The organism is Streptomyces sp. NPDC001922 (genome assembly GCF_042891165.1).
In the GTDB taxonomy this organism is placed as follows: Bacteria; Actinomycetota; Actinomycetes; order Streptomycetales; family Streptomycetaceae; genus Streptomyces.
In genome coordinates this window covers 349,435-406,646 of sequence record NZ_JBIASV010000009.1, presented here as the reverse complement: position 1 = coordinate 406,646, position 57,212 = coordinate 349,435, and the positions used below count along the sequence as shown (strand labels likewise).

The window sequence follows — 57,212 nt, the reverse complement described above, 5'->3', positions numbered from 1 at the left end:
ATCACGAGAGCGGAACCAGGAGGAGGAATAGTCCCCCCGGTTCACAGCGTCCTCGCTGTGTTTTTTCAAAGGAACCTCGCCTCGGACCGTGATGGCCCGGAGACGGGGTTATCAACATATCTGGCGTTGACTTTTGGCACGCTGTTGAGTTCTCAAGGAACGGACGCTTCCTTTGTTCCCTTTCGGGCCCTCCGGGCGCTTCCCTTCGTTGTTTCCAACCTTACCAGACTCTTTTTCGTTCCGTTTCCGGTCCGAATTCGATTCCGGCCCCCTGTTGGAGCGGGGTTTTTCGCGCCTTCCGGCGTGTCCACTACTTTAGCGGATTTCCCTGGCGGCTCATAATCGAGCCATTCGGATCTGATTCCGGCATGCCGAAATCGTCCCCGCTGGGAGATCGTGCTGAGTGGTTTGCCGCCGGTGCGGCTCGAGTGGCTGCTCCGGAACCGTATCGGCTCCGTGGCAACCCGAAGGACTATACGGACCGCGCCGGTGCGCGTCAACCTGCCTCGTCGAGGTCGGCCAGGCGGCCGTCGGCGTCGGGCTGGGCGTCCTCCACGCGCCGCAGGAGGCGGGTCAGCACATCCCCCAACTGCACCCGTTCCTCCGGTGAGAGGTCCTGGAGCAGGTCCTCCTCGAAGACCGACGCCAGCCGCATCGCCTCGAGCCACTTCTCCCGGCCCTCGTCGGTGAGCTCCACGATCACCCGGACGCGGTTGTTCTCGTCGCGTTCGCGGGTGACGAGACCTTCGCTCGCCATCCGGTCGACCCGGTGGGTCATCGCGGCGGGGGTGAGCCCCAGCCGTTTGGCCAGGTCCCCCGGCCCCATGCGGTACGGAACGCCGGCCAGGACGAGGGCCTTGAGGACCTCCCACTCGGCGTTGCTGATCCCGAGCGTGGCGGTCTGGCGTCCGTACGCGACGTTCATACGCCGGTTGAGCCGCTGGAGCGCCGAGACGACCTGCTCGACCTGGGGGTCGAGGTCGCGGAACTCGCGCTGGTAGGCCGCGATCTGCTCATCGAGGCTCGGCTCCCGGTGCGACGCGGGCGGGGCGGGGGTGTCAGCCATGCCCGGGAGTATGGCACGCAACTCATTGGCCTTGAAGTCCTTCTCTGTGTACTCTTTAGCTTCGAACTTTACAGTTGAAGTCTTCAGACCTCGACTGTCCACCCTCTCTCGACCTAGGTAGGTGAGTGTGACCACCGCGATGGGCGCAGCTCTGCGCCGGATCCAGCTGGGCAACGCGCTGAGCGCGTTCGGCAACGGCTTCACTGTTCCGTTCCTCTTCGTCTATGTGGCGCAGGTCCGGAATCTCGGCGCGAGCACTGCCGGTGTGGTGCTCGCGGCGTTCGCCGTCGCCGCACTGGTCGTGCTGCCGTTCACCGGTCGGGTCATCGACCGGCGGGGTCCGTTGCCGGTTGCCATCGCGGGGTCGGTCGCCGCGGCCGTCGGGTCACTGGCGCTCGGGCTGGCGGAGCGCGAGCCGCTCGTCATCGGTGCTGCGGGGCTGCTGGGCGCCGGCATCGCTGTGATCCAGCCGGCGCTGGCCACCATGATCGTTTGGTGCTCCACTCCGGTCACCCGGTCCCGCGCGTTCGCGGGGCAGTTCTTCCTCAGCAACCTGGGCCTCGGCGTCGGCGGCCTGCTGGGCGGGCTCATCGTCGACACCTCGCGGCCGTCGAGCTTCGTGACGCTGTTCTCGATCGAGGCCGTGATGTTCCTGGTGCTGGCGGTGACGGCGGCGACCGTTCGGCTGCCGCAGGTGCCCCGGGTCGACGACGCGGTGCCGACGGACGACCGGGCGAACGGCGGCTGGCGGGCCCTGCTCGGCGACCGGGCCATGGTCCAGCTGTGCGTGCTGGGCTTCGTGATGTTCTTCGCCTGCTACGGGCAGTTCGAGTCGGGGCTTGCGGCCTTCGCCGTGGAGGCCGCCCGGATCTCGCCCTCCACGCTGGGGATCGCGCTGGCCGCCAACACGGCCGTCATCGTGCTGGCCCAGTTCGGTGTGCTGAAGCTGGTGGAGCGGCACCGGCGGAGCCGGGTGGTCGCGCTGGTGGGGCTGATCTGGACGCTGGCGTGGGTGGCGGCCGGGGTGTCCGGTCTGGTGCACGGCAGCCAGGCGATCGCGACCGGCGCGCTGATCTCCACCTACGCGCTCTTCGGGCTGGGCGAGTCGATGCTCTCCCCGACCGTGGCGCCGCTGGTGGCCGACCTCGCGCCGAGTTCGCTGGTGGGGCAGTACAACTCGGCCTTCGCCCTGGTGAAGCAGCTTGCCCTGGCGGTCGGCCCCGCGGCGGGCGGGCTCATCGCCGGTGCGGGCATGTACACCGAGTACATCGTGCTGCTGCTGGGGTGCTCGCTGGGCATCACGGTGCTCGCCCTGCGGCTCGGGCGGCGGCTGACCCCGGCTCAGGACCGTCCGCACCGCACCGCGGCACCGGCCGAGGCCGCCGGCCCGGTGGTGATACCGGCGCAGCGGGCCGAGTCCGTACCGGCCGAGCCGGTGGCAGCCCAGGTGACGGCGGGCGTCTGACGGCAGGGGTCTGACGGCAGGGGCTCGGGCGGCCGGCTGCGGGAGTCCCTTCCGCAGGGCCGCCCTGATCCGCGCGCCTCAACCGCCCCCGGTGGGAGCAGCGATGTGCTGCTGCCGCCGGGGGCGGTTCCGTTGTTCCATGTTCTGCGGCCCGGTAGACCGGACGGCACCCCAGGAAGTTCGAGGAAGGGGCCACGGCCGGGGAGGGGCTCCCGGTCGGAATCCGTTCGGGGGCTCCGTTCCCTCCGGTTCCGTCCCCCGTTCCGTTCGGGAGGGGACGCGGTCCGTCACGTCAGGGGTGCGTGCCGGACCGGCCCGGAGAGGCGGCTGAACAGCCGGGCCGGGGCGCGGTCCGTTCCCCGCGGGGTTGCCGGTGGTGGGCCCCGGGTGTCATGCGGCGGGGAGGGCGAATTCGCACCAGACCGACTTGCCGCCGCCGGGAGTCCGGCGGCAGCCCCAGGAGGAGGCGATCGTCGCGATGATCGAGATGCCGCGGCCCGCCTCGTCCACCGGTTCCGCGGTGCGGCGCCGCGGCAGGTGGTCGTCGCCGTCGGTGACCTCGATGATCAGGCGCCGGTCCGTGCGCCGCAGGCGCAGCCGCATGGGCGGAATCCCGTGCTGGAGGGAGTTGGCGACCAGCTCGCTGGCGGCCAGTACGCCCAGGTCCCGCAGCTCCACCGGGAAGCGCCAGCTCGCCAGGACACCGGACGCGAAGGCGCGGGCTCGCGGCGCGGCCTCGACTCCGCCGAGGAGTTCGAGCGCGGCGTTGTGGAAGAGCTCCGCGTCGTGACCGCTGCGGGTGGGGTGCTGGAGGACGAGTACGGCGACGTCGTCGTCGTGGTCCGCGGTGACGCCCAGGGCACGGATGAGGCGGTCGCAGACGACCTGGGGTGAGCCCGTGGCGCCGGCGAGCGCCTGCTGGAGGGCGTCGACGCCTTCGTCGATGTCCTTGTCCCGGCGCTCCACCAGGCCGTCGGTGTAGAGGACGGCGGTGGCGCCCGGCCCGAGGGCCATGGATCCGGAGGCGTGCAGGTAGCCGCCGGTGCCCAGGGGCGGTCCGGTGGGTTCGGCGGCGCGGCGGACCGTGCCGTCCGCGTCGCGGACGATGATCGGCAGATGCCCCGCGGAGGCGTAGACGAGCCGCCCCTCGTTGGGGTCGTGGACGGCGTAGACGCAGGTGGCGATCTGCTGGGGGTCGATTTCGGCGGCCAGGCCGTCGAGGAGCTGGAGCACCTCGTGCGGAGGGAGGTCCAGCCGGGCGTAGGCGCGCACCGCGGTGCGGAGCTGGCCCATGACGGCGGCGGCGCGTACGCCCCGGCCCATCACGTCCCCGATGACCAGGGCGGTGCGGCCGCCGCCGAGGGTGATGACGTCGTACCAGTCGCCGCCGACCGCGGCATCCGTGCCGCCGGGCTGATAGGTGACGGCGACCCGCAGGTCGTCGGGCTGCTCCAGCTCCTGCGGGAGGAGGCTGCGCTGGAGGGTGACCGCGGCCTCGCGCTGGCGCCGTTCGCTGGCGCGCAGCCGCTCGGCCGCCTCCACCTGGTCGGTGACGTCGGCGGCGAAGACCAGGACGCCGCGGTGGGGCTCCGGGACGGCGGTGGGGTCGAGGACGGCTGCGTCGTCGGCGGAGGTCCGCGGGGACGCCGCCTCCGGGGGCTCGGTGGACGCGGGTACGCCGGACGCGGGTGCGGTTGAGGCGGGTGCGTCGTGCGGCGCTGCGGGCTCGGGGGCCGCGCCGTCCGGAGAGCCGGTGGCCGTCCCGCCCGGCGCCGGCTCGGCCGGCCCGTCGGCGAGGGGCGCGGCGGGGATGTCGATCGGGCTGCAGGTGAAGGTGAAGTAGCCGTCCCGGGCCGCGCCGCCGTCGGGTGCCACCCGGGCGCCCGGGACGCGGCGGGACTTGACGGTGCGGGGCTTGCCACTGCGCAGCACCTGGTCCATCAGGGCGAGCAGGCCGAGTTCGGCGAGCTCGGGCAGTTCCGTCCGGGCGGGCTCGCCGGCCGCGCGCGGGCCGAAGACCGCGGCGTAGGCGTCGTTGACGTATGCGATGCGGTGGTCGGGCCCGTACACCACGGCGACCAGGCCGGGGACCTGCCCGAGGACCTCGCGCACGGACAGCCCGTCCACCGTCGGACGTTCCGCCCCGGGCGCGGCGGCGGTCGGGAGGGGGCGCGCCACGTCCGACGCGAGCCCCTGGTGCTCACCGCGCGCCGCGGGAACGGCGCCGCCGGTACCCGCGGCCGTCGACGGCTGCGCGGGGCGCGCGCCGCGGTCGGTCCGCGAGGCGGCGCGTCGCTGTGTTCCGGGGAGCCGGGCGCTCCAGCGCGTGAAGTTCACTGAGCTTTGCCTCGTGATGTCGCTTCGGGTCAGCCGGGCCGGCCGGACGTACCACTGCACTCTTTGTAGATGTGAGCCCACCCATGGTCACACGTCCAGTGTGGCCGAGGGCACTGACATACCTCAGACGCGGCCCGCTCCCGAGGAGTTCCGTTCCGGGCTCAGCCGGTCATGTCGTCTCGTTGTGACGGCCGGTACCGGCAGCGAGTTCGAATTCGCCCCGGGGGTTCTCCAGCGAGCCCAGGGAAACGATTTCCCTCTTGAACAGCCCGGAGAGGGTCCATTCGGCGAGCACCCGGGCCTTGCGGTTGAACGTCGGGATGCGGCTGAGGTGATACACGCGGTGCATGAACCAGGCCGGGTAGCCCTTCAGCTTCCGGCCGTACACGTGGGCGACGCCCTTGTGGAGGCCGAGGGAGGCCACGGACCCGACGTACTTGTGCTCGTACTCCCGGACCGGCTCACCGCGCAAGGACGCAAGGAGGTTCTCGGCCAGAACCTTCGCCTGGCGGAGGGCGTGCTGGGCATTGGGCGCACAGAGCGCGCCGGACTCGTCGGACGTGACGTCCGGGACCGCCGCGGCGTCTCCCGCCGCCCAGACGTGCTCGACCCCGTCGACCCGCAGCGCGGCGGTGCACTTGAGGCGGCCGCGGCCGTTCAGCGGGAGGCCGGTGGTGGCGAGGACGGGGTGCGGCTTGACGCCGGCGGTCCAGACGAGGGTGCGGGTCGGGAAGCGGGAGCCGTCGCTCAGCACCGCCACCCGGTCCTCGCAGCTCTCGAGGCGGGTCTCCATCCGGACGTCGATACCCCGGCGGCGCAGCTCCCGGACGGTGTACCGGCCCATCTCCGCGCCGACTTCGGGAAGGATCCGGTCGGTCGCCTCGACGAGGATCCACTTCATGTCCTCGGGGGAGACGTTGTGGTAGTACCGCGCGGCGTAGCGGGCCATGTCCTCCAGCTCCGCCAGCGCCTCCACACCGGCGTAGCCACCGCCGACGCAGACGAAGGTCAGCGCCGCGTCGCGCACTTCGGGGTCGCGGGTGGAGGAGGCGATGTCGAGCTGTTCGAGGACGTGATTGCGCAGGCCGATGGCCTCTTCGACGGTTTTGAAGCCGATGCCGTACTCGGCGAGGCCGGGGATCGGGAGGGTGCGGGAGACCGACCCGGGCGCGAGGACGAGCTCGTCGTACTCGAGCTCGACGGCGCCGGTGCCCTCCTCGTCGGTGGCCAGGGTGGTGATGGTCGCGGTGCGCTTGGCGTGGTCGATGGACCGCGCCTCGCCGATCACGACCTGGCAGTCGCCGAGGACCCGGCGGAGGGGGACGACCACGTGGCGCGGGGAGATGGAACCGGCCGCGGCTTCCGGGAGGAAGGGCTGGTAGGTCATGTAGGGCTCGGGGTCGAGCACGACGATCCGGGCCTCGTCGCGTTTGAGCTTCCGCTGGAGGTGCAGCGCGGTGTACATCCCGACGTAGCCACCGCCGACAACGAGAATGCGCGCCGGTTCCTTCACAGAGGGTCTCCTCGCGACGTTGCTCAAGCCCCTGGTGCCCGCGCCAGGGCGCGGGGCCCCGCGGAGCGCTGACCCCTGCCGTGTACCCCGTGAAGACACAGCACTCTCCCATGAGGCACCTCCGGCCGGTGTTTGTCCACAGGCCCGTCGAAATGTGTGACCGGAGGAAGCGGTGGGACCGGAGCGGGAGATTCCGGCCGCGGCGGACCAGCGGTGCAGGTCAGATGGGGTGAGCGGGGTGGCACAGGCGTGGCGAATCAGGACGGATCGGGCCGGTGCGCCGAACGGGGTGAGGGCTGCCCGGAACTGCCCTCTTCATTCTTGACCTGGGCTCAACTATGTTCGTACTTCGTCGGGGTGCCAGACCGCCCCCGGCAGTCAGGGCGGGGAGTCTCCGGGGGGAGACATCATTACCGGGGGAACGGTTATGCACATTCAGGGCACTACTCATTGGCCGGCCGCTGTCGCTTCCGACGGCGGAGGACCTACGGCCACGACGGATGCCACCACCGCCACGGGCAGCGGCCCGGGCGCACGGTCCGCGCCACTGCGCGTGGACGCACAGCGCAACCTGGAGCACGTCCTGCGCGCCGCCCGCGAGGTCTTCGGCGAGCTGGGCTACGGGGCTCCGATGGAAGACGTGGCGCGCCGGGCGCGCGTCGGCGTGGGGACCGTGTACCGGCGGTTCCCGAGCAAGGACGTGCTGGTCCGGCGAATAGCCGAAGAGGAGACCGCCAGGCTGACCGAGCAGGCGCGGACCGCTCTGGGCCAGGAGGACGAGCCGTGGTCGGCGCTCTCCCGGTTCCTGCGGACCTCCGTGGCCTCGGGCGCGGGCCGGCTGCTGCCGCCGCAGGTGCTGCGGGTGCAGACGGACGAGGCGGAGCCGGCCGACGCGAAGAGCGCCGAGGTGCGGGCCGCCGAGGCGGCCGGTGCGCGCGTTCCGCAGCAGCGTCAGGCGGAGCAGGGGCTGCGCCTGGTGGAGCAGCCCGCCAGGGCGGCGGCCGGCGAGCCGGACAAGGACGCCGGGGCAGCGACACTGCTCGAGGTCGTGGGGCGGCTCGTGGAGCGGGCCCGCGCGGCGGGTGAGCTGCGCACGGACGTGACGGTCGCCGATGTCCTGCTGGTGATCGCCACCGCGGCCCCGTCCCTGCCGGACGCGGCCCAGCAGCAGGCGGCGTCGGCCCGGCTGCTGGACATCCTGCTGGAGGGCCTGCGGTCGCGCCCGACGGTGTGAGACGAGCGGTCGACGGCGTCAGGGGCAGGTCGGGTCCGCCCGCCGGCCCCTGACGGCCACCGGCCCGGAAGTGTCCGGGCCGGTGGTGCGCCGGGCCGGCCCATGCCCCTCGGCCCGCCTCAGTCGAGGAGTCCGCGAAGGGCCCCGACAACACCCGAACGGGTGACTGCCGCGTCATGCGCGTGAAGGCGCCCCGAACGGGTGGTTGGGGGCGCAAGCCCGGTGCAACGGGGCTCGGTTGTGGGACGCTGACGCGGAATATTGGGGCATGTCGGCGTGTACAGGGGCTTCCGGGATGGGTGCTGACGGGCGGGACGAAAAGCACGGTCACGGCGAGCCGGACACCGGGCAGGCCGCACGGCAGCCGGAGTTGTTGCGGGCCCCGCAGGTTCCGGAGCAGAACACTTGCCCGGACGCGCCCTCCGCCGATGTCCCGAGCCCCGGCACGCATCCGCATCCGCATCCGAGCGTCCCGCAGCAGCGCAGCGGCTTCTCCGAGCTGGACACCGACACCCCTGCCGGGCGGTCCGACGACGGTGCCGGGCCGGGTGACCACGGGCCCGCGGCGCGGGTGCGGGGCGCTGGTGCGGGGCCGCAGGGTGCTCAGGGTGACGAGCGTGGCCCTGGCGGTGCCCGTGGCGTCGGCGGTGCCCGTGGCCCTCGCGGTGCCCGTGGCGCCGATGGCGCTGGAAGCGCGGGTGGGGCTGGCGGTCCGGCGGACTCCGGTGACGGTGCCGGGACTGCGGCTCCGGTGAACGGCGCGCCCGGCGAGGTGTCACGAGGCGGCCGGACCGGGAGTGGCGCAAGTGTCGACGGCGAGAACAAGCCAATTCGCAGCGCCGGCGACAGCACCCCGAATCGACGTGAAGCGGGCTTTGGGGCAGGTACCGGAACAGGCCCCCGCACAGGCACCGCCACCGGCGCGGGCAGAGCAAGCGGTAGGCGCCCCAGGCCGAGCCGGGGCACCACGGTCGGCACGGGGCTCGGCGCGGGGACGGGATCGGGGTCGGCGTCGGGATCGGGGTCGGGGGCGGGGTCTCCGTCCGCGTCGGATTCGGGGCCGGATTCGGGGCCGGGTTCGGGTTCGGGGCCAGGTTCGAGGCCAGGTTCGGGGCCAGGTTCGGGGACGGGTTCGGGGACGGGTTCGGGATCTGCTGTCGGCGCAGCGGGAGGACCCGGGCCTGGCGAGCGCACGAAGGAAGTACCCGCGGCTGTCGGGGGCGTGGAGGAAGGGGCCGGGCCCTCCTGGGTCGTCAAGGCCGACGGCGTCGCGGGGACCGGTGAGGCCGGGGACGGCGATGGCGGCAGGTCCGGCGGCAGCGCGGGGAACGTCGGCAAGGCCGGGCTCGGTCAAGAGCCGAGGACCGGCGCCATGGCGGAAGGGCGCGGCGGGAGCCCGGCCGGTTCAGGTGAATCGGTGGCTTCCGACGCCGAGTTGATCACCCGGGTACGGGGCGGGGACACCGGAGCGTACGAAGAGCTGTACCGCCGGCATGCGGGAGCCGTGCGGCGCTACGCCGCGCACTGCTGCCGCGATCTGCACACGGCGGAGGATCTGACCGGCGAGGTGTTCACCCGCACGTTGCAGGCGGTGCGTCGCGGGTCGGGCCCGGACTCCGCAGTGCGTGCCTATCTGCTGACCACGGTCCGCCGGGTGGCTGCGGCATGGACGCGAACGGCGAAGAGGGAGCAACTCGTCGAGGACTTCGCGGTGTTCGCGGCATCGGCGGCACGTTCCCCGGCGTCCGAGGAGACCGCGCCCTACGGAGCGGGGCCGTTCTGGGCCGCGCCGTCCGGTACCGAGAACCCGGGCGCGGATGTGCAGGCCATGCACCAGGCCGAGCGGTCGCTCGCCGTCCAGGCGTTCCGCAGTCTGCCGGAGCGCTGGCAGACCGTGCTGTGGCACACGACCGTCGAAGACGAGTCCCCCAGGGATGTGGCACCGCTGCTGGGGCTGACCGCGAACGCCACCGCGGTGCTGGCGCACCGTGCTCGCGAAGGACTCAAGCAGGCGTATCTGCAAGCCCATGTGAACACTTCGCTGGCCTCGGGCGGCAGTTGTTCCCGGTATGCCGACCAGCTGGGTGCGTATGTCCGCGGGAGTCTGCGCTCCCGGGCCGAGCGGGGGCTGCGGAAGCATCTGGACACCTGCGCGAACTGCCGTATGGCCGCGCTGGAGGTCAACGACGTCAATGAGCGGCTGCGGGCAGTCCTGCCGGTGGCGGTCATCGGCTGGTTCGCGGCCGGCTACGCGCTCAAGGCAGCGGGGCTCACGGCCGGGGCGGGCGCCGCGGCCGGGGCCGCAGCAGGGGCAGGCGCTGCGGGTGCGGGTGCGGGTTCGGGTTCCGGGGCGGGGAGCGCGAGCGCAGGCGCGGGCGCCGGCTCCGGAGCAGGCACCGCGAGCGCAGGCGCGAGTACCGGTGCCGGAAACGCAGGCGCGAGTACTGGTGCCGGAGTGGCGTCGGCCGGAGCCGGCGCGGCCGCCTCGGGCACGGCCGCCTCGGCCACGACGGTTGGGACAACGCCCGGGGCCGGAAGCGCCGTCGGGGCCGGCGGAGCACTCGAGGCCGGCGGAGCGGTCGGGGCCGAGGCGACAGCCGGTGTCGGGACAGCGGGTTCGGGCGTCGGCAGTGGCGCAGTCGGCGGTGGAACCGGCGCAGGTGGAGCCGGCACAGGTGGAGCCGGCACAGGTGGAGTCGGCACAGGTGGAGTCGGCGCGGGCGGCACGGCTGCGGGCGGTGCCGGCGCAGGGGGCACCGAGGCGGCAACCGGCACCGGGGCCGGAGCGGGAGCGGAGGCCGGGGCCGGAGCGGGAGCGGAGGCCGGGGCCGGGGCGGGCACTGGATCGGCGGGTTCCGGTGGTGGTGTTTCCGTCTTCGGGGGGCTCTCCCTCCCGGTGAAGGCGGGCATCGCGGCGGGAGCGGTCATGACCGCCATGGCCACGGTGTACGTCCTGGCAGGCGGCCATGACGGGCAGCGGAACGAATCGCCGCGAGCGATGCAGTCGGCCGGTCCCCACGCACCGCATCGCCCCGGAGCCGAACCCGGTGGCCCGCCGGGGACGTTGCACAGCCCCGGTCCCACCCCCAGGGCCGCTCCCCCGACGGCACCGTCCCCGGGGGCGGCGCCATCGGGAGGAGCACCGTCGGGAGCAGCAGCGTCAGGACCGGATCAGTCGGGACCGGATCAGTCGGGGGCGGCGCCGTCGGGGGCGGCGCCGTCGGTGGGCTCGTCCACCGGGGCGGAGCCGTCGGCCGCTTCCGGCGGCACGGGAGGGTCCGCAGATCCGGAGGGCCCGCCCGTGGCCTCCGGTACGGCCACCGGTCCCGGAGCTCAGCACGCGCCTCCCGGGCAGGGGTCCGCGGGCGCCCCGACCGGTTCGGCCGCCCCGCCCGGCCGCTCCTACCTCCTCGATCAACTGACCGTCGAGGTGCGCGGACAGGCGACGGCCCCCAGGGTGCGCCTCGGTGCGAGCAGCTGGCTGTGGCGGCGCAGGGGCGTGTCCATCGGTGGTACGCGCTACTCGCACGGCGCGACCGTCCAGGCGAAGTCGTCCGTGACCGTCGATCTTCAGCGGCGCTGCGTGGCCTTCGACGCGTTCGTCGGGGTGGACGACATGGGGCTGGGGAACGGCACGGTGCGGTTCGCCGTCCGGGGTGACGGCGCGCTTCTGTGGCGGTCGGGTGTGCTGCGGAGCGGCGATGCGGCTGTTCCGGTGCACGTGAACCTCTCCGGGGTCGGAACGGTCCGCCTCGTCGTCGAACCGGCTTCGCTGCTGGGCTCGCCGGCGCCCGCCGACTGGGCTCAGGCGCGCCTCACCTGCCGTTAGCGGCCCCGCAGGTGGCGGCAAGCGGGGGCCCAAGCGGCAAGCGGCCTCCGGCCCTCACAGCGCCCGGCGGGGCACCACGCCTCCCGCGACCGCCCGTTGCCGTGGTGCGTCCGCGCCCGTCCAGCAGGTGCCCCGTCGTTGCAGCAGCCGTCGGAGCCACAGCTCCGTCGAGACCAGCTCCGCGAGGCCGTCCAGCGGCAGCGGTTCTCCCCCGGCGGCGGCCCGCAACGCCCGGCGGACGACCCGGGCTTCGACCAGCCCCGCATCCGCCAGCAGGGGAGCGTCGAAGAGGGCGAGGAGATCGCTCATCGCGGTCCGCAGCCCCGTGCGGGCCGCCGCCGCGTGGGAGGCCTGGGAGGGGGCGCCCCAGCCGGCCGGGAGGTCGCGGATTCCGGCCCCCGCCAGTACCGCACGCAACACCGAGGCACGCGCCCCCGGTTGCACGCGCAGCGCTTCGGGGAGCGCGCGGCAGGCCCGTACGACCTGGTTGTCGAGAAAGGGCGTGTGCAGCCGCTGACTGCGCACCTCCGCGGCCTGTTCGAAGACCCGGTGGTCCGTGGCGTACCGGGTGAGTGCCGCCCGGGCCCGCCGCTCACCGGGGCGTTCCAGGGGGCCCGGCCGGACGGCGGCCTCCTGGAGGCGTACCGACACCTCGGCGAGCGCCTCGCCGGTCAGCCAGCGCGCGGCCGGGCCGGGGCGGCACCAGGCCAGGGCCGCCACGGAGGCGTCGACCGCACCGCCCGCGGCGACGGGGCCGGGCGGTCCGACGGGCGCGACCGCGTCCGGGCCGTCCTCGAAGCGCCGGTGCAGCAGCCGCTCGGCGACCTCCCGTACGCCCTCCTGGTACGGCGTCCGGGCCAGCCTGCGGGCGGCCCGGTACACGGTGAAGGGGACGAACAGCGAGTGCGCCGACGGCCCGTCGGCCTTGGCGAGCGCGGCCACCGGCTTCAGCAGCCGGCGGCGCTGCCGGTCCATCAGCAGGTCGGCCAGGCGGGCGGGGTGGGCGTCGAGGACCTGTCGCGCGCCGTGGCCGGTGAGGTGGTCGGCGCTGCCGGCGAGCAGCCTCCGGCGGTGGCGTTCCGCGACGACCAGTGACGGGCCCGGCTCGTCGGTCAGCGGCCCGCTGTCCAGCTCGGTGTACGGCAGGGCCTCCTCGCCCGCGGCGACGACGACATGGTGCAGACGGGGGTTGGCGGCGATGCTGCGCGCCCGTTCGAGCTCGGCCTCGCGCGGCCGCGGCACGCCCGCCGGTCCGCCGCCGCGCTCCGCGGTGAGGTCGTTGAAGGTGACGGCGAGGAGCCGTTCGCCCGCCTCGGTGCCGTGCCCCAGCGGGGTCCCGGGCACGCCCGGCAGGCCCGCGGCGAGCAGGGCGAGCGTCGCGGAGGCGCTGCCGCCGGACAGGTCGGCGCCGATGCCCGGTGCCGGGGCGCCGCGGGCCGCTCTCCGCTCGGCGGGGCCCATGCCGGGCACCGGCCCGGGATCCGGAGCGAGGGTCTCCGGGGCGTGCCGGGGTGCGGCGAGCCGGGCGCGGACGGCGTCCAGGAGCGCGTCCCGTACGGCGTCCACGGCCTGCGCGGGTTCGAGGCGGGGCGCGGCGACGGCGAGGGAGGCGGCCGGCTCGTACCCGGCGATCTCCCGGGCTCCGTCGCGCAGGATCAGGGCGTGGCCGGGCGGCACCCGCCGCACGCCCAGGTAGGGCGTGCCGTCGCCGAGCGCCTCCGGGGCGTCGGGGCAGGCGAGCAGGGCGGCGAGGTGTCCGATGTCGAGCTGGGCCTCGACCAGGTCGGCCAGCGGCAGCGCGGCGGTGGCGTACGCGGTGCCGTCGGCCCAGGGGGTGTGGAAGACGGGACGGGCTCCGGCCAGGTCGCCCGCGATGGTGATCCGGCGGCCGACCTGGGCGACGGCGGTGTAGCTGCCGGGCCAGGCGGTGAGATGGCGGAGGGCACCGCCGCGGGCGGCGACCAGGCCCAGGCGGAGCTCCTCGTCGCTGGCGCCGCAGCAGCCCAGCACGGCGAGGCGGCTGACGGGGCCGTCCTTGCCGTAGGCGAGGGGCGGGGGGTCGGCGCGGACGATGCGGACCTCGTCGGGGCGCCAGTCACCGACCGCCCACAGCGGATCGGGGTCCCCCCAGAGCAGTTGGGCACCGACGGGCTGCAGCGTGCGCCGCTCCTCGGTGACCGGTACCGCGGCGGCACAGCTCCATCCCACCAACCAGCGCATCGCCGCCTCCACAGGCTGTGGACAACCAAGAAGTCGCAGTCATCATGCACAGTAAGCCGACGGTTCCGGCATCGAACACGACAACGCCCTGATCACGATGTGCGGCGCGGAAGGTGCCCAACAGGACTGCAAACGAGCGCGAATGAACGCCGACGGACCGCGCGGCACGGTGCGATGCCCGCCCCGTCGGGACCATGCTGCCACGGTGAACGCCCCGGGGGGCGGCTCCGGAGCACGCGTCGACGGAGGATGTGCGCCCCACCGGTACCGGTGCACGCCGGGGCAACACCCGGCCGCGAAGGCGCCATTCGGCCAAACTGACGGGGCACGCCCGTGCGAGGGGGCACCGGCGCGCGCAGCGGGGAATCGGCGCAGTCCGGGAGGCGGCGACCGCCCCCCGGACCGTTCCACCACCCGCGGGGAATGAGGTGGCGGTGTCCCCCAGCCCACTGGACCCAGCACAGTGGGCCGACCCACGCCCTCATCGAAGCGCTCGCGCAAAAACCGGGCCAGAGCGCACGGCCGGGCGCACGGCCACACATGCCGGGGGCACAACTTCCCCAGGGCGCACTCCTGTACGGACAACAATCTCGCCATCCGGAACACCGCCCCTTAACGGTAGGGATGCGGCGAACTACGCTGGGTTTACGAATGCCCCGCGTCCATGCCGGGGCGGCCGTCGGGGTGTCGAGGGGTGGCGCATGTCCAGGGAGCAACGCGGGCCGAACGAGAAGCTCGGCACCGTTCTCGCCCTCGCCGGGATCAGCAACGCGGGGCTGGCGAGACGGGTCAACGATCTTGGCGCACAACGGGGGTTGACCCTGCGGTACGACAAGACATCGGTCGCCCGGTGGGTGTCGAAGGGCATGGTGCCGCAGGGGGCCGCGCCCCATCTCATCGCCGCCGCCATCGGCAGCAAGCTCGGCCGGCCCGTGCCGCTGCACGAGATCGGGCTCGCGGACGCCGACCCGGCGCCGGAGGTCGGCCTGGCCTTCCCGCGCGATGTGGGCGCCGCCGTCCGGTCCGCGACGGAGCTCTACCGGCTCGACCTCGCCGGGCGCCGGACCGGGGGCGGCATCTGGCAGAGCCTGGCCGGGTCGTTCTCGGTGAGCGCGTACGCCACCCCGGCCTCCCGCTGGCTCATAACCCCGGCCGACAGCGCGGCGGCCCGCGACGCCAAGGAGGCCGAGGCGAGCGGCGCGGACGGAGCGGCCCTGCGGGTCGGCCACAGCGATGTGACGAAGCTGCGCGAGGCGGCCGAGGACGCCCGGCGCTGGGACTCCAAGTACGGCGGCGGGGACTGGCGTTCGTCCATGGTGCCCGAGTGCTTACGAGTCGACGCCGCGCCCCTGCTGCTCGGCTCCTACAGCGACGAGGTCGGCCGCTCGCTCTTCGGCGCGACCGCGGAACTCACCCGGCTCGCCGGGTGGATGGCCTTCGACACCGGGCAGCAGGAGGCCGCGCAGCGCTACTACATCCAGGCGCTGCGGCTCGCCCGGGCCGCCGCCGACGTGCCCCTCGGCGGCTATGTGCTCGCCTCGATGAGCCTGCAGGCCACGTACCGCGGCTTCGCCGACGAGGGCGTGGACCTCGCCCAGGCCGCCGTGGAACGCAACCGCGGGCTGGCGACCGCGCGCACCATGAGCTTCTTCCGGCTCGTGGAGGCCCGCGCCCACGCCAAGGCCGGGGACTCCGCTGCGGCGGGCGCGGCACTGCGGGCGGCCGAGGCCTGGCTGGAGCGGTCCCGGCAGGGCGACTGCGACCCGTCCTGGCTCGGCTTCTACTCGGAGGACCGGTTCGCCGCCGACGCCGCCGAGTGCTACCGCGATCTCAAGGCGCCGCGCCAGGTGCGGCGGTTCACCGAGCAGGCCCTGTCCCGGCCCACGGAGGAGTTCGTCCGCTCGCACGGGCTGCGGCTCGTCGTCTCCGCCGTGGCCGAACTGGAGTCCGGGAACCTCGACGCGGCCTGCGCCCAGGGCACCCGCGCGGTGGAGGTCGCCGGACGCATCTCGTCGGCCCGGACCACGGAGTACGTGCGGGATCTGCTGCACCGGCTGGAGCCGTACGGGGACGAGCCGCGCGTCGTGGAACTGCGGGAGCGGGCGAGGCCGCTGCTGCTGGCCCAGGCGTAGCGGCCGGGCGTCCGGCGCAAGGGCCGGGCCGGGCGCCGGGCCGGGCGCCGGGCCGGGCGCCGGGGCCGGGCCGGGCTCGTGGTGGTTCCGGGCGGCTGCGCCTGTGGACTCCCGGTGGGGGGTCGTCCTGGGACTCCCCCCGTTGTGCTGAGGGAGCTCCGTGCCGGTGGAGCGCTCCGTGCCGGTGGAGCGCTCCGTGCCGGTGGAGCGCTCCGTGCCGGTGGGGGAGCTCCGGTGGTGCCGGTGGGGGGTTTCGGGCCGTTGTCAGTGGGCCAAGGCATCATCGTGAGTGCGGCACCGTGCGGTCGGTGTCGCGGTGAGTGCAGCTCGATGTCGTGGAGGCGGCGTCGGCGCGGCCGTCGGGGGCCGTGCCGGGGCGGAGCGGGAGGTGGGGCGGTGGCACACGAGACCGATGTGCTGGTGATCGGTGCGGGGATCGTCGGTCTGTCCACCGCGTATGCGATCACGCGCGCCGCTCCCGGCACGCGGGTCACCGTCCTGGAGAAGGAGTCCGGCCCCTCCCGGCATCAGACCGGCCGCAACAGCGGTGTGATCCACAGCGGCATCTACTACCGCCCGGGCTCCCTCAAGGCACGGTTCGCGGCGGAGGGCGCCGCGGAGATGGTGAAGTTCTGCACCGAGCACCACATCCCGCACGAGGTGACGGGCAAGCTGATCGTCGCGACCGAGCGCTCCGAGCTGCCCCGGCTGCACGCGCTGGTCCAGCGCGGCCGGGAGAACGGCATTCCGGTGCACGAGCTCGGCCCCTCGCAGATCGCCGAGTACGAACCGCACGTCCGCGGTCTGGCCGCCATTCATGTGGGCACCACCGGCATCTGCGACTTCGGGGCGGTGTCGGAGCGGCTGGCCCGGCTCGCGCAGGACGCGGGGGCGCGGATCCGGTACGGCGCGGAGGTGCGGGTCATCGGCCGGCGGACCGGAGGGCGGGCGGATCGGCGGGCCCCGGAGATCGCGGTCCGCACCGCGGACGGCGAGGTCGTGCGGGCGCGGGCCCTGGTCAACTGTGCCGGGCTGCACTGCGACCGGGTGGCGCGGCTGGCGGGGGACGACCCGGGGATGCGGATCGTGCCGTTCCGCGGCGAGTACTACGAGCTGGTCCGGGACCGTCAGGACCTGGTGCGGGGCCTGGTCTACCCGGTCCCCGACCCGGCCTTCCCCTTCCTGGGCGTCCACCTGACCCGGGGCATCGAGGGGTCGGTCCACCTGGGGCCCAACGCGGTGCCCGCGCTCGCCCGCGAGGGCTACGACTGGCGGACCGTACGGCCCGCGGAGCTCGCCGCGACGCTGGCGTACCCCGGGTCGTGGCGGATCGCCCGGCGCCACTGGCGGTACGGCACGGGTGAGCTGCACCGTTCGCTGTCCAAGCGGGCGTTCACGGACGCGGTCCGGCGGCTGCTGCCCGAGGTGTCCGCCGAGGACCTGATACCGGCTCCGGCCGGGGTCCGGGCGCAGGCGGTGCTGCCGGACGGGACGCTGGTGGACGACTTCCTCTTCGCCGAGTCCCCCGGCATGGTGCATGTGCTGAACGCGCCCTCACCGGCGGCGACGGCGTCGTTGCCGATCGGGCGGGAGGTGGCGCGGCGGGCGGTGGCTGCGTTGGGGGCTGTGCGGGTTTAGGGGGTACGGGTTGGGGGTTCGGGGCCGGACGGCCACGGCGCGGGGCCGGGGTCAGCAGGGTCGTCTGGGCCACCTGGGTCGCCTGAGCCGCCTGAGTGGTGGTGTCGGCGGGGCACGGATGGTGCGGGGCCGGGTCGGTGCGGGTCAGTACGGGGCACGTCATAGGGGCCGGGGCCTCCGCGTGCGGGGCCCGGTGCGTCGTGGGTACGGGGCCGGGGCCTCCGGGGTGGGGGTTCCGGGAACGTATATTTACGGGCCCTGGGGGCCCACAAATACACGGAAGCTTCCCGGAACCCCCACCCCTGCGACCCCGTCCCCTCCCGCCGGTGGCCATCCCCTCCAGAGGTATCGGCTGCCGCGTCGGTGGCCTGCACCGCGGTCCCGGTCCCACCGTCGTTGGGCCCCCCGCCGACCTTGGCGCTTCCGCCGGTGGCCCCTCCTGCCGGTAACCACATCTGCGGCCCGGCCTCTGCCGTCGGTGCATCCCCGTCCCCAACGGGTCGGTGGGGCTTTCTGAGGTCCGTGTGCAGGTGGGAGGAGCGTCGGTGGGGCCGGTGCCCGGGGGGACGGGAGGGGGGTGGGGCGATCGTAGAATCGGAGGCACTGTGCTTGAGTCCGACAACACCCCCGTGTCCGCCGGTGGCGGCCCGCAGGGCGCCTCCGGTGGCCCCGCCGCGCCCGGAAGCCCCGACGAAGCCCCGGCCGGGGGCGGTGGAGCCGCCGTCGCCGGGCAGCGTCGCCTGCACTTCCCGGAGGGGCCCGCCGCGGACCCGGCCGGGTCGCACCACGAGCGGCGGATCCGGAGCTTCCGGCCCCGGCGCGGGCGGGTGACCACCGGGCAGGGCGAGGCGCTGCGGCGGCTGTGGTCGACCTGGGGGCTCGACATCGACGGCCGGGAGAAGCTGGACCTCGGTGCGCTCTTCGGGGATCCCGCCATGCCCGTCGTGCTGGAGATCGGCTTCGGGATGGGCGAGGCCACGGCACAGATGGCCACCGCCGACCCCGGCACCGGCATTCTCGCCGCGGATGTGCACACCCCCGGCCAGGGCAATCTGCTGAGCCTCGCCGAGCGGAACGGGCTGACCAACGTCCGCGTCGCCAACGGTGACGCGATCATCCTGCTCCGCGAGATGATCGAGCCCGCCGCGCTGGCCGGGCTGCGGGTGTACTTCCCCGACCCCTGGCCCAAGAAGCGCCACCAGAAGCGGCGGCTGATCCAGCCCGAGTTCATCGAGCTCGCCGTGACCAGGCTGAAGCCCGGCGCGCTGGTGCACTGCGCGACGGACTGGGAGCCGTACGCGGAGCAGATGCTCGAGGTGCTCTCGGCCAGCAGTGAGCTGGAGAACACACAGCCCGACGGCGGGTACGCCCCCCGCCCCGCATTCGAAGGCCCCAATGGCCGGCCGCTGACGAAATTCGAGGGTGCGGGCCTGAACAAGGGGCACGTCGTGCACGATCTGTTGTTCGTCCGCCGCTGAGCGTACTGGCCATAGTTCGTCGCGCCCGCTCCGCGGCGTGGTTAGGGTCGACAGGTGTATCCGTCCCCGCACCCGCCGCAGCAGCCGCCGGTCCCGGCCTGTGAACCGCATCCGCAGTTCGCCGCCGTGCCGGACCGGAAGCAGTGGCGCTACCGCCCGGGCCGAGGGCTGCGGCACAGCAAGGCCCTCCGCCTCGGCACGCTGATAACCCTGCTCGTGCTCTCGGGTCTCGTCATCCTCGCCCTGGTGCGGGAACAGACCGGGACCGAGGGCTTTCTCGTCGGTCTCGGTCTGGCCGTGCTGCCCGTCCCACTGCTGATCGGCGCCTTCCGCTGGCTCGACCGGGTGGAACCGGAACCCTGGCGGAACCTGGCGTTCGCGTTCGCCTGGGGCGCCTGTGCCGCGACCCTGGTGGCGATCCTCGCCAACGGCTTCGCGACCCAGTGGCTGGTGGCGCGGATGGTGAGTTCGTCCAGCGAGGCCGACACCTGGGGGGCCACGCTCATCGCGCCCGTGGTGGAGGAGAGCGCCAAGGGGGCCGCGCTGCTGCTGCTCTTCATCTTCCGCAGACGGGACTTCGACGGCATCGTCGACGGTGTGGTCATCGCCGGGGTCACGGCGACGGGCTTCGCGTTCACCGAGAACATCCTCTACCTGGGCAACGCCTTCGGTGAGGACCAGGCCGTGGGCTCGTCCGGCTTCCAGTCGGTCACGGCCGCGACGTTCTTCATCCGGATCGTGCTGTCGCCCTTCGCGCACCCGCTGTTCACCGCGCTGACCGGTATCGGCTTCGGCATCGCGTCGCTCGCCGCGCAGCGCCAGCGCGCCCGGCGCGTCCTGCTGCCGCTGGCCGGTCTGCTGACCGCGATCGTGCTGCACGCCGTCTGGAACGGCTCGGCCACCGTCGGCGGCTACGGCTTCATCGCCGTCTACGGGATGTTCATGGTGCCGGTCTTCGGGCTGCTGACCTGGCTGGTGATCTGGTCGCGCAGCAGCGAGCTCAAGACGGTCCGCAGCCATCTGCCGGCCTATGTGGCGGCGGGCTGGCTGGCGCCGGCCGAGCCGCACGCGCTGTCCTCCATGAAGGCGCGGTCCATCGCCCGTACCGTGGCGCGCCGTACCCACGGCGCGGCCGGGCGCCGCATGGTCGTCGAGTACCAGGTCTGTGCGACGGCCCTGGCGTTCCTGCGGCAGCGCGCCCACCGGGGAGCGGCGGGCACGGACTTCGTCGCCCGGGAACAGGAGCTGCTGCACCATCTGTGGCAGCGCAAGGACATGGCGCAGCCGGCGCTGGCCCACGCGGCCCGTATGACGGCACCGGCATGGGCCGGTCCGCAGCAGTGGACTCCGCCGCCGCCCGGGTACGGCTACGCGCCGCCGGGCGGACCCCAGCCGTCCGGCCATCCGTATCCGCCGCAGGGCCAGGGGTACGGACCGGCACCGGCTCAGGGGTACGGGCAGCCTCAGGGCCAGGGGCCGTACGGGCAGGCCGCCGGGCCGCACGGGCCGCACGGGCCCGGCACCCGCCCGTACGGCCCCTGAACCGGCCTCTCGGCCCCCGAGGACCCGGCATGCAGAGCCGTCCGGCCGGCCGAGAGCTCCCGGGCTGCGGGAGCCCACGCCCGGCCGTGCGGAACCGGGCTGCCGCCCCGGTCGCGGACCGGTCGGGCCCGCTCCGTCAGGCGGACGCCGTCGTCAGAGCCGCGAGTTCGTGCTCGTCCAGGCGGAGGTCCGCGACCGCCAGCAGGGTGCCGAGCTGCTGCACCGTGCGGGCGCTGGCCAGCGGCGCCACCACGGTGGGCTGGGCGGCGAGCCAGGCCAGGGCTACCGCGGCCGGCTCGGCTCCCCGCGCGGTCGCGATCCCGTCGAGCGCGGCCAGGACACGCTCGCCGCGCTCGGTGCCCTGGTACTCCGCCGCCCGGCCCGCGCGGGCGCTGTCCACCGTGGTGCCCGGCCGGTACTTGCCGGTGAGGAAGCCGGCGGCGAGCGCGAAGTAGGGAACCGCGCCCAGGCCGTGCCGGGCGGCGACCTCGGCGAGCGGCCCTTCGTAGGTGTGGCGGGAGACCAGGTTGTAGTGCGGCTGGAGGGCCACGTACCGCGCCAGGCCCTCGCGTTCGGAGAAGAGCAGCGCCTCCTCCAGCCGCTCCGGGGTGATGTTCGACGCGGCGATCTGCCGGACCTTGCCCTCCCGGACGAGCGCGTCCAGGGCGGTGAGGAACTCCTCGACGGGGAGGGCGGGGTCGTCGTAGTGCGTGTAGTAGAGGTCGATGCAGTCCGTGCGGAGGCGGCGCAGCGACTGCTCGGCCGCTTCCTTGACGGTCTTCGCGGAGAGCCCCTTGTAGTCGGGGTGCGCCCCCACCTTCGTCGCGATCACGACGTCCGCGCGATTGCCGCGGGCGGCCATCCAGTTGCCGAGGACCGTCTCTGACTCGCCGCCGGCATGGCCCGGCACCCAGGCCGAGTAGGCGTCGGCCGTGTCCACGAAGTTGCCGCCGGCCGCGGTGTACGCGTCGAGAACGGCGAAGGACTCCGCCTCGTCCGCGGTCCAGCCGAAGACATTGCCGCCGAGGCAGAGCGGGGAGACGGTCAGGTCGCCGAGGGACTTGCGCTGATCAGCCATATCAGGCGTGAACGGCGGGACGGTGGGGCCTATTCCGTCGCCAACCGCGGTACGGGGGAGGCTGTTGTCGTTCCGCGGGCGGCTGCGCCGGGGCGCCGCGGACAGGCCGACAGCCCTGGTGTCGGGGGGACGTCACCAGGGCTGTCGGAGGATGCGGCGGCGGGCGCCGGTGGCGGGAGCGGCCGTCAGATGGAGAGGCCGCGGTCCCGCAGCCAGGAGGCCGGGTCGATCGGGGAGCCGCCGTCGGGACGGACCTCGAGGTGGAGGTGGGGACCGGTGACGTTGCCGGTGGCGCCGACGCGGCCGATGGTCTCGCCCGTGGTCACCTTGCCGGAGGTCTTCGTCATCGAGGAGAGGTGGCAGTACCAGACCTCGGTGCCGTCGTCGAGGGTGAGCACGATCCGGTAGCCGTACGCCCCGGCCCAGCCGGCCTGGGTGATGGTGCCGCCGTGGACCGCCTTGGCGGGGGTGCCGGTGGGGGCCGCGAAGTCCTGGCCGGTGTGGTCGTTGGACCAGAGGTCGCCGGCCTGCCCGAAGCTGGAGGTGAGGGTGTAGGAGGAGACCGGGACGGTGAACTCCTTGGCGAGCTTCGCCACCCGCTCGGCCTCGGCCTTCTTGCGTGCCGCTTCCTCCGCGGCCTTCTTCTTCGCGGCGGCGGCCGCGGCCTGCTTCCGCTCGGCCTGCTCGGCCTGCTCGGCGGCCTTCTCCGCGGCGGCCTTCTCCGCGGCCGCGCGCTCGGCCTTCTCGGCGGCGGTCTGCTGCTGCTCGGCCTGGCGCATGATGCGGGCGCGCAGCGCCTCGCCCGCGCCGGTGCCGTCGGCGGCCTCCTCCTCGGTGAGCCCGGCGTCGCTCAGCGGGGAGGCGGAGGCGACGGCGACCGGGGCCTGGTCCGCGTCGTCCGCGACCAGGGAGCCGATGCCGGGCAGGGAGGCGGCGTCGGGAAGCTTCTCCGAGACGTGGGAGAGGTCCGGCATGGAGATGGAGACCGGCGGCTTCTCCTGCGCACTGGCCATGCCGCCCGCGCCGACGGCGGCGAAGACGCCCACGCCGAGAACGGCGCCACTGCGGGCCATGCCGCCACCGCGCTGCTTGACGACGCGGTGCCGGCCGCGTATCGGGGCGACGGATTCCTCGGTCGGGTTCCAGTCACCCGCTGCGGCCGGGGGTTCCTCACCGAATCCGGGATCGAAACTCTGGGGTGTGTACGGGGATTCGGGGGCAGGCCTGTTGGACGCCACGCGGGCGCACTCCTTTCCTTCCTTCTCGCCTACCGGGTTAGCTGACGGGTTCGGAGCAGGAAGGTCTCCTACGGACCCCTCTGGGAGAGACGCCCGATTCACCCCAAGGTGTTGGTTCCCCGGTTCCCTGGGTGCAGGTGGTGCTGGTGTGTCCGGTGGTGCAGGCCCTGCGGGGTGGTGCTGTGTGTGCGGGATTCGGCGATGGCGCACGGTGCCGTCTCTTGTGACGGCTGGGACGACCGCGCTGCGTTATCGAACGTTAATAGGGCCGGGGCTGGATTCCAAGCGGTTCTCGTTGATCGTTAACAGATTGAGGCGGGAGCAATCCGGACATGTGCCGCCCAACAGGGGCGAGTTGATCCACTCCGCGAAACACGTTCCGGCTGATCGTGCGTCACTTGTTATGCGAAGTGATGCATTCCGGTCACGGACCGTAGGGTGCCGGGGCGGCGGCCCGGCCCTCGCCCGCGCCGCGGGTCAGCCCCACGGTCCGCCGGCGCTCCGGCTGCCGCCGCCCCGGCCGGCTGACCGCCAGCAGCGCCATGTCGTCCGCCGGCTCACCCCCGGTGTGCCGGGCCACGTCCTCGACGAGCGCGTCGAGGAGGGCGTCGGGCCCGGAGAACAGCCGGCCGTCGAGCCGCTGCGCCGGGTCGTAGAAGACGCCCTTCTCGTCCCGGGCCTCGGTCACGCCGTCGGTGAACAGCAGCAGGGTCGACCCGCGCGGGAAGTCGAAGGTGTCGATCTGCTCCGGCCAGGCCCCCAGATCCCCCATCCCGAGCGGGAGCGAGGCCACCCGCGGCTCGACCCCGCACACCGAGCCGTCGGCGGAGAGCAGCAGCGGCGCCGGGTGGCCGCGGTTGAGGACGCGCAGCGTGCCCTCGGGCGGCACCCCGTCGGTGGCGGAGGGGCGCGCGGCGCCCACCTCCGCCAGCACCGCGGTGGTGAAGCCCTCGAACCGGTCCAGGTCCTCGCCGCGCGCCTCGCGGGCCAGCGCCCGTTCGAGCCGGGCGGCGACCTCCACCAGATCCGGTTCCTCCTCCGCCGCCTCCCGGAAGGCGCCGATGACCACGGCGACCGCCGCGACGGCCCCCAGCCCCTTCCCCCGGACGTCGCCCACGATCAGGCGGACCCCGTGCGGGGTCTGCTGCACCGCGTAGAGGTCGCCGCCGATCCGGGCGTCGGCCAGCGCCGCCTCGTACCGGGCGGCGACCTGGAAGCCGCCGATGCGCTCGTCGGGCGTCGGCAGGACGGCGAGCTGGACCGCCTCGGCGATGCTGCGGGCCGACGCCAGCTGCCGGTCCCCGCGCCGCACCACCCGGTTGATGAACAGTGCGAGCAGGGCGACGGTCAGCACGGTGACCAGCTCGGTCACCGACTCGATGGCGCCCGCGTCGCCGTTGTAGAGGTGCAGGGCGACGACCGCTCCCCCGGCGGCGACCCCCGCCGCGGCCGTGGCCCGCAGCGAGAAGAACGGAGCGGCCACCAGCGGCGCGGCCGAGAAGAAGGGGGAGCCGGTGAACCGGGCCGGGGTCGAGAGGTCGAAGGTCAGCCCGCCGATGATCAGCAGCGCGGGCATCCAGCGGGCGATCAGGGACCGGCCTGCGAGGCGGTCGTCGTCGCGCCCGCGCTGGGCCCGAGCCCTGCCGCGGAGCCCGCGGCCCGTGCGGCCAGATCCCCCGACTCGCATCCCCACCTCGTGTCTCCTACCGTCCATGCGCGGCGCGGGAGCGGTACGGCACCGCCCCCTCAGGCTCACCGGTGACCGGCCGGACGGCGAATCGGCGTACGCCAGGTGATGGGCACCGGGCCACCCACACCCCATCCGTTATATCCGGTATGCCTGAAGAGCCCATTATTCCGCCTTTGGGGTTAGCGTCGTAAGTATGAAGAGCGCAGTACGCCGCACGGCCTGCTGGCCGGTGCTGGCGCTGTTGGCCGCCGCTCTGGTGCTGGTGGCCGTGATGGCTCCCGGCGCGCGGGCCGCGGACGGACTGGACAGCGCCGCCGCGGCCCTGAAACAGGGCCCCGTCTACGTCGACCCCCGGGCCGCGTCCCAGCTGCCTCCCGCGGACGCCAATGCCCTGGCGGACAAGATCAAGAAGGCGGACAAGCCGGTCTTCGTCGCCGTGCTCCCCGCCACCTCCGAGTTCCCCTCGTCGACCCTGCTGCAGGACCTGCGGACCAAGACCGGCATCACCGGTGTCTACGCGGTCGCGCTGGGCGACCGGTTCGACGCCGGCGCCGACTCCTCTGTGATGTCGCGCAACACGGTCGACAACCTCACCGGCGCCGCGGCCCGCTCCGGCGACGGCAACGTCAAGGCCACGGTCACCGGCTTCGTCGACCAGGCCATCGAGCAGGCGAACGGCCACGCCCCCGACTCGTGGAGCGGCGGCTCGAACACCGACACGGGCACCTCGACCGGCTACAACAAGGTCGGCGGCGCGGGCCTGGCGGTCACGTTCGGCATCCTCCTCGCGGTCGCCGGCACCACCGTGTTCCTGGTGTCCCGCCGCGGGAAGAAGCGCCGGGCCGAGCGGGAGCGGGTGCAGCTGGCCACGCTCCGTCCGGTGGTCGACGAGGACATCACCGCGTTCGGCGAGGAGCTCGAACGGATCGACTTCGACCCGTCCGCCCCGGCGACGGACGACGCGATGCGCGAGGACTACGCCCGCGCGCTGGACTGCTACGACCGGGCGAAGCGCGCGATGGACGGCGCCCGGCGGCCGGACGACGTCCGGGGCGTGACCCAGGCGCTGGACGACGGGCGGTTCGCGCTGACCACGCTGGAGGCCCGACGGGACGGGCAGCCGCTCCCGGACCGCCGTCCCCCGTGCTTCTTCGATCCGCGCCACGGCCCCTCGGTCCAGGACGTGCAGTGGGCGCCCGAGGGCGCGGGCGAGCGGAGCGTGCCGGTGTGCGCCGCGGACGCCGCCCGCATCGCGGACGGCGAGGAGCCGATGGGCCGCACCGTGGACACCCCCTCCGGCCGGCGGCCGTACTGGGAGGCCGGGCCGCTCTACAGCCCGTGGGCCTACGGCTACTTCGGCGGCGGCATCCTCCCCGGGCTGCTGGTGGGCACGCTGCTGGGCAGCATGCTCAATGCGCCGTACGCGTACGGGGCGGACGGCCTCGGGGACGGCTGGAGCGGCGGCGACTACTCCGGAGGCGACTTCAACTCGGGCGACTTCGGCGGCGGGGACGGCGGAGGCTTCGGCGGCTTCGGGGGCGGCGATTTCGGTGGCGGAGGGTTCTGAGGGCGTCGTGCGAGGTCCGGTGCCGCCGAGGCTGAACGGCGGGACGGGCTGAGCGCGTCCCGCGTCCGCGACCTGACCGGCTCCTCAGCGGCTCATTCCGTCGGAAGCGGCGCGCCGCAGGCCTCGCAGCGCACCGCACCGGCCCGCTCGTTCATCCGCCCGCACTCGGTGCAGACCCGGTGCAGCAGACAGGCGGCTTCCCCGCCCTCGTCCGAGGCGGCCGGCTGCGGCCGCTCCGGCTGCTCCGGCCCGGGCCCGATCCCCGCCCGCGCCTCGTCGTCCATGGCTGCCATGGAGCCATGAAACGGCACCCGGGCGGGGGGCGGCAACGGCCGCGGGCGCCCCGGTGGGCGCGGTGGAAGCCGGGCCGGGCGGGGGCGTCCGGGGTCCGGGCCGGGCAACGGGCGAACGGAGGCCGGGCAGGGTCCGGGCCGGGCCTGTGCGTACAGCGGGACACCGGGCAGGGACAAGCCTGCGGAAGCCATCCGCCGACCGCCCGGCGCCCGGCGCCGCCGACCGCGCGGGCCGGTCGGCCCACCGGGGCGCCGCCGTACGCGCCTCTCGGCCGGCCCACCGGGGCGCCGCCGGTCAGCCGCCCACCGGAACCGCCGACGCCAGCCGGACGGGAAGGCTCCGGTGGCCGTTGGAGATGAACGACTCCACCGGCTCCAGGTCATCCGCCGGGACGGCCAGCGCCAGATCCGGGAAGCGGGAGAAGAGGGCGGGCAGCGCGATCTCCGCCTCCAGGCGGGCCAGCGGCGCCCCCAGGCAGTGGTGTGCGCCGTACCCGAAGGCGAGGTGCTCCTTGTCCGCCCGGGTGACGTCGAAGCGGTCGGCGTCCGCGCCGTGCGAGGCGGGGTTGCGCCCCGCCGCGGCGTAGGCGGCGAGGATCGCGTCCCCCTTGCGGACGGTCACCCCGCCGGCGTCGATGTCCTCGACGGCGTACCGCAGCGGCAGGCTCGCCACCGGGGCCTCGGCGCGCATCGTCTCCTCGATCACATCACTCCAGCTCGCGCCGCCCGCGCGGACCAGGGCGAGCTGGTCGGGACGGGTGAGCAGCGCGTGGATCGCGTTGTCGAGCAGGTTGACGGTGGTCTCGTGACCGGCGCTGATCATCAGCAGCAGGGTGTCGACGAGCTCGGCCTCGGTCAGCCGCGAGCCGTCCTCCTCCCGCGCCGCGATCAGCACGCTGGTCAGGTCGTCGCCCGGCTCCTTCCGCTTGACCGCCACGAGCCCGGCGAGGACGGTGCGCACGCTCTGGAAGGTCGCCGCCGCCTCCTCCGCCGTCGCCGCGGTGTTGAAGATGCTGTCCACCAGGCGCCGGAGCTCCGTACGCATCACCGGATCGGAGACGCCGAAGAGCTCGGAGATCACCTGGATCGGTATCGGATAGCAGTACGCCTCGCGCAGGTCGACGGTGTCTCCCGGGCGGGTGGCGGCGAGGCCGTCGAGCAGCTCGGCGGTCATCGCCTCGATCCTGGGGCGCAGGGCGGCGGTGCGGCGCGCGGTGAAGGCGGCGGAGACCAGCTTCCGGAGCCGCCGGTGTTCGGCCCCGTAGGCGGTGAACATGTTCGTCACCGCGACCCAGGTGAACAGCGGCCACTCGGGGGTGATCTCCCCGTTGATCCACAGCGGCCAGTGGCGGCGCGGATCCTTCGAGACCCGCGGGTCGGTCAGCAGCTCCTTGAGGACGCTGTGCTCGCTCACCGCCCATGCCCGGATCCCGCCGGGGAGCTCCACCGGGGCCACCGGCCCCTGTTCCCGGATCCTGGCCGCCTCGCCGTGGATGTCACGGCCGGAGGGATCGATGACGACGGGGCACGACTGGTGCTGCATCCGGTCTCCAGGGGGTGTCTCCGGCCTGCTCCCCGAGCCCGGGTCCCGTACGGAGGCGGGACGGCACGGAGCGGTACGGGCTGAGGAGGCGGGCTCGGGCAGGGGCGGTACGAACGGGGGCGGGCACCGTGGGCGCGAACCCAGGGGATCCCCAACTGCCTTACCCAGAACACCAGTTCTCTATCCGGAGCTTGATCCGCCGGAACCACTCGCCGGAAGTATCCGGCCGACCCGCGCCCTCGGATCCGGCCCCGTCGGGTGTGTCCCGCCGGACGGTCCCATCGGCCTGCCCCTGGGGGGCGAAAATCCGTCGGAAGGCTCTCGCACGCGGCGCCATGTGTTCCCCGGCGCCGACGGGGCTTTGCCTCCACCTACCCCGATACGGCCTCGTCGCTCGCTGTTGCCGCAACCGAGGGCCGCTCGCAACGCACCCGGCCCTCGGCCGCGCCCGGGGGCCCGACGACCCGAGAACCACGATGAGACATCCGAACCGGTGACAACTGAGGGGTGGCCACGTCGCCGCCCAGAACACCCGCCCGTGATGCCCGGACGGCGGCGTCCACACGATTACTTGCTCCCAGCTTCACGCAAATGGCGCTGACGTGCTCCTTCACCGTGTGAGGGCTCAGCATCATCTGCGCTGCGATACCGCGATTGGTCATTCCGCGTGCGAGCAAGCGCAGAACATCGCACTCCCGAGCCGTCAGCCCATGGGGCAACGGTTCGCCCGTCGGCTCTTTCGCCACGCCCGCGCCCGCATCCCGCCCAAGGCTCTGCGCTGCCCCGTGGCATAACGCCACGGCCCCTTCGGCCACGGTCCGCACCGCCTGAACCACCTGCCCAGCAGGAACGTTCCTTCCCAGGAAACCGCGCGCACCGACGCGCAGAGCTGCACATATGCCGCTGCGAGAGACGCGATTACTGAGGACGACCACCGACGTCCGAGGAAGCGCCCGGCAAACGGTGTCCAGTTGGAGCAGGGCTGCCCGGTCCTGCAGTTCACCGGCTAGCAGCATCACGTCCGCTGACGCGCGTCGGCCAACGACGTGTGCTCGGTCCACGGTGCTCACGGCAACAACATCGATGTCGGACTCGGCGTCGAGAGCACTGCGCAACCAGGAACAGGAATTTTGCGACTCACCACAGATCACTGTGCGTATCAACATGCCCCCCGATCAGTTATCCGGAGAGCATAGTTGAACCCAAATACCCAGATGGGTGGCCAAATCGCCACACATCAGCCAATTCGACCGACACTTGGGGGGGTTGGCGCCAGTCCACCGACTCGGCAGGATCAGTTGCTGTCAGGGGGAGCGGGCTGCGCCGCAGAGGCCTATACCGAGGCCCGTCAACCACAACTCAACACGGGGAGTGCATAAGTGAAGAAGGCTCTGCCGACCACAGGACTGGTCGGAATGCTGGTGGTGGACCAAGCACATTCACACAGAATGATGCACAACGCATGAGTACGGACTCCCCGCCCGCAGTGGCCGCGAGTGGCCTGGCATTCAGTTACCGGTCCGGTGGCGGACTGAAGTCGGCCGATGTCAGCCTTCAGCCGGGAACCATGGCGGCGGTGCAGGGCCCCTCCGGTGCCGGCAAGAGCACTCTGCTCGCCCTGTTAGGTCTCATCCTGTCCCCCACGGCAGGCACCCTGCACATCAAGGGAGTCGATACCAGGAGTCTGGGCGCAGCTGACCGGGACCAGCTGCGCAAGCGCTCCATCGGAATCGTGCTCCAGGATTTGGGGCTGCTTCCGTTCCTCAACGCCTGGGAGAATGTTGCAGCAGCCTACGGTCCTCGTCTCACCCAGCACCGGTCTGCGGCACACACCATTCTCGATGCCCTTGGACTGGAGCAGCTGGCCAACACTCCGGTTACTGAACTCTCGGGTGGCCAACGCCAGCGGATTGCCGTAGCCCGGGCAGCAGTGAAGCAGCCGGCACTCATCCTGGCCGACGAACCCACCTCCGGTCTCGACCCCAAGACGGCCGCTGCAGTGATGGAGGCTCTGCGTACCAGCAGCGGTCAAGGAGCTGCCGTGCTGCTGGTGACGCACGACGTCGCAGTAGCGGAAGGGTGCGACCAACGCTATGCACTCGACGACGGCGTGCTCACGACGTTCCAAGGGCCAGCAGCGGGCCCAGCACAACGAAGGATGACCCGTTCGGACGCAAAGGAGAACCAGTGATGAGCCGTTGGAGCCTCTACACCTGGAGGCGCGACGGGCGCTCCCTGCGCAGGGCGCTGCCCACGCTGACTCTCCTGGCCACTCTGCTGACGGCCACCGCCGGAGTCGCCGCAGGCGCCACCGAGACCATCGAAAGGGACATCTTGAGATCCGGAGGGCTCACCCAGATCGAACTGTCCTCCTTTGAGGGCGAATCCTCGGTTCGTCCGCTCACGACCTCAGCCCTCAAAGATGCAACCAAGGTTTCCGGCGTCAGCGAAGTGGTTGCTGACTACTCGTCCACGCTGTACGCGGAGGAGGAAGGAACCTACGACCTCTCCAGCCACACGCTCTCTCCCGGAACAGATCTGCCAGTGGTCGAGGGCAAGATTCCATCTCAGCTCGGCAGGAACCAGGTTGTGCTCCCGGCTCACGCTCAGGGTACCGATTTCACCAGCTCCCTCGGCCAGTCCGTCACGTTCGGATACACAAAAGCCACCGGAGCCGACTCCGGTTCCACGGCTCTCATGAAGCTGGAGATCGTCGCCCTGTACGACCCCAGCTGGCAGGTCGACGGACCAGGCGTCGCCTACGTGTCCGAGGAGACTGCCGCACGATTGGCAGCAGCGCGTGCCGGCCAGCAGCTGGAGCTCTTCCGCGCCAAGGACGGCGCACAATCGGCGACTGTCGTGGTCAGCCATCAGAAGCAGGTTCCCGGGGCCACCAAAGCCTTGCAGGCGGCCGGTTTCTCTGCTTCGCCGGTATCCGACCGTGTCCGGCAGCTACCGGGACTGTTCGGTGCCGCCGACATGGCCATGCGTACGGGTGTCGTAGTCCTGGCCCTCGCCGCGATCGGACTGGGTGCTGTACGGGCCGGCGACAGCGCCCGGTCGCGCCTCAGCCAGTTCGCAGTCCTTCGGATCCTCGGATCGGGCCGCCCCGAGCTCCGTCGCATCCTCCTGGGCGAAGCCGTACTGACCGGCACCGTGGCAGGCCTCGTCGGTGTCCTCGTCGGCACTGGGCTCTCAGCAGCAACAGCGGCCCCGCTGAGTGACGTGCTCGGTTTGCCCATCTCGGTCACCGACGCCCTGCCGGGACCGGCTTGGGCGGCCGCCGCACTGCTGCTGCCTGTGCTGGGCCTGGCTGTCGGCACTCTGCTGGGCAGTCGCGAAGCCTTGCGTCGGGATCCCTACCTCACTGCCCGCGCTCACAGTTAGAAGCCCGTCCGTGAAGAGGATCCCGCCCGCGTGGGCGGGATCCCCTTCACGCAGCATCGAGCACCGCACGGGCTCACCGCCCGCCTGCACGGTCGGCCTCAGATCTCCATGGCATGACCACACGCGCGGTGGAGCCCCGAACGCTCAAGGGAAGGCTGCACCACTCAGTGGCCACACCGGCATCAGTCGTGCAGATCCAAGCTGCTTCGGGAGGAAAGAAGCCCCATGAGGGCCGCCACGGCGCGGGACGCCCGTGCCCTGAGACCACCGCCACAGCGACGGGTTCTGGAGCATCCGCTCGCGCCCACGGGCTCGAAGGACGAAGCGCCTCGACCGGCCGAAGCCAGTCGAGGCGCAACGCAGCAGGTACGAGGGGCTTCCTCGCGCTGCCACCGGTAGGCCGTGTGGGACTCGAACCCACAACCAATGGATTAAAAGTCCACTGCTCTGCCAATTGAGCTAACGGCCCGCGATCGTGCTCCCCCGAGCATAGCTGCACCGAACGGCGCAGCCGATCGGGTATCCGCTCCGCTCCTCCGTCCGGCGGCCCGGTGCCCGTCGCGGGCGGCGGAACCGGCGCCGGAGCGGCATCGGTACGGACGGCTGTCGCGGCTCACCCGCGCGCACCCGACCCGCCGGGGAGCCCCTGAGTACCGGTTCGCGAAGGCCAGGCGTTCGTGAGCCGGCCCTTCACGATCCGGGGGCGGGCCTGCACCGAGCCGCCCACCATGCGAGGCGGGACGGGCGGGCGGACGAGAAAGGCCGTCCCGGACGCCTGGCGGAGCATCCGGAACGGCCTCGATCAAAGCCCTGTGTCAGCCGTTGCGCTTCCAGCGGGGCTTGTCGTCGCGGCGCCCGAAGGAACCGGTCCCCGTGCCGGTGCTGCGACGGCCGTGCGGGCGGTCACCGGAGCGGTGGCCGCCGGCGGACGGGCGGTCGTCGCGGCGGTCACGGTTGAACGGACGGTCGCCACCACCGGAACGGTAGCCGCCGGAAGGCCGGTCGTCACGGCGGAAGCCGCCCGAGGGGCGGTCGTCGCGACGGTCACGGTTGAACGGACGGTCACCACCACCGGAACGGTAGCCGCCGGACCGGTCGTCACGACGCTCGAAGGAACGGCCACCCGACCGGTCGTCACGGCGGTCGTCGCGGCGGAAGCCGCCCGAGGGACGGTCGTCACGGCGGTCACGGTTGAACGGACGGTCACCACCCGAACGGTAGCCACCCGACCGGTCGTCACGGCGGTCGTCACGGCGGTCGTCACGGCGGAAACCACCGGAGGGACGCTCGTCCCGACGGAAGCCGCCCGAGGAACGGTCGTCGCGACGGTCACGGTTGAACGGACGGTCACCACCCGAACGGTAGCCACCCGACCGGTCGTCACGACGGTCGTCACGGCGGAAACCACCGGAGGGACGCTCGTCACGGCGGTCCCGGCGCTCGAAGTTGCCCCGCTCGTCCCGGCGGTCGTCACGGCGCTCGGCGGAGGGGGCCGGCTCGGCCGGGCGCTCGGCCTGGGCCGGCACGAACGCGGTCTCCATGGCGTCCTGCGCCTGCTCCTCCGCGGCGGCCTCGGCCGCGGCGGCGACCGCGGCCTGCGGGTCCTCGCCGCGCTCCCGCGCCGCCCGCGCCAGCAGCCGGTCGGCCTCCTCGCGCAGCTCCGCGGCGCGCCGCTGGACCTTCTCCAGCTCGCGGGTCAGCTCCTGCACGTCGCGCTCGGCCTGCTTGGCGGAGTTCGAGGCCGACTCGGCCTGCACCTCGGTGAGCGAACGCGCCCCGGTGATCCGGGCCACGTCCTCGTCGAAGGCGCCCGAACCGCCGACGATGTGGCGCGAGGCGTCGACGCCCGCGTCCTCCATCAGCCGGAAGATCTGCTTGCGCTGGTGCGGCAGGGCCAGGGAGACCACGGTGCCGGACTGGCCGGCACGGGCCGTACGGCCGGAGCGGTGCAGGTAGTCCTTGTGGTCGCCGGCCGGGTCGACGTTCAGCACCAGGTCGATGCCGTCGACGTGGATACCGCGCGCGGCGACGTCGGTGGCGACGAGCACGTTGACGTACCCGTCCTTGAAGTCGGCCAGCGTCCGGGTCCGCGCGCCCTGGGTCATGCCGCCGTGCAGGGCGTCGGCCCGCACACCGGAGTCGATGAGCTGCTCCGCGACGCGGTCGGCGCCCATCTGGGTGCGGACGAAGATGATGGTCCGGCCCTTGCGGGCGGCGATGGCGGCGGTGACCGGGGCCTTGTCCTTCGGCTTCACGACCAGCACGTGGTGGGTCATCGTCGACACGGCGCCGGCCGACGGGTCGACCTCGTGGGTGACCGGGTCGGACAGGTAGCGCTTGACCAGGGTGTCGATCTCGTTCTCCAGCGTCGCGGAGAACAGCATCCGCTGGCCGCCGGTCGGCACCAGGTCGAGCAGCTCGGTGACCTCGGGCAGGAAGCCCAGGTCGGCCATCTGGTCGGCCTCGTCGAGGACGGCGATCTGGACCTTGTCGAGCGAGGCGGCGCCCCGGTTGATCAGGTCGCGCAGCCGGCCCGGGGTGGCGACGAGGATGTCGACCCCGCGCTCCAGGGCGTAGATCTGATTGCCCATCGAGGTGCCGCCGCAGACGACCTTGATCTTGAGCCCGAGCACGTCGCCGTACGGCTGGAGCGCGTCGGCGACCTGCATCGCGAGCTCACGGGTCGGGGTGAGGATGACGCCGCGGGGGCGCTTCTTCTCGGTGGTGCCGCCGGCGAGCTGCGTCAGCAGCGGGAGGCCGAAGGAGAGGGTCTTGCCGGAGCCGGTGCGGCCGCGGCCGAGGATGTCCTGACCGGCCAGGGCGTCCGGGATGGTCGCGGCCTGGATCGGGAAGGGCGTGGTGACGCCGTTCTGGGCGAGCTTGCGGACGACCTGCTCGGGCAGACCGAGGTCCCCGAACGTGACCGTGGGAGCCTCGGCGGCCTGCTCGGCCGCTTCCTGCTCCGGCGCCTCGACGATCTCGTCGTCTGCGGGCATGACGGCCTGGTCAGTAGCAGAAATGGACATGCGAAATGCAAAACCTTCCGAAGTCTCGGCACGTGCCCAGACTCCGTGAATCGCATACGACCGCCTCGATGCGGTCAGCCACGGCCAGGAACAGGAACGCGCCACGGGGCGCTCTTGGGCCTCTCGGCGAGAGGTCATCGTGGCGCCAGGCAAATGGGATCAAACGATCTGCCACCATACGCACCGGGTGACCCCCAAAGCAAATCGCCGGTCAGCGGGCGGAAATCGCGCTCGTTCCGGCGCTCTTCCGGACCGCCGGAGGGCAGTACCTCGGGCGCCGCGGTTCAGTACCGCTGGGCCGGCGCCGCCTGCGGTGCCGACCCGGTCGGTGCCCACTGGGCCGCCGTGTCCGGGACTCCCGGCGGGAGCGGTGTGCCGGAGCCGCTGGGCTGCGCGGTCGTCGGCGCGGAGGTGGGCGTGGAGGGCTGGGGCTCCGGCGTGGGGGAGGCCTGCGACGGCGTCGGCGTGGGGGACGCCGGTGCCGTGGAGCCGCCCGGTGGCCGGGACGGCGTCGGTGGCCGGGTGACCGGGCCCGGCCGCTCCGTCCGCCCGGGCCGGTCGGACCGGCCGTGCCGCGCCGGCTCGCGCCGCGCCCCCGCGTCCCGCCGGGCCCCCGGCCCGGTCCGGTGCTCGCCGCCCTGTGCCCGGCGCTTGCCGTCCGCCGCACCGTGCTCCGCGTGCCCGGCCACCCGGCCGCCGCCGAAGCTGCCGGTCGTCGCCGCCACCCGGCCGTCGGGCTTGGTCGCCTTGCCCCGCTCGGCCGCCTTCCGGGCCGGCTCCGGCTCCTCGGGGTCGCTCACGTTCATGCAGCCGGTGGCCCCGCCGGCGGCGGCCGCGACGGCCAGCGCGGCGGCTGCCGCCCGCACGAGAGAGGGCGGGGCGGCGGGCAGCGGGCGGTCCGGGAGACGGGCGGTGAACAGGCGCATGCGCGGGCACCTCCGGGGTGCGGCGTGGCAGGGACGCTCTGTTCAACTCCCCTTCCCCGGCCCAGGACACGCGGCCCGGCCCAGGACACGCGCCCATGCCCGGCCCCGCGCAGGGCGGCACACCGAGCAGCGCGGCCCCGTCACGCACGCCCCGTCCCGCACGCCCCGTCCCGCACGCCCCGTCCCGCACGCCCCGTCCCGCACGCCACGCCGCGCACTTCCCGCCACGCACTTCCCGCCACGGGGCGACGGCCCGTGGCCCAAGGCGCCGTCCCGTGGCGCCGGGCCATGCGGTGCGGCCGGAGCCGGGTCCGCAGCCGGCACACCATCGCGATCCCGGCCCCGGGCCCGGCCGCGAGGCGAACCGCTCGGCCGGGCAGGCCGGGAGCATCACTCGGCTCGGCAGCCGCTCAGCCCAGCAGCCCCTCCGCGAGCGCCCGCCCGAGAGCGGCGGCGCCCAGCCCCACCACCACCGACCCGACGACGTTCGCCGCGGCCGCGAGCGCATGCCCCCGCTCGCCCAGCCGCAGCGACTCGTAGGAGAACGTCGAGTACGTCGTCAGCGCGCCGCACAGTCCCGTCCCCAGCAGCAGCTGCACCCGTGACGAGGCGGCACCGGCCGCCACCGCGCCCGTCACCGCCCCCAGCACCAGCGAACCGCCCATGTTGACGACGTACGTGCCCCACGGGAACACCGACTCGTGCCGGGCCTGCACCGCCCGGTCCACGAGGTAGCGCAGCGGCGCGCCGACGGCCGCGCCCACGGCCACGAGCAGCCAGTTCACCGGCTCCCGCCCCCGTTCCCGGCGGGGACGCCCGGGGCCGTGCGCCGCCGGACGGCCGCCCGCGTCAGGGCCGCGGCCGCGCCCACGCCGCCGAGCGCCGCGCCCAGCGTTCCGGCCGCGTACCCGGCCGCTGTTACGGCCCGCCCGCGGTCGAGCAGCTCCACGAGGTCCACGGCATAGGCCGAGAACGTGGTGAAGCCGCCCAGCACCCCCGTGCCGAGGAAGGGCCTGACGAGCGGATGTGCCTCCCGGGTCTCCACCACGAGCACCATCAGCACACCGATCAGCGCGCAGCCGACGACGTTGACCCCGAACGTCGTCCACGGGAACGTTCCTGCCGCCACCGGCCAGACCAGGGACGCCCCGTACCGGGCGCAGGCCCCGATGACGCCGCCCGCGGCGACCGCCGCGACCACCGTCCACAGGTGGTGGCCGACGGCTTCGGCGCGGTCCGCGGGAATGTGCAGATCGACATCGGGGTCCACCGGCTCCCGGAGCGGCGCGGAGACGGCGGTCGCACCCGGCGGCCGATGCCGCGGCCCGTCCCGGTGCGCGTGCGCCGACGGCTCCGGCTCTCCGCTCGACGCCTCCGGTGCCGCGCCGGTGCCGGCCCGGTCACCGCCGTACGAGCCGTACGACGGTTCGCCGGTGCCGGCCCGGTCACCGTTGCCGGCCCGGTCACCGTTGCCGGCCCGGTCACCGTTCCCGGCCCGGTCACCGCCGTCGGCCGGTTCGCCCCGCCGCCGGCGCTCCCCGGCCCCCTCCGCGCTCACCCGTAGCCCAGGGCGTGCAGCCGCTCGTCGTCGATGCCGAAGTGGTGGGCGATCTCGTGCACGACCGTCACCTCGGTCTCCGAGACGACCTCCTCACGGCTGGTGCACATCCGCAGTGTGGGCCCCCGGTAGATCGTGATCCGGTCCGGCAGCACGCCCGCGTACCACTCGCCGCGGTCGGTGAGCGGCGTCCCCTCGTACAGCCCGAGCAGCTCCGGGTCGTCCGCCGGCGGCTCGTCCTCGACGAACACCGCGACGTTGTCCATCAGCCGCGTCAGCTCCGGCGGAATCCGGTCCAGCGCCTCGGCGACCAGTTCCTCGAACTCCTCGCGCGTCATCTCCAGCACGCTGCTCATTCTCCGCCACGAAGCCCCGGACCGAGGCGGTCCGGAGCGCCCCGGCCCGGCGAGCCGCCGTCACGGCCCCGCGGAACCGGGCGCCCGGCAGCGCCCGGCACGTCCTCGGCCGCGGCGATCCGCACGCGCCGGCACCCGTCCCGAACACCGTCGGCACGTCATCCGGGCCCGGTCCTCCTCCCCGCCCCGCTCCGTCCGGGCCCGCGCCGGAGCAACGACAGGCCCGGACCGACCGGGGCAGGGCCCGCGGCCGTGCCGGGGCGCCGCCGCCGCGCCGCCGCCGCGCCTCCGGCGCTCCCGTGCCCCCGCATACCGGCCCTGGCGCACGGGCATACGGCCCCAATGGATCGCGAACCCGTACGGTCGCCCCATCCCCTGCGCGCCCTGGGCGCGAGCCCGGCGAGCCCCTGGCGCCGGCTCGCCGGGCCCGGCCGCGAAGTCCCCGTCGCCTCCCTCGCCCCTCAGCCGTCCCCGCTCGCCCGGGCGGCCGGCCTGACCGCGGTCGTGCTCCTCGGGGCGTGGCTGGGGCTGCTGATCGTCGGCAGCGTCCGCACCCCCGTGGGCCCGATGGACACCCGGATGACGCTGCGGCCGTCCTTCACCGGCGGCACCAAGGTGAACGTCTCGCCGCTCGGTTCGCTCGAACTCCGCAGCCACACCGCCCCGATACGGCTCGACGTCGACGTCGACCAGCTCGACCCGGCCCGCTCCCGGGCCCTCGTCGACCATCCCGAGCGGATCTCCGGCCTCCAGGACGAGGTCACCCGCGACGTCACCGCCGGCACCTCCGATCTGGCCCTGCGCTCCTGCGTCGCGGTCGTCTCCGGCGCGACCGCCCTCGGCCTGGCCGTCTACCGGCGGCCGCGGCGGGCGCTGGCCGCGGGCGGGCTGGCGCTGGGCCTGCTCGCGGTGTCCGGCGGCGCGGCGTACGCGACCTGGAATCCGCAGGCGGTGCTGGAGCCGAAGTTCTCCGGCCTGCTGGCCGGCGCGCCCAGCGTGGTCGGCAACGCCCGCAGCATCGTCAGCGACTTCGACGTCTACCAGCGGGAGTTGGCCCGGCTGGTGACCAATGTGACCAAGCTCTACGACGTCACCTCGACCCTCCCCGTCTACCGGCCGGACCCCACGACGGTGCGCGTGCTGCACGTCTCCGACATCCACCTCAACCCGGCGGCCTGGCACATCATCGCGTCGCTGGTCGATCAGTACGAGATCGACGTGATCATCGACTCCGGGGACACGATGGACCACGGCAGCGCGGCGGAGAACGGTTTCCTCGACCCCGTCTCCGGCCTCGGCGCCCCGTACGTCTGGGTGCGCGGCAACCACGACTCCGCCGCCACCCAGAAGTCGATGGCGGGGCGCAAGGGCGTGCGTGTCCTGGACGACAGCAGGCCGGTCCGGGTCGCCGGGCTGCTGATCGCGGGCGTCGGCGACCCGCAGTTCACCCCCGACCGGTCGGTCGTCGCCGCCGGCGACCCGGCCGAGACGCGGGCCGGCCGGGAGCTGGCGTCGGCCCTGCGGCTGCAGAAGGCCGTCGGACGGCCGGTGGACATCGCCGTCGCCCACCATCCCGTCGCCGCGGCGGAGACCGACGGCACGGTGCCGCTGGCGCTGGCCGGGCATGTCCACCAGCGCAGCAACGAGGTGCTGCGGCACGGCACCCGGCTGATGATCCAGGGCACCACGGGCGGCAGCGGGCTGCGCGCGGTGGACGACGCCGAACCGGACCCGGTGCAGGCCTCGGTCCTCTACCTGGACCGGGACACCCGCCGGCTCCAGGCCTGGGACGAGATCACCCTGGGCGGTCTGGGGCTGTCGACGGCCGAGGTCAGCCGCCATCTGCCGGCCGAGAACTCCCCCGGAGCCACCCCCTCGCCCTCGGCTTCGTGAAACCGTTTTGGCGATCGCTCCCCCCATCCCATATGCTTCTCACGTCCCCGAGGCGCCGAGAGGCGCCCAGGTGGGCCATCAGCCCTCATCGTCTAGTGGCCCAGGACGCCGCCCTTTCAAGGCGGTAGCACGGGTTCGAATCCCGTTGGGGGCACGCAACACCCTGTGCGAGACTAGTGCTCGCACGAGCTTGGTCCTGTGGAGCAGTTTGGAGTGCTCGCCACCCTGTCAAGGTGGAGGCCGCGGGTTCAAATCCCGTCAGGACCGCTGCGGCTGGGTAGCTCAGTTGGTACGAGCGTCCGCCTGAAAAGCGGAAGGTCGCCGGTTCGACCCCGGCCCCAGCCACCGCAGCCCATCCGGGCAGATGCCCCCTCCGAAGATCTTCGGAGGGGGCATTTTCATGTCCGCGTTCATGTCCGCGTTCATGTCCGCGACAGCAGACGGCGGCGCCGGGCCGCTCCGCACCACCGACACCCTCCCCGGCCGCCCCGGCCACCCACGGCCCCGCCGCCCGGCATCCAGCACCAGACGCCCGACAAATGGAATTTTGCAGGATTATTCCGATTCCCGACGCCACCCCGTCAAAGAGGCGCCAGAAAAAGTAAATAGCCATTGCATGCATATAGCGGCGCTGGTAGCGTCCTTCTCGTAATGATCAAGACGGGGAATTCGGGGGTCGACTTCGTGACCGTACGAAGCAAAGGGATATCCACGCTTATCGCTTTCGCCATGACCGGCACCATGTTCGGCATTGGCGCACAGACCGCGAATGCGGCTCCGGCGGAGCGCGACGGGGATGCGGCAGTCTCGCGGGCGGCGACTCAGGCGCAGGTCAACGCTGCCGGAGCCGACGAGATCTGCGCGGTTCTCGGGATCGGCAGTGGCGCGGCAGGCCTCTCCAAGGCCCTGGCCAAGGGCGCGTCGTGGGTGGGCATCGGCGCCAGCGTCGGGTGCTACGCCTACACAAAGGCGAAGAACGCCACGCCTGCGGAAAAGCGAGCGGCCATGATGAGGTCGTACAGGAATTACCAGGCGAAGAGTGACCTCGGAAAGCTCGATGCGCTCGGCTACTACTGCCGGAAAAAGGATGGCGGCGGCGGTGGCGGCGGCACCGACATCGCTCCCCTCATCGGGTGGCGGGACATCCGCATGAAGGGCGTTACCTACACGTGCACCAACACCCGGGACTGACGGGTCCCCGCAACCCGCGCCATGGAGAGCGATTCCTGTTCTCCCTGGCGCTGGTCGTGGTGAGCCTGCTGTGGATCACACAGGACATGGCCTCCTGGGCGACGGTCATGTGCGGGGCCGGTGCCGTCGGGGGAGCGCTGGGGGCGCTCTACTTCGGGTGGCGCTACGTGCGCACCCGCGGGGAGGCGTCATGAGGCCTTCTCGGCCGCCCCTGACCGCACCGTCCGCGAACAGCGTCCCGCAGACGGGCACTTGAGCGTCTGCCGGTGCCGCTCCTCACGCGCCACGGGCGGAGCCACTCGGCCCGCCCGCCGGAGAAGCGGAGCACCGCCGGTACGGTCCGGACCGCGGCATCACCGCCACTGAACAGCGAAAGGCCCCGACGGGTTCACCCGTCGGGGCCTTCTGTCACATACGACTTGTCACGCGGACGGCTTGCCACGCGGACGACTTGTCACGCGGACGGCGCCGTGAAGGGCCCGGCCCGGACAGCTGCGCCGCGCCATGGCGCCGTGCCGGTCAGACGTTGGCGCAGATGACGAAGACGCTGATGCCCACGTTGTCCGTGGTGGTCTGCCGGCCCAGTCCGATCCAGCCCCTTCCGTCATCGGTGGGGAAGCTGCCGACGAGGATGGCGCTGTTGCCCCGCGCCTCGGCGCCGCCGCCGAGGGCCTTCTTGCCCGCGGGGCAGTACACCGTGCGCCGCTGGAAGTTCGGGACATTGGCGTTGGGCAGCCTGACCAGCTCGTATCCGGGCACTCCCTGGCCGGCGCGGGAGTCATCGCGGGAAACGGACGCATCGGCACGGTGGGAACCGGTCGCCTGGACGTCGCTGTCCTGTGCTGCCCACCCGGTGCCCGGCGTCAGAGCCATGGCCAGTGCGCCGGCGGCGATGACGAGCCTTCCACGCATGTGTGTCTTCCTTTCGTCGCGGGCCCCTGGGCGGGGCCGGCACCGTGACATGGGTGACCGGACGAAGCGGAAAGTACGTCGCAGGAATAGGTAAGTCCCGCTAATGGCGGAAAGAGGAGAAGCGTACGGGTGCCATGGGATGAGAAGGCCGCGCTTCCCGGCCATCCGGTGACCGCGCGCACGGGAACCGGCCCCAGGACCCTTCGGCCGTGCTCGTCCACCAGGTCCGGTGGCCGCACGCACGGGGGAACCAGCCGCCCGCAGCGGGAGCAGCCGCCCGCCGACGGAGCAGGGCCGTGGCCGCCGGCAGCGGCCGCAGGGCCGCGGCGCCCCCGCCAACACCACCGGACGTTCTCGTGAACGGACGAAATCTCCCGCCCCGCATGCAACCGGCGCCGCGTAATCACTGTCCTCGAATAGCGAGGCACCCTGCGCGATGGGGACCGACCCGGAGGTTTGGAACATGCAGTACACCCGTGCCCGGCGCACCGCTCTCGGCGCGCTCGCCACGCTCGCGCTCGTCCCGCTGTCGGCCTGCGGGTCCGGTGGCGTCCGGGCCGCGGGAGACGCGCAGCCGAACGACGCGACCGCGAAACCGGCCGTCGCGCCTGCCGCGAAGACCGGGGCGGCCGTGCGGTCGGCGGCCGGCGCGAAGTCCTCCGCCGCCGAGTTCCGGAAGCTGGAGCGGAAGTTCGACGCGCGGCTGGGGGTCTACGCCGTCGACACCGGCACCGGGCGCGAGGTGGCCCACCGGGACGGCGAGCGGTTCGCGTACGCCTCCACGTTCAAGGCGCTCGCCGCCGGTGCCGTGCTGCGGAAGTACTCGCCGAGCGGGATGGACCGGGTGATCAAGTACTCCAAGGACGACCTGGTCGACTACTCCCCGGTGACCGAGAAGCACGTCAGGACCGGGATGACCCTGAAGGAACTGTGCGACGCCGCCGTCCGCTACAGCGACAACACCGCGGGAAACCTGCTGTTCGACGCGGTCGGCGGCCCCAAGGGCCTGCAGGCCGCGCTCCGGAAGGCGGGCGACGACGTCACGCGCATGGAGCGCCGCGAGACGGAGCTGAACGACTGGACCCCCGGGGACACCCGTGACACGAGCACGCCCCGGGCGCTGGCCCAGGACCTGCGCGCGTACGTTCTCGGCGGACTCCTGGACAAGGGCGACCGCGCGCAGCTCACGAAGTGGCTGCGGACCAACACCACCGGGGGCGAACTCATCCGGGCCGGAGTGCCCGAGGGCTGGGTGGTCGGCGACAAGACCGGCGCCGGCAGCACCTACGGCGCCCGCAACGACATCGCCGTGGTGTGGCGCCCCGACGGCGCGCCCATCATCGTGGCGATCACCTCGAACCTCCACGCGAAGGACGCCGACTACGACAACGCCCTGATCGCGCAGGCGGCCGAGGTGGTCGCCGACAAGCTGGCGTAGCACCGGGGTGTGCGGCGGTCCGCGGGCTGCCGCACACCGTCGGGACAGCCGGACGCGGCACACCGGGTCCCGCGTTCCGGCCGCCCGTTCCCGTCCAGCTGTCCCTTCCGTTCCGGCCGCCCCGCTCTTCCACCGCGTCGTCGGCGCCAGGTCTTCCCTGCGTCGTCAGGTCGGCTCTTCCACGGCGCCATCGGGTCGGATCTTCTGCTGCTTTGTCGGGGTCGGGCACTCGTTGCGGCGCACGTCCCGATACGATCAACTGCTCCGCGCGGACGCGCGAGTGAGCATGTGGACCCGGGGGGGTTCTTGAAACGCATCACCATGGGCGCTGCCACCGCTGTGGCCGCGCTCGTCAGCGCTCTCGTCGTGCCCGGCACGGCGTACGCGGCAGGCCCGGCCATCGAGGACGTCGGCAGTTCCCTGAAGGACTGGTCCGTCATCGACGTCCGGCTGAATCACAGCGGACCGATCACCGACGTCACCGCCCACGTACGGCCCCAGGGCAGCGACACCGAGGTCGCCACCGTCAAGGGCTTCACCGAGAGCGACCGGGTCGGCCCGGACGAGGGGGTCTGGAGCTCCGCGCCCCTCCGCCTGAAGGAACTGGGCGACTACGCGATCGACGTGGAGGTCACCGACGCCTCCGGAGCGACCACGACGAAGAAGGACGCCGGCACGCTGCACTACGCGAAGCAGCCGGTCTTCTCGTCCTTCCGCGTCACACCGACCGCGCCGACCCTCGACGACCGGACGGTCACCGCGACCGGCGACCTCGTGGTCCGCGACCCGGTCACCCGCGACACCACTCCGCTGCCCGACGCCCCGGTCGAGGTCTCCCTCGACCGGAACGGCGAGGCGACCGCCACCACCGACGCCGCCGGGCACTTCTCCGTCTCCCACGAACTGGAGCAGGGCGGCTGGGCCTCGGCGACGTACCGGGGCGGCCTCGGGTACGCCCACGCGGACTGGATCGCCGTCACCCCGAAGGCCGCGCCGACCCGGATCCTGCTGGACAAGAGCTCCCACCGGGTCGACCTCGGGCAGCAGGTGGACGTCTCCGGGCTGCTGCAGTACCGCAGTGGTTCCGCGTGGAAGCCGCTGCCGGGCGTCAAGCTGGCGCTGGACCGGAAGGACTGCACCGCCTGCGACCCGGTCGAGGCGACGAGCGACCCGTCGGGCCGTTTCACCTTCACCAAGTACGCGACGGAGCGCGCCACCTGGCAGGTCGGATTCCCCGCCGCGCGCAACCCGTGGATCGACCGCACCACCACCGCGGCGGTGACGGTCGACGTCGTGGCCCGGACGGCGTTCGAGGACTTCTCCGCCTCGCTCGACAAGAACGTCGGCCTCGAGATCGCCGGACGTCTGAAGATCACGGGCCGGGACGAGCCGTCCGGACGGGTCCCGGTCCGGATCCAGTACTCGCCGGACGGCCGCGCGGGATGGACGACCCGCAGGACGATCGACGTCTCCTTCGGCTCCCGGTTCACCGAGCAGCTGCCCGGCCACACCGACGGCCACTGGCGGCTGCAGTACGCCGGAACCGCGGACGTCGAGGGCACCACCAGTACGGCCGTCCACGCGAGCCGCACCCTGACGCGGATCAAGGGCGCGGGCGCCTCGCCGGAGCCCGTGCGCAAGGGCCGGAAGCTCACGGTGCAGGGCACCCTGCAGGAGCGGAAGCCGGGCTGGAGGGGCTACGGCGGGCAGAAGGTGCAGGTCCTGTTCCGCCCGCGGGGCACCCAGAGCTGGGACCTGATGGGCACGACGACGACGAAGCCCGACGGCAGCTTCCGCAAGGCCTTCACGGCCCGGCGCGACGGCACCTGGGCGCCGGTCTTCCTCGACACCGACAGCGGACACTTCGTCGCCGGCGGCCACGAGGACTACGTCGACGTGAAGTGACCCGCTCGGCACCACCCGCACAGCGGCTCGGCACCACCCGCACAGCAGCGAGCCCCGCTCCTCGCCCGAGGAGCGGGGCTCTCGCGTCGGAAGCCGGGCCACCGGCGGGCCGGACGGGGCCGCGTCAGCCGCTGCGGCCGGGCCCGGCGGGCTCGGGCTCCGCCGCCTCGCCCTCCGGGGCATGGCCCTTGGTCTTCTCGGGGAAGATCAGGTGCACCCCGCCCCGGATGATCCCCAGACTCATGGCCCCGAGAGCCCAGCGCACCCACCGCATGGTCCCCTCCCAGTCATGGGGAGGGCCGAACACCAGCCAGGACGCAACGGCGACCCCCGCCAGCACCATCACCACTCCGCCGATCCGGCGTAATCCACTCTGCATGGGCCCATCGTTCCACCCGGGATCCCCGCCCCGCCAAGCCTTTCCCGGCCCACGGCGCGCCTCCCCGGCCGGCCCCGCGCGCCGCCCCGCCCGGCCTCCGACGCCCGGCCGGGCCCGGACCGCGGCGGCCCTCCGATACCGGCCCCGCGCGGTCGTTACGGAAATGGCTGGCCGACAGTTTCGGCGGGGTGAGATCCTTGACCAGGTATGCCTACATCCTCGCCTTCCGCCTCCCCCGCGTTCGCCGCTCTGCAGGAGCGGCTGTCCGAGCTGACCCTCCGCGACGAGCGACGGCTCGGCCGCCGTCTCGACGGCGCGCGCCGCATCCGCAAACCGGAGGCCCGGCAGGCCGTCCTCGACGAGATCGCCGCCGAGGCCGACCAGGCCGCGCACCGCGTCGACCGGCGTCGCGCCGCCGTCCCGGCGGTCGACTATCCGGAACAGCTCCCGGTCAGCCAGAAGAAGGACGACATCCTGGAGGCGATCCGCGACCACCAGGTCGTGATCGTCGCGGGCGAGACCGGCTCCGGCAAGACCACCCAGATCCCGAAGATCTGTCTGGAGCTCGGCCGCGGTGTCCGGGGCCTCATCGGCCACACACAGCCCCGCCGGATCGCGGCCCGTACGGTCGCCGAGCGGGTCGCGGAGGAGCTGCGGACCCCGCTCGGGGAGGCCGTGGGCTGGAAGGTCCGCTTCACCGACCAGGTCGGCGGCGACACCCTCGTCAAGCTGATGACGGACGGCATCCTGCTCGCCGAGATCCAGACCGACCGCGAGCTGCGCCAGTACGACACGATCATCATCGACGAGGCCCACGAGCGCAGCCTCAACATCGACTTCATCCTGGGCTACCTCGCCCAGCTGCTCCCCCGCCGCCCCGACCTCAAGGTCGTGATCACCTCGGCGACGATCGACCCGGAGCGCTTCTCCCGGCACTTCGGCGACGCACCGATCGTCGAGGTCAGCGGGCGGACGTACCCGGTCGAGGTGCGGTACCGGCCGCTGCTGGAGGAGGGCGGCGAGGAGGGCGACCGCGACCAGGTCACCGCCATCTGCGACGCGGTGGACGAGCTGCAGTCCGAAGGCCCGGGCGACATCCTGGTCTTCCTCTCCGGCGAGCGGGAGATCCGGGACACCGCCGACGCGCTCAACAAGAAGAACCTCCGGCACACCGAGGTGCTGCCGCTCTACGCCCGGCTGTCCCACGCCGAGCAGCACCGGGTCTTCCAGCGCCACACGGGCCGCCGGATCGTCCTGGCGACCAACGTCGCCGAGACCTCGCTGACCGTCCCCGGCATCCGCTACGTGATCGACCCGGGCGCCGCCCGGATCTCCCGCTACAGCCACCGCACCAAGGTGCAGCGGCTGCCCATCGAGCGGATCTCGCAGGCCAGCGCCAACCAGCGCAAGGGCCGCTGCGGCCGCACCAGCGACGGCGTGTGCATCCGGCTCTACTCCGAGGAGGACTTCCTCGCCCGGCCGGAGTTCACCGACGCCGAGATCCTCCGCACCAACCTGGCCTCCGTCATCCTCCAGATGACCGCGGCCGGCCTGGGCGACATCGAGAAGTTCCCCTTCATCGACCCGCCGGACCGCCGCAACATCAAGGACGGCGTCCAGCTCCTCGAGGAGCTCGGCGCGCTCGACCCGCAGCAGAAGGACCCGAAGAAGCGCCTCACCGACACCGGGCGCAAGCTGTCGCAGCTGCCGGTCGACCCGCGGCTGGCCCGGATGGTGCTGGAGGCCGACCGCAACGGCTGTGTCCGCGAGGTCATGGTCATCACCGCGGCGCTGTCCATCCAGGACCCCCGCGAGCGGCCGTCGGACAAGCAGCAGCAGGCCGACCAGCAGCACGCCCGCTTCAAGGACGAGACCAGCGACTTCCTGGCGTTCCTCAACCTGTGGCGCTACATCCGGGAGCAGCAGAAGGAGCTGTCCTCGTCGGCGTTCCGCCGGATGTGCCGCAACGAGTTCCTGAACTACCTCCGGATACGGGAGTGGCAGGACATCTACACCCAGCTGCGCCAGGTCGCCAAGACGATGGGCGTCCACCTGAACGACGAGGACGCGGCGCCGGAGCGGGTGCACACCTCCCTGCTCGCCGGCCTGCTCTCGCACCTCGGGCTGAAGGACACCGACAAGAACGAGTACCTGGGCGCGCGCAGCGCCAAGTTCGCCGTCTTCCCGGGCTCGGCGCTGTTCAAGAAGCCGCCGCGGTGGATCATGTCGGCGGAACTGGTCGAGACCTCCCGGCTGTGGGCGCGGGTGAACGCCCGGGTCGAGCCCGAGTGGATCGAGCCGCTCGCCCAGCACCTGGTCAAGCGGAACTACAGCGAGCCGCACTGGGAGAAGGACCAGGCGGCGGTGATGGCGTACGAGCGGGTGACGCTGTACGGCGTGCCAATCGTCGCCCAGCGCAAGGTCAACTACGGGCGCATCGACCCCGAGACCAGCCGCGAGCTGTTCATCCGGAACGCCCTGGTGGAGGGCGACTGGCGCACCCACCACCAGTTCTTCCACGACAACCGCAAGCTCCTCGGCGAGGTCGAGGAGCTGGAGCACCGCGCCCGCCGCCGCGACATCCTGGTCGACGACGAGACGCTCTTCGACTTCTACGACCGCAAGCTCCCCGAGCACGTCGTCTCCGGCGCCCACTTCGACTCCTGGTGGAAGCACAAGCGCCGGGAGGAGCCGGAACTGCTCAACTTCGAGCAGTCGATGCTGATCAACGAGAACGCGGAAGCCGTCACCAAGGACGACTACCCGGACTCCTGGCGGCAGGGGAAGCTGAAGTTCCGGGTGACCTACCAGTTCGAGCCGGGCACGGACGCGGACGGCGTGACCGTGCACATTCCGCTCCAGGTGCTCAACCAGGTCACCGCGGAGGGCTTCGACTGGCAGATCCCGGGGCTGCGCGCGGACCTGGTGACCGAGCTGATCCGGTCGCTGCCGAAGCCGATCCGGCGCAACTACGTCCCGGCGCCCGACTTCGCCCGCCGGTTCCTCGACTCGGCGGTGCCGCGCCAGGAGCCGTTGCCGTTCACGCTCGCCCGCGAGCTCCAGCGCATGGTCGGGGTGCCGGTCACGGCGGACGACTTCGACCCCGGCAGGGTCCCCGACCACCTGAAGATCACCTTCCGGGTGATCGACGAGCGCCGCCGCAAGCTCGCCGAGGACAAGGACCTGGAGGGGCTGCAGCTGAAGCTGAAGCCCCGGACCCGGGCGGCGATCACCAAGGCCTTCGAAAAGGCCGCGGACGCCGCCCCGGGCAGCCCGGGCCCGGAGCAGCGCACCGGCCTGACCCGGTGGACGATCGGCGCCCTGCCACGGACCTTCGAGACCCGGCGGGCCGGCCATCCGGTGAAGGCGTACCCGGCGCTGGTCGACGAGGGGTCGACGGTCGCGGTGCGGCTCTTCGACACCGAGGCGGAGCAGACCGAGGCGATGTGGCGCGGCACCCGGCGCCTGATCCTGCTCAACATCCCGTCCAACCCGGCCAAGTTCGCCCAGGGCAAGCTGAGCAACCAGGCGAAGCTGGCGCTGTCCCGCTCGCCGCACGGCAGCGTGCCGGCGCTCTTCGACGACTGCGTGACCGCGGCGGCCGACCGGCTGATCGCGGCCCGTGGGGGCCCGGCCTGGGACGAGGAGGGCTTCCGCAAGCTCTTCGACGCGGTGCGCGCCGACCTGGTGGACGCCACGCTGGACACCGTCCGCGGGGTCCAGGAGGTGCTGGCGGCCTGGCACTCCTGCGAGGGCCGGCTGAAGGCCACGAAGTCCCCGGTGCTCCTGCCGTCGCTCACCGACATCAAGGAGCAGCTGGCGGGGCTCATCAGGCCGGGCTTCGTGACCGATCACGGCGCCCGCCGCCTGCCCGACCTGCTGCGCTACCTGGTGGCCGCCGACCGGCGCCTCCAGCAGCTCCCCACCAACGCCGAGCGGGACCGGACCCGGATGGCGAAGGTGAAGGAGATGCAGGACGAGTACGCCTGGCTCCTGGAGCAGTTCCCCGCGGGGAAGCCGGTGCCGCAGCAGGCCCGGGAGATCCGCTGGATGATCGAGGAGCTGCGGGTCAGCTACTTCGCGCACGCGCTGGGCACGGCGTACCCGGTGTCGGACAAGCGGATCGTGAAGGCGGTCGACGCGGCGGTTCCGGGGGCCTGAGAGCCGGGCCGGAACGCCGCCGGGGGCGGCGGTTCCCGGCTCCGGGCACCTCGCGCGGGCGCGAGTTCGACCGCACCCCCTGACCTGCTGTAGAGTCTCGTATCGCAGCGAAGAGAGATCGCCGCTGCGACACCTGGTCCTGTGGAGCAGTTTGGAGTGCTCGCCACCCTGTCAAGGTGGAGGCCGCGGGTTCAAATCCCGTCAGGACCGCAGCAGTAAGGCCCGGATCCCCAGGATCCGGGCCTTCTTCGCGTTCCCGCCTCCTTGACTGCGGCCCGGACCCCGAGTACCCAGGCAAGTAGGGGAACGGGAGCCCGGGAGGTGCCGCACATGAGGACACCGGTCCGACATGAGACGAAGGCACTGCTGCGGGCGCACCTGGCCGCCGCCTCCGGCTACCGCCATCTGACCCGGCACTGCCCGATCTGCCACCGGCTGCTGCGGCTGGCGATGGAGCCCGCGGAGCGCGGCGCGGACCCGAGCCCGGAGGCATCGCGGGACCGGGAGGGACCGGGCGAGGCACCGGGCCCGCAGTCGACGAAGGACCGGCGCTCCCCGGACGGGACGGCCCGCCCGGCGTCCGCGCCCGTACCGTCCGAAACACCCGCGGAGTCGGGCCCGTCCGAAACGCGCGCCGAGTCCGGCACGTCCGACACGCCCGCCGGCACCGTCCCGCACGACGGCACCGCCGCGGCTCCCGGTGCCGCTCCCGACGCCACGACGGCGCGAACCTCTCAGGAGGCCGCCTCGCGACCTCACGGCAACTCCGGCGCCGATCAGCACCCCGAGGCCGCGCCAACCCCTCAGAACGCCACCTGTGACCGCGTCACCCCTCAAGGGGCCCCGGGGCGCGATGAATCCGGAAGCACTCCCACCGCTTGACCGGCCCGCCCTCGACCGGCATCCACACGCCCCTCACCCGGCGTGTCCACTACCGCAGGGTTACCCAGCAGTACAAGCTTGAGGCCGTGTGACGGGAGTCACCGACGAACTTTGAAAAAGGGGGGAACTTAACCCCTCCCTACAACGGCTCAATTTAATATGTGCAATTGCACTCTCAGGAGCGGCGCTTCGCCGGCATCCCCCGGAGGGCCCCCGGGGAGCCCGGCCGGAGCCATTCGCTCCGCACCGGCCACCCGTTCGCCCGGCCCCCGACGGCGGCCCGTCGGCCAGGAACCCGCCGTCCAGGGGCCGTTGGACCACCGGACGGGTGCGGACACAAAAAGATCGCGCTGGACCCGGCGGAGTCCAGCGCGATCAACGACGCACCCTCGATGCCGAGGGAAGGAACCTGTTGGGGCAGGCGCCCGTCGTGTGGAGCTGAGGTGGGCAACAGCCGGGTTGGGGGCCCCGAATTGCCCGGTTATGCGGTTGTTCAGGCTTCGCTGCGCTGCTGCGGAATGCCCGCGAGCAGCGCCCGGACCTCCGCTTCGCGGTAGCGCCGGTGTCCACCGAGCGTACGGATGGACGTGAGCTTGCCAGCCTTGGCCCAGCGCGTGACCGTCTTCGGGTCCACGCGGAACATCGTGGCAACCTCAGCCGGGGTCAGCAGCGGCTCGGCATCAGGGGTGCGAGCGGTCATGAGCGGCCTCCTCGGGAGAACCGAACCATCACGGTTCTTTCCTCTAAATTCTGCACCTTGACCCACGTTGCCCGAAATGGCGCACGCAGGCCGAGTCGGTTATAGGACGAACGGCTTGTCCTCGGCACTACAACTACACCATCCGTCCAGCCGGGTCGGCCAAACCGATGGAATTGCCCTCTGAGGTGTTCAACCTCGGCGGATGCCGATGGACCATGCCATAGCGGACAGTCACGCAGCCGTGACGATCAGTCACAGCGTGACCAGAGGCCACGAGACCCACCAAGCAGTGCAATACCGATCTTTCCGCCCTTAGTTGGACGGAAGGAGCCCTTCCTGGACTCCTTGTCCTATTTTGACACGAGGGTAGTGGTTGAGGGCAAGGCCCGGCTTAGTGCCGTCCATCACCCTTGCCACGTTGGCCCGGATCAGGACTTAAGTCCCTTGCCTCGTCCCAACCCTCCGCATGCGGCCCGCGGAGACGCTCCCTCAGCTCGCGAACTGGCGCTCGCGCACTCCGCGCCACCGGTCCGTGAGCCGCTCGTACGCCTCGCCGGCCCGCGTGCCGTCTCCGTCACGCAGCGCCTTCAGCCCCTCGGCCACATCGGCGGCCGAATGGTCCTCGGTGAGCAGGTCCTCGGGAAGAGCATGCACCAGCCCTCCGTAGTCGAGCTCCACGAGCGACCGCGGATGGAACTCCTCGAGCCACTTCCCGACGTCCTCCAGGCCGTCGATCAGCGTCCCCTCGTCCAGGGCGTCGCGCAGCACCTTCAGTCCGCGGGCCACCCGCCGGCGGGCCTGGACCATCGGGGTGCGGTAGCGCAGCACCGGGCCCTCTCCGCCCCTGAGGTACTCGCGCTCCTTGTCCGCGAAGAGCACGAACCACCGGACCGGGACATGCCAGGTCGCCGAGCGGATCCAGGGGCGGGCGTCGGGGTTGCGCTCCAGCCAGCGCTCGTAGTCCGCCTCGGCCTGCCGGCGCACCACCGGCGGCAGCACGGCGTCCAGCACGGGCGTCGGCAGGGTCTCCGCCAGCTCCTCCAGGGCCAGCCAGCCGCGCAGCCGGGTGCGCCAGGGACAGACACAGGTCACGCCGTCCACGACCGCCACGAAGGCGTCGCTGCTCTCGTGCACCGGGACGGGCACCGGCGGCACCGGCAGCAAATCCGCCAGGGAACGGCGGAGTTCGTCCTGCGCCGTCGGCAGCTCCTCCCGGGCCGCATAGCGGTACCAGTGCGAGCGCTCGGGTTCGGGGAAGGCGGCCAGCGGCTCGTACACCCGCAGATACGCCGCGTACGGAACGACCACCGATGACGCCGGACTCACGCGCCTACTCCTCCGCTGCCGCCGCGAGTTGCCACCTGACAGTCCTGATCGTCCCACGTGCGGGCGCCCCCGGGGCGCTCCGGGGCGGCCCGGTGCACCGGCGCCGACCGCCGAATGCCGGAGCCCCGGACCCCCGATCGGGGCACCTCGGTGCCCCGGAGGCCGCACAGGATCTACCCTGACCCCAGCCGGCCCTCCCCACCCACAGGAGGGCGTCCCATCACGCTTCGGGAGTCACCACCGTGACCGACGTACCCCCGCCAGCCGACGATCTCGGCGTGCTGTCCACCCTCTTCCGCTCCGAGCAGGGCGGACACGAGCAGGTCGTCCTCTGCCAGGACCGCGAGACCGGCCTGCGGGCCGTCATCGCCCTCCACTCGACCGCCCTGGGCCCGGCCCTCGGCGGCACCCGCTTCCATGCCTACGCCTCCGACGCCGAGGCCGTCATGGACGCCCTCAATCTCGCCCGTGGCATGTCGTACAAGAACGCCCTGGCAGGGCTGGACCACGGCGGCGGCAAGGCCGTGATCATCGGTGACCCGGACACCCTCAAGAGCGAGGAGCTGCTGCTCGCCTACGGGCGCTTCGTGGCCTCGCTCGGCGGCCGGTACGTCACCGCCTGTGACGTCGGCACCTATGTCGCGGACATGGACGTCGTCGCCCGCACGTGCCAGTGGACCACCGGCCGCTCCCCGGCCAACGGCGGCGCCGGCGACTCCTCCGTCCTGACCGCCTTCGGCGTCTTCCAGGGCATGCGCGCCAGCGCCCAGCACCTGTGGGGCGACCCGACGCTGCGCGGCCGCCGGGTCGGCATCGCGGGCGTCGGCAAGGTCGGCCACCACCTCGTCGAGCACCTGCTGGAGGACGGCGCCCAGGTCGTGGTGACCGATGTGCGCGCCGAGTCCGTGGACCGCATCCGGGCCAAGCACCCGGAGGTCGTCGCGGTGCAGGACACCGACGCACTGATCCGGGACGACCTGGACGTGTACGCTCCGTGCGCGCTCGGCGGCGCGCTCAGCGACGAGAGCGTCCCGGTGCTCACCGCGCGGATCGTCTGCGGCGCGGCCAACAACCAGCTGGCCCACCCGGGCGTCGAGAAGGACCTCTCCGACCGCGGCATCCTCTACGCCCCGGACTACGTCGTGAACGCCGGCGGGGTGATCCAGGTCGCGGACGAGCTGCACGGCTTCGACTTCGACCGGGCCAAGGCCAAGGCGACGAAGATCTTCGACACCACTCTGGCGATCTTCGACCGGGCCAAGGCCGACGGCATCCCGCCGGCCGCCGCCGCGGACCGTCTCGCCGAGCAGCGCATGGCCGAATCCCGCGCCCGTACCGCGCGCTGACGCCCGGCGCAGGGGCCGGTCCCGGGCGCCGTTCACGCACCGTTCACCCCACTGTGGGCCGGTCCCCCGCCTCCGGGCGGACGGGCCGGCCCGCGGCGGGGCCGGCGGACACCCGGCAGCGGCCTCCGGGCCCCGGGTCCGCCGCTGACGAGACGGAACTCACCTCACCTCGGCGGGTCGATCCCGGCCGACCGGTAAAATCGCGACTGACCAGCGGGGACGGGGCTCCCCGTGGGTCCTGCGACGTGGCGCGTCCTGCGGACGACGTACCGTACGGCCACGGAAGCAGGTACCGTTGAAGCCCTACGGACCGGTCTCTCCCAGGGGAGTCCGCTCCGAATCATGAACGCGTGTCAAGACTCTGGGGCCGTCGAGCCCCGTCGTTGAGGGGGTCGAGCCATGGGGCGCGGCCGGGCCAAGGCCAAGCAGACGAAGGTCGCCCGCCAGCTGAAGTACAACAGCGGTGGGACTGATCTCTCACGCCTGGCTCAGGAGCTGGGCGCATCGACTTCGAGCCAGCCGCCGAATGGCGAGCCGTTCGAGGACGATGAGCTGGACGACGACCCGTACGCACAGTACGCGGATCGCTACAACGACGAGGACGAGGACGACGAGCAGTCGTCCGACCAGTCCGCCTATCGTCGGCGCGCTTGACGCTGCCTGCTGCGGTTCCGGCCGCGGCGCGCACGCAGCGAGGCCGCCCACTGCACGACCGCTGAGCCGGTCCGGGGCACGATCCCGGGCCGGCCCATTGTCGTGTCCGGACCCGGTGCCGGTGACCGGTCCGGGCATGCACACCGCCCCGGACCGTGGGCCGGGACGGCGCTCCGCGCAGGCCCCGCAGCCGGAGCCCGGCCTGTCGGGGCGCTCCGCGGTCCCCGGCCCTGTGCACGGCCCGGCTCCTCAGCCTGCGTAGTCGCCGGTGAGAGACACGGCCTCGGCCCCGTCCGCGCGCTCGGTGACCCGGCCGGCGACCCAGGCGTCCACACCGCGGTCCGCCAGCGTGGCCAGCGCCACGTCGACCGACTCCTGCGGAACGACGGCGATCATTCCGACGCCCATGTTGAGCGTCTTCTCCAGCTCGGGCCGCGCCACCTGTCCGGCCGCGCCGACCACGTCGAAGACGGGGCCGGGGGTCCAGGTGGAGCGGTCGACCGTGGCGTGCAGGTGGTCGGGGACGACCCGGGCCAGGTTGTTGGCGAGCCCGCCGCCGGTGATGTGCGAGAACGCGTGCACCTCGGTCGTGCGGGTGAGCGCCAGGCAGTCCAGCGAGTAGATCTTGGTGGGCTCCAGCAGCTCCTCGCCGAGGCTGCGGCCGAACTCCGCGACCTCCCGGTCCAGGGACCAGCCGGCCCGGTCGAAGACCACGTGCCGGACCAGCGAGTACCCGTTCGAGTGAAGGCCGGAGGACGCCATGGCGATCACCGCGTCGCCGCTGCGGATGCGCTCCGCGCCGAGCAGCCGGTCGGCCTCGACCACACCGGTGCCGGCGCCGGCGACATCGAACTCGTCCGGGCCCAGCAGGCCGGGGTGCTCCGCGGTCTCGCCGCCGACCAGCGCGCAGCCGGCCAGCACACAGCCCTCGGCGATGCCCTTGACGATCTGGGCGACCCGCTCCGGGTAGACCTTGCCGACGCAGATGTAGTCGGTCATGAACAGCGGCTCGGCGCCGCAGACGACCAGGTCGTCGACGACCATGCCGACCAGGTCGTGGCCGATGCTGTCGTAGACCCCCATCTGCCGGGCGATGTCGACCTTCGTGCCGACGCCGTCGGTGGCGGACGCCAGCAGCGGACGCTCGTAGCGCTTGAGGGCGGAGGCGTCGAAGAGGCCGGCGAAGCCGCCGAGGCCGCCGAGGGCCTCCGGGCGGGTGGCCTTCTTCACCCACTCCTTCATCAGCTCGACGGCGCGGTCGCCCGCGTCGATGTCCACGCCCGCGGCTGCGTAGCTGGCACCAGTGGTCTCAGACATGGCCTTGAGATCTTTCGTGTCGTTGATGGCGGGCTACGGGCGGCGCAGCGCGTCGGCGGCGCCGATACCGGCCGTCAGTGTCCCGACCCCGTCCACATCGCTGCGCGGCGCGGCGGGCTGCGCGGGCTCGGTGGTGGATGCCTCCAGGAGGTGCTTGCCCAGCAGCTCCGGGTCGGGCAGGTCCATCGGGTACTCGCCGTCGAAGCAGGCGCGGCAGAGGTTCGGCTTGGCGATGGTGGTCGCCTCGGTCATGCCGTCGATGGAGATGTACGCCAGCGAGTCCGCGCCCAGGGACTTGCCGATCTCCTCGACCGACAGCCCGTTGGCGATCAGCTCGGCCCGGGTGGCGAAGTCGATGCCGAAGAAGCACGGCCACTTGATCGGAGGCGAGGAGATCCGGATGTGGACCTCGGCTGCCCCGGCCTCGCGGAGCATCCGCACCAGCGCGCGCTGGGTGTTGCCGCGGACGATCGAGTCGTCGACGACCACCAGGCGCTTGCCGCGGATGACTTCCTTGAGCGGGTTGAGCTTGAGCCGGATGCCGAGCTGGCGGATGGTCTGGCTCGGCTGGATGAACGTCCGGCCCACGTAGGAGTTCTTGACCAGGCCCGAGCCGTAGGGGATGCCGCTGGCCTCGGCGTACCCGACGGCGGCCGGGGTGCCGGACTCCGGGGTCGCTATGACCAGGTCGGCGTCGGCGGGCGCCTCGGCGGCCAGCTTGCGGCCCATCTCGACGCGGGAGAGGTAGACGTTGCGGCCCGCGATGTCGGTGTCGGGGCGGGCCAGGTAGACGTACTCGAAGACGCAGCCCTTGGGGCGGGCCTCGGCGAACCGGCTGGCGCGCAGCCCGTCCTCGTCGATGGCGACCATCTCGCCGGGCTCGATCTCCCGGATGAAGGAGGCGCCGACGATGTCGAGGGCGGCGGTCTCGCTCGCCACGACCCAGCCGCGCTCCAGCCGGCCCAGGACGAGCGGGCGGATGCCCTGCGGGTCACGGGCGGCGTAGAGGGTGTGGTCGTCCATGAAGACGAGCGAGAAGGCGCCCTGGACGTGCGGCAGCACCAGCGGGGCGGCCTGCTCGACGGTCAGCGGCTTGCCGTCCTCGTCGACCTGGCCCGCGAGGAGGGCGGTGACCAGGTCGGTGTCGTTGGTCGCGGCGACCTGGGTGGCGCGGCCGTTCTCGCGCGGCAGTGCGGCGACCATCTCGGCGAGTTCGGCGGTGTTGACCAGGTTGCCGTTGTGACCGAGGGCGATGGAGCCGTGCGCGGTCGCGCGGAAGGTCGGCTGCGCGTTCTCCCAGACCGAGGCACCGGTGGTGGAGTACCGGGCATGGCCCACCGCGATGTGGCCCTGGAGGGAGCCCAGGGAGGTCTCGTCGAAGACCTGGGAGACCAGACCCATGTCCTTGAAGACGAGGATCTGGGAGCCGTTGCTCACCGCGATGCCCGCGGACTCCTGTCCCCGGTGCTGCAGCGCATACAGCCCGAAATAGGTGAGCTTGGCGACCTCTTCTCCCGGAGCCCAGACCCCGAAGACGCCGCAAGCGTCCTGAGGGCCCTTCTCGCCGGGGAGGAGATCGTGGTTGAGTCGTCCGTCACCACGTGGCACGACACCGAGTCTAGGCCAGGTCGCGGATTCATCCGAACCACGTACACCGGCGGAGCCCTCCCGGAAGATCATCCGGGCGTCCGCGGGACGGTCCGGGTGCCGGAACACCGGCGTCCTGCCTGGCCGGAAGGGGGTGCGGGGCGGCGGGGGCGGAGCCCGATGACGTCTACGTCACACTTCCCGGCAGGGCTTCCGGCGGCGGGCCCGGGCGGCCGGGGGAAGGGCGGACGGTGATGTTCCGGTGGCTGGAAGCGGGTGCCGCCCCACGTGCGGGTGTCATGCCATGAGCGGCAGGTGACCGCTCAGGTCCGCGCGCTCCCCGCCGGCGGTGACCGCCCCCGCCTCCACCGCCGCGCCCCACCCGGTCCGGCCGGTCGCCAGCCG

Annotated in this window: 42 protein-coding genes, 5 tRNA genes and 1 riboswitch (1 of these 48 running past the window's edge); of the genes, 24 read left to right on the top strand and 23 right to left on the bottom strand. The window is 72.8% G+C overall.

The window, feature by feature from the left end:
- Nucleotides 1-496: 496 nt before the first annotated feature.
- Complete coding sequence (locus tag ACFYYR_RS19405) at nt 497-1,066, bottom strand: MarR family winged helix-turn-helix transcriptional regulator (protein WP_388854450.1); 570 nt, start codon at nt 1,064-1,066, stop codon at nt 497-499.
- Nucleotides 1,067-1,193: 127 nt separating this feature from the next.
- Here ACFYYR_RS19405 and ACFYYR_RS19400 point away from each other — a divergent pair, with 127 nt between their 5' ends.
- The gene (locus ACFYYR_RS19400; protein ID WP_388854447.1) at nt 1,194-2,531 is read left to right on the top strand and encodes an MFS transporter; all 1,338 of its coding nucleotides are present in this window, start codon (nt 1,194-1,196) and stop codon (nt 2,529-2,531) included.
- Nucleotides 2,532-2,921: 390 nt separating this feature from the next.
- Here ACFYYR_RS19400 and ACFYYR_RS19395 read toward each other — a convergent pair whose 3' ends face one another.
- Together ACFYYR_RS19395 and ACFYYR_RS19390 are read right to left on the bottom strand one after the other, a co-directional pair.
- Complete coding sequence (locus tag ACFYYR_RS19395; protein ID WP_388854444.1) at nt 2,922-4,868, bottom strand: SpoIIE family protein phosphatase; 1,947 nt, start codon at nt 4,866-4,868, stop codon at nt 2,922-2,924.
- 169 nt (nt 4,869-5,037) lie between these two features.
- Nucleotides 5,038-6,381 carry an NAD(P)/FAD-dependent oxidoreductase gene (locus tag ACFYYR_RS19390; RefSeq protein WP_388854441.1) on the bottom strand — a complete coding sequence of 448 codons (1,344 nt, stop codon included), beginning with the start codon at nt 6,379-6,381 and terminating at the stop codon, nt 5,038-5,040.
- A gap of 427 nt (nt 6,382-6,808) precedes the next feature.
- On the opposite strand from ACFYYR_RS19390, the gene ACFYYR_RS19385 reads away from it, so the two are divergent.
- The 3 genes from ACFYYR_RS19385 (at nt 6,809) to ACFYYR_RS19375 (ending at nt 11,444) form a co-directional block, all read left to right on the top strand.
- Entirely contained in the window at nt 6,809-7,615 is an 807-nt protein-coding gene (locus ACFYYR_RS19385; RefSeq protein ID WP_388854438.1) for a TetR/AcrR family transcriptional regulator, read from the top strand.
- 608 nt (nt 7,616-8,223) lie between these two features.
- On the top strand, nt 8,224-8,370 hold the full coding sequence (locus ACFYYR_RS19380; protein WP_388854435.1) for a hypothetical protein: 147 nt from the start codon (nt 8,224-8,226) through the stop codon (nt 8,368-8,370).
- Between the two features lie 662 nt (nt 8,371-9,032).
- A complete protein-coding gene (locus ACFYYR_RS19375; protein WP_388854432.1) occupies nt 9,033-11,444 on the top strand; it encodes a sigma-70 family RNA polymerase sigma factor in 2,412 nt (803 codons plus the stop codon).
- Between the two features lie 54 nt (nt 11,445-11,498).
- Here ACFYYR_RS19375 and ACFYYR_RS19370 read toward each other — a convergent pair whose 3' ends face one another.
- Nucleotides 11,499-13,664 carry an asparagine synthase-related protein gene (locus ACFYYR_RS19370; protein ID WP_388854429.1) on the bottom strand — a complete coding sequence of 722 codons (2,166 nt, stop codon included), beginning with the start codon at nt 13,662-13,664 and terminating at the stop codon, nt 11,499-11,501.
- Between the two features lie 701 nt (nt 13,665-14,365).
- Here ACFYYR_RS19370 and ACFYYR_RS19365 point away from each other — a divergent pair.
- The 4 genes from ACFYYR_RS19365 to ACFYYR_RS19350 all read left to right on the top strand — a co-directional run bounded on the left by ACFYYR_RS19365 (nt 14,366) and on the right by ACFYYR_RS19350 (nt 20,454).
- Nucleotides 14,366-15,796, top strand: coding sequence for an MFS transporter (locus ACFYYR_RS19365; RefSeq protein ID WP_388854426.1), 1,431 nt, complete (start codon nt 14,366-14,368; stop codon nt 15,794-15,796).
- Between the two features lie 396 nt (nt 15,797-16,192).
- Nucleotides 16,193-17,434 (top strand): L-2-hydroxyglutarate oxidase, encoded by a 1,242-nt coding sequence (lhgO, locus tag ACFYYR_RS19360; protein ID WP_388854423.1) that lies wholly within the window; start codon nt 16,193-16,195, stop codon nt 17,432-17,434.
- 629 nt (nt 17,435-18,063) lie between these two features.
- Nucleotides 18,064-18,912 carry a tRNA (guanosine(46)-N7)-methyltransferase TrmB gene (gene trmB, locus ACFYYR_RS19355; protein ID WP_388854528.1) on the top strand — a complete coding sequence of 283 codons (849 nt, stop codon included), beginning with the start codon at nt 18,064-18,066 and terminating at the stop codon, nt 18,910-18,912.
- A gap of 54 nt (nt 18,913-18,966) precedes the next feature.
- On the top strand, nt 18,967-20,454 hold the full coding sequence (locus ACFYYR_RS19350; protein WP_388854421.1) for a PrsW family intramembrane metalloprotease: 1,488 nt from the start codon (nt 18,967-18,969) through the stop codon (nt 20,452-20,454).
- Nucleotides 20,455-20,590: 136 nt separating this feature from the next.
- On the opposite strand, the gene ACFYYR_RS19345 is transcribed toward ACFYYR_RS19350, so the two are convergent.
- The 3 genes from ACFYYR_RS19345 to ACFYYR_RS19335 all read right to left on the bottom strand — a co-directional run bounded on the left by ACFYYR_RS19345 (nt 20,591) and on the right by ACFYYR_RS19335 (nt 24,457).
- Nucleotides 20,591-21,532: an aldo/keto reductase gene (locus ACFYYR_RS19345; protein ID WP_388854418.1), complete on the bottom strand. Its 942-nt coding sequence runs from the start codon at nt 21,530-21,532 to the stop codon at nt 20,591-20,593.
- Nucleotides 21,533-21,717: 185 nt separating this feature from the next.
- Nucleotides 21,718-22,770 (bottom strand): M23 family metallopeptidase, encoded by a 1,053-nt coding sequence (locus ACFYYR_RS19340; RefSeq protein WP_388854415.1) that lies wholly within the window; start codon nt 22,768-22,770, stop codon nt 21,718-21,720.
- Between the two features lie 11 nt (nt 22,771-22,781).
- Nucleotides 22,782-22,923, bottom strand: a riboswitch (cyclic di-AMP (ydaO/yuaA leader).
- Nucleotides 22,924-23,194: 271 nt separating this feature from the next.
- The gene (locus tag ACFYYR_RS19335; RefSeq protein ID WP_388854525.1) at nt 23,195-24,457 is read right to left on the bottom strand and encodes a PP2C family protein-serine/threonine phosphatase; all 1,263 of its coding nucleotides are present in this window, start codon (nt 24,455-24,457) and stop codon (nt 23,195-23,197) included.
- A 196-nt stretch (nt 24,458-24,653) separates the two neighbouring features.
- Here ACFYYR_RS19335 and ACFYYR_RS19330 point away from each other — a divergent pair, with 196 nt between their 5' ends.
- A complete protein-coding gene (locus ACFYYR_RS19330) occupies nt 24,654-26,027 on the top strand; it encodes a hypothetical protein (RefSeq protein WP_388854412.1) in 1,374 nt (457 codons plus the stop codon).
- A 92-nt stretch (nt 26,028-26,119) separates the two neighbouring features.
- Here the strand turns inward: ACFYYR_RS19330 and ACFYYR_RS19325 are convergent, their stop codons facing one another.
- The 3 genes from ACFYYR_RS19325 to ACFYYR_RS19315 all read right to left on the bottom strand — a co-directional run bounded on the left by ACFYYR_RS19325 (nt 26,120) and on the right by ACFYYR_RS19315 (nt 28,879).
- A complete protein-coding gene (locus ACFYYR_RS19325; RefSeq protein WP_388854409.1) occupies nt 26,120-26,320 on the bottom strand; it encodes a hypothetical protein in 201 nt (66 codons plus the stop codon).
- Nucleotides 26,321-26,615: 295 nt separating this feature from the next.
- Nucleotides 26,616-27,863 carry a cytochrome P450 gene (locus tag ACFYYR_RS19320; protein ID WP_388854406.1) on the bottom strand — a complete coding sequence of 416 codons (1,248 nt, stop codon included), beginning with the start codon at nt 27,861-27,863 and terminating at the stop codon, nt 26,616-26,618.
- 371 nt (nt 27,864-28,234) lie between these two features.
- The gene (locus tag ACFYYR_RS19315) at nt 28,235-28,879 is read right to left on the bottom strand and encodes a DNA-binding response regulator (RefSeq protein WP_388854522.1); all 645 of its coding nucleotides are present in this window, start codon (nt 28,877-28,879) and stop codon (nt 28,235-28,237) included.
- A gap of 446 nt (nt 28,880-29,325) precedes the next feature.
- Here ACFYYR_RS19315 and ACFYYR_RS19310 point away from each other — a divergent pair, with 446 nt between their 5' ends.
- A complete protein-coding gene (locus ACFYYR_RS19310) occupies nt 29,326-30,054 on the top strand; it encodes an ABC transporter ATP-binding protein (RefSeq protein WP_388854403.1) in 729 nt (242 codons plus the stop codon).
- Entirely contained in the window at nt 30,054-31,250 is a 1,197-nt protein-coding gene (locus ACFYYR_RS19305; RefSeq protein ID WP_388854400.1) for an ABC transporter permease, read from the top strand. Before ACFYYR_RS19310 ends, ACFYYR_RS19305 begins: the two co-directional genes overlap by 1 nt.
- 396 nt (nt 31,251-31,646) lie before the next feature.
- On the opposite strand, the gene ACFYYR_RS19300 is transcribed toward ACFYYR_RS19305, so the two are convergent.
- From ACFYYR_RS19300 to ACFYYR_RS19275, 6 genes are all read right to left on the bottom strand, one after another.
- Nucleotides 31,647-31,719, bottom strand: a tRNA-Lys gene (locus tag ACFYYR_RS19300).
- A gap of 346 nt (nt 31,720-32,065) precedes the next feature.
- Complete coding sequence (locus ACFYYR_RS19295; RefSeq protein WP_388854397.1) at nt 32,066-34,276, bottom strand: DEAD/DEAH box helicase; 2,211 nt, start codon at nt 34,274-34,276, stop codon at nt 32,066-32,068.
- Nucleotides 34,277-34,560: 284 nt separating this feature from the next.
- On the bottom strand, nt 34,561-35,202 hold the full coding sequence (locus ACFYYR_RS19290) for a hypothetical protein (RefSeq protein WP_388854394.1): 642 nt from the start codon (nt 35,200-35,202) through the stop codon (nt 34,561-34,563).
- A 410-nt stretch (nt 35,203-35,612) separates the two neighbouring features.
- A complete protein-coding gene (crcB, locus tag ACFYYR_RS19285; RefSeq protein ID WP_388854391.1) occupies nt 35,613-35,987 on the bottom strand; it encodes a fluoride efflux transporter CrcB in 375 nt (124 codons plus the stop codon).
- Nucleotides 35,984-36,472 (bottom strand): fluoride efflux transporter FluC, encoded by a 489-nt coding sequence (locus ACFYYR_RS19280; RefSeq protein WP_388854519.1) that lies wholly within the window; start codon nt 36,470-36,472, stop codon nt 35,984-35,986. Before ACFYYR_RS19280 ends, crcB begins: the two co-directional genes overlap by 4 nt.
- 284 nt (nt 36,473-36,756) lie before the next feature.
- The gene (locus tag ACFYYR_RS19275) at nt 36,757-37,107 is read right to left on the bottom strand and encodes a metallopeptidase family protein (protein WP_351515456.1); all 351 of its coding nucleotides are present in this window, start codon (nt 37,105-37,107) and stop codon (nt 36,757-36,759) included.
- A gap of 351 nt (nt 37,108-37,458) precedes the next feature.
- On the opposite strand from ACFYYR_RS19275, the gene ACFYYR_RS19270 reads away from it, so the two are divergent.
- The 6 genes from ACFYYR_RS19270 to ACFYYR_RS19245 all read left to right on the top strand — a co-directional run bounded on the left by ACFYYR_RS19270 (nt 37,459) and on the right by ACFYYR_RS19245 (nt 40,394).
- Nucleotides 37,459-39,009: a metallophosphoesterase gene (locus ACFYYR_RS19270; protein WP_388854386.1), complete on the top strand. Its 1,551-nt coding sequence runs from the start codon at nt 37,459-37,461 to the stop codon at nt 39,007-39,009.
- Between the two features lie 81 nt (nt 39,010-39,090).
- Nucleotides 39,091-39,163, top strand: a tRNA-Glu gene (locus ACFYYR_RS19265).
- Between the two features lie 38 nt (nt 39,164-39,201).
- Nucleotides 39,202-39,276, top strand: a tRNA-Asp gene (locus tag ACFYYR_RS19260).
- Nucleotides 39,277-39,280: 4 nt separating this feature from the next.
- Nucleotides 39,281-39,354 (top strand) — tRNA-Phe (locus ACFYYR_RS19255).
- A gap of 384 nt (nt 39,355-39,738) precedes the next feature.
- A complete protein-coding gene (locus ACFYYR_RS19250; protein WP_388854383.1) occupies nt 39,739-40,200 on the top strand; it encodes a hypothetical protein in 462 nt (153 codons plus the stop codon).
- A complete protein-coding gene (locus ACFYYR_RS19245; RefSeq protein ID WP_388854380.1) occupies nt 40,179-40,394 on the top strand; it encodes a hypothetical protein in 216 nt (71 codons plus the stop codon). The genes ACFYYR_RS19250 and ACFYYR_RS19245 overlap by 22 nt, the downstream gene beginning before the upstream one ends.
- A gap of 325 nt (nt 40,395-40,719) precedes the next feature.
- Here the strand turns inward: ACFYYR_RS19245 and ACFYYR_RS19240 are convergent, their stop codons facing one another.
- Nucleotides 40,720-41,112 carry a hypothetical protein gene (locus tag ACFYYR_RS19240; RefSeq protein ID WP_388854377.1) on the bottom strand — a complete coding sequence of 131 codons (393 nt, stop codon included), beginning with the start codon at nt 41,110-41,112 and terminating at the stop codon, nt 40,720-40,722.
- A gap of 463 nt (nt 41,113-41,575) precedes the next feature.
- Here ACFYYR_RS19240 and bla point away from each other — a divergent pair, with 463 nt between their 5' ends.
- Both bla and ACFYYR_RS19230 read left to right on the top strand, forming a co-directional pair.
- The gene (bla, locus tag ACFYYR_RS19235; protein ID WP_388854373.1) at nt 41,576-42,550 is read left to right on the top strand and encodes a class A beta-lactamase; all 975 of its coding nucleotides are present in this window, start codon (nt 41,576-41,578) and stop codon (nt 42,548-42,550) included.
- Between the two features lie 321 nt (nt 42,551-42,871).
- Complete coding sequence (locus tag ACFYYR_RS19230) at nt 42,872-44,455, top strand: hypothetical protein (RefSeq protein WP_388854369.1); 1,584 nt, start codon at nt 42,872-42,874, stop codon at nt 44,453-44,455.
- 124 nt (nt 44,456-44,579) lie between these two features.
- Here ACFYYR_RS19230 and ACFYYR_RS19225 read toward each other — a convergent pair whose 3' ends face one another.
- Nucleotides 44,580-44,834: a hypothetical protein gene (locus ACFYYR_RS19225; RefSeq protein ID WP_388854366.1), complete on the bottom strand. Its 255-nt coding sequence runs from the start codon at nt 44,832-44,834 to the stop codon at nt 44,580-44,582.
- Between the two features lie 207 nt (nt 44,835-45,041).
- Here ACFYYR_RS19225 and hrpA point away from each other — a divergent pair, with 207 nt between their 5' ends.
- From hrpA to ACFYYR_RS19210, 3 genes are all read left to right on the top strand, one after another.
- The gene (gene hrpA, locus ACFYYR_RS19220) at nt 45,042-48,995 is read left to right on the top strand and encodes an ATP-dependent RNA helicase HrpA (RefSeq protein ID WP_388854363.1); all 3,954 of its coding nucleotides are present in this window, start codon (nt 45,042-45,044) and stop codon (nt 48,993-48,995) included.
- A 135-nt stretch (nt 48,996-49,130) separates the two neighbouring features.
- Nucleotides 49,131-49,205 (top strand) — tRNA-Asp (locus ACFYYR_RS19215).
- A gap of 120 nt (nt 49,206-49,325) precedes the next feature.
- The gene (locus tag ACFYYR_RS19210) at nt 49,326-49,877 is read left to right on the top strand and encodes a DUF6274 family protein (RefSeq protein WP_388854360.1); all 552 of its coding nucleotides are present in this window, start codon (nt 49,326-49,328) and stop codon (nt 49,875-49,877) included.
- A 493-nt stretch (nt 49,878-50,370) separates the two neighbouring features.
- Here the strand turns inward: ACFYYR_RS19210 and bldC are convergent, their stop codons facing one another.
- A complete protein-coding gene (gene bldC / locus ACFYYR_RS19205; RefSeq protein WP_003949541.1) occupies nt 50,371-50,577 on the bottom strand; it encodes a developmental transcriptional regulator BldC in 207 nt (68 codons plus the stop codon).
- A gap of 489 nt (nt 50,578-51,066) precedes the next feature.
- Complete coding sequence (locus ACFYYR_RS19200; RefSeq protein WP_388854357.1) at nt 51,067-51,903, bottom strand: hypothetical protein; 837 nt, start codon at nt 51,901-51,903, stop codon at nt 51,067-51,069.
- 242 nt (nt 51,904-52,145) lie between these two features.
- On the opposite strand from ACFYYR_RS19200, the gene ACFYYR_RS19195 reads away from it, so the two are divergent.
- Nucleotides 52,146-53,249 carry a Leu/Phe/Val dehydrogenase gene (locus ACFYYR_RS19195; protein WP_388854353.1) on the top strand — a complete coding sequence of 368 codons (1,104 nt, stop codon included), beginning with the start codon at nt 52,146-52,148 and terminating at the stop codon, nt 53,247-53,249.
- A 399-nt stretch (nt 53,250-53,648) separates the two neighbouring features.
- Nucleotides 53,649-53,903: a DUF3073 domain-containing protein gene (locus ACFYYR_RS19190; protein ID WP_388854350.1), complete on the top strand. Its 255-nt coding sequence runs from the start codon at nt 53,649-53,651 to the stop codon at nt 53,901-53,903.
- A gap of 249 nt (nt 53,904-54,152) precedes the next feature.
- On the opposite strand, the gene purM is transcribed toward ACFYYR_RS19190, so the two are convergent.
- The 3 genes from purM to ACFYYR_RS19175 all read right to left on the bottom strand — a co-directional run.
- Complete coding sequence (gene purM / locus ACFYYR_RS19185) at nt 54,153-55,220, bottom strand: phosphoribosylformylglycinamidine cyclo-ligase (RefSeq protein ID WP_388854347.1); 1,068 nt, start codon at nt 55,218-55,220, stop codon at nt 54,153-54,155.
- Between the two features lie 33 nt (nt 55,221-55,253).
- The gene (gene purF, locus ACFYYR_RS19180) at nt 55,254-56,828 is read right to left on the bottom strand and encodes an amidophosphoribosyltransferase (RefSeq protein ID WP_388854344.1); all 1,575 of its coding nucleotides are present in this window, start codon (nt 56,826-56,828) and stop codon (nt 55,254-55,256) included.
- Nucleotides 56,829-57,104: 276 nt separating this feature from the next.
- Nucleotides 57,105-57,212: the 3' portion of a sterol carrier family protein gene (locus tag ACFYYR_RS19175; RefSeq protein WP_388854341.1), read on the bottom strand. Its footprint extends 690 nt past the window's final position; only the last 108 of its 798 coding nucleotides appear in the window; the start codon falls outside the window, past its right edge — the gene reads right to left on this strand; it ends in the stop codon at nt 57,105-57,107.

Coding starts and splice junctions, on each gene's coding strand:
- ACFYYR_RS19405 (WP_388854450.1), bottom strand. CDS start 1,066: ATGGCTGACACCCCCGCCCCGCCCGCGTCGCACCGGGAGCCGAGCCTC.
- ACFYYR_RS19385 (WP_388854438.1), top strand. CDS start 6,809: ATGCACATTCAGGGCACTACTCATTGGCCGGCCGCTGTCGCTTCCGAC.
- ACFYYR_RS19370 (WP_388854429.1), bottom strand. CDS start 13,664: ATGCGCTGGTTGGTGGGATGGAGCTGTGCCGCCGCGGTACCGGTCACC.
- ACFYYR_RS19365 (WP_388854426.1), top strand. CDS start 14,366: ATGTCCAGGGAGCAACGCGGGCCGAACGAGAAGCTCGGCACCGTTCTC.
- ACFYYR_RS19345 (WP_388854418.1), bottom strand. CDS start 21,532: ATGGCTGATCAGCGCAAGTCCCTCGGCGACCTGACCGTCTCCCCGCTC.
- ACFYYR_RS19335 (WP_388854525.1), bottom strand. CDS start 24,457: ATGCGAGTCGGGGGATCTGGCCGCACGGGCCGCGGGCTCCGCGGCAGG.
- ACFYYR_RS19330 (WP_388854412.1), top strand. CDS start 24,654: ATGAAGAGCGCAGTACGCCGCACGGCCTGCTGGCCGGTGCTGGCGCTG.
- ACFYYR_RS19325 (WP_388854409.1), bottom strand. CDS start 26,320: ATGGCAGCCATGGACGACGAGGCGCGGGCGGGGATCGGGCCCGGGCCG.
- ACFYYR_RS19320 (WP_388854406.1), bottom strand. CDS start 27,863: ATGCAGCACCAGTCGTGCCCCGTCGTCATCGATCCCTCCGGCCGTGAC.
- ACFYYR_RS19315 (WP_388854522.1), bottom strand. CDS start 28,879: ATGCTGCTAGCCGGTGAACTGCAGGACCGGGCAGCCCTGCTCCAACTG.
- ACFYYR_RS19310 (WP_388854403.1), top strand. CDS start 29,326: ATGAGTACGGACTCCCCGCCCGCAGTGGCCGCGAGTGGCCTGGCATTC.
- ACFYYR_RS19305 (WP_388854400.1), top strand. CDS start 30,054: ATGAGCCGTTGGAGCCTCTACACCTGGAGGCGCGACGGGCGCTCCCTG.
- ACFYYR_RS19295 (WP_388854397.1), bottom strand. CDS start 34,276: ATGTCCATTTCTGCTACTGACCAGGCCGTCATGCCCGCAGACGACGAG.
- ACFYYR_RS19290 (WP_388854394.1), bottom strand. CDS start 35,202: ATGCGCCTGTTCACCGCCCGTCTCCCGGACCGCCCGCTGCCCGCCGCC.
- ACFYYR_RS19270 (WP_388854386.1), top strand. CDS start 37,459: ATGGATCGCGAACCCGTACGGTCGCCCCATCCCCTGCGCGCCCTGGGC.
- ACFYYR_RS19250 (WP_388854383.1), top strand. CDS start 39,739: ATGACCGGCACCATGTTCGGCATTGGCGCACAGACCGCGAATGCGGCT.
- ACFYYR_RS19240 (WP_388854377.1), bottom strand. CDS start 41,112: ATGCGTGGAAGGCTCGTCATCGCCGCCGGCGCACTGGCCATGGCTCTG.
- bla (WP_388854373.1), top strand. CDS start 41,576: ATGCAGTACACCCGTGCCCGGCGCACCGCTCTCGGCGCGCTCGCCACG.
- ACFYYR_RS19230 (WP_388854369.1), top strand. CDS start 42,872: ATGGGCGCTGCCACCGCTGTGGCCGCGCTCGTCAGCGCTCTCGTCGTG.
- ACFYYR_RS19225 (WP_388854366.1), bottom strand. CDS start 44,834: ATGCAGAGTGGATTACGCCGGATCGGCGGAGTGGTGATGGTGCTGGCG.
- hrpA (WP_388854363.1), top strand. CDS start 45,042: ATGCCTACATCCTCGCCTTCCGCCTCCCCCGCGTTCGCCGCTCTGCAG.
- ACFYYR_RS19210 (WP_388854360.1), top strand. CDS start 49,326: ATGAGGACACCGGTCCGACATGAGACGAAGGCACTGCTGCGGGCGCAC.
- bldC (WP_003949541.1), bottom strand. CDS start 50,577: ATGACCGCTCGCACCCCTGATGCCGAGCCGCTGCTGACCCCGGCTGAG.
- ACFYYR_RS19190 (WP_388854350.1), top strand. CDS start 53,649: ATGGGGCGCGGCCGGGCCAAGGCCAAGCAGACGAAGGTCGCCCGCCAG.
- purM (WP_388854347.1), bottom strand. CDS start 55,220: ATGTCTGAGACCACTGGTGCCAGCTACGCAGCCGCGGGCGTGGACATC.